At 64.7% G+C, this 54,179-nt stretch carries 49 protein-coding genes and 1 pseudogene; 28 read left to right on the top strand and 22 right to left on the bottom strand.

Going from position 1 to position 54,179, the window contains the following annotated elements:
* Positions 1-198 precede the first annotated feature (198 nt).
* From DK366_RS05790 to proC, 3 genes are all read right to left on the bottom strand, one after another.
* Positions 199-2,259, bottom strand: coding sequence for a M13 family metallopeptidase (locus tag DK366_RS05790; RefSeq protein ID WP_109124594.1), 2,061 nt, complete (start codon positions 2,257-2,259; stop codon positions 199-201).
* 106 nt (positions 2,260-2,365) lie between these two features.
* Positions 2,366-2,941 (bottom strand): YggT family protein, encoded by a 576-nt coding sequence (locus DK366_RS05785; RefSeq protein WP_109124593.1) that lies wholly within the window; start codon positions 2,939-2,941, stop codon positions 2,366-2,368.
* Positions 2,938-3,762 carry a pyrroline-5-carboxylate reductase gene (gene proC, locus DK366_RS05780; RefSeq protein WP_109124592.1) on the bottom strand — a complete coding sequence of 275 codons (825 nt, stop codon included), beginning with the start codon at positions 3,760-3,762 and terminating at the stop codon, positions 2,938-2,940. The genes DK366_RS05785 and proC overlap by 4 nt, the downstream gene beginning before the upstream one ends.
* A 303-nt stretch (positions 3,763-4,065) precedes the next feature.
* On the opposite strand from proC, the gene DK366_RS05775 reads away from it, so the two are divergent.
* Positions 4,066-5,106 carry a type IV pilus twitching motility protein PilT gene (locus tag DK366_RS05775; RefSeq protein ID WP_109124591.1) on the top strand — a complete coding sequence of 347 codons (1,041 nt, stop codon included), beginning with the start codon at positions 4,066-4,068 and terminating at the stop codon, positions 5,104-5,106.
* Positions 5,107-5,240: 134 nt separating this feature from the next.
* Entirely contained in the window at positions 5,241-6,407 is a 1,167-nt protein-coding gene (locus tag DK366_RS05770; protein ID WP_109124590.1) for a PilT/PilU family type 4a pilus ATPase, read from the top strand.
* 77 nt (positions 6,408-6,484) lie between these two features.
* Here DK366_RS05770 and DK366_RS05765 read toward each other — a convergent pair whose 3' ends face one another.
* Positions 6,485-6,844, bottom strand: coding sequence for a BON domain-containing protein (locus tag DK366_RS05765; protein ID WP_109124589.1), 360 nt, complete (start codon positions 6,842-6,844; stop codon positions 6,485-6,487).
* A gap of 392 nt (positions 6,845-7,236) precedes the next feature.
* On the opposite strand from DK366_RS05765, the gene DK366_RS05760 reads away from it, so the two are divergent.
* Positions 7,237-8,031 (top strand): hypothetical protein, encoded by a 795-nt coding sequence (locus tag DK366_RS05760; protein ID WP_109124588.1) that lies wholly within the window; start codon positions 7,237-7,239, stop codon positions 8,029-8,031.
* 64 nt (positions 8,032-8,095) lie between these two features.
* Entirely contained in the window at positions 8,096-8,839 is a 744-nt protein-coding gene (locus DK366_RS05755) for an MHYT domain-containing protein (RefSeq protein ID WP_109124587.1), read from the top strand.
* A 69-nt stretch (positions 8,840-8,908) separates the two neighbouring features.
* Here the strand turns inward: DK366_RS05755 and DK366_RS05750 are convergent, their stop codons facing one another.
* The 6 genes from DK366_RS05750 to gshB form a co-directional block, all read right to left on the bottom strand.
* Positions 8,909-10,672 (bottom strand): hypothetical protein, encoded by a 1,764-nt coding sequence (locus DK366_RS05750; RefSeq protein ID WP_109124586.1) that lies wholly within the window; start codon positions 10,670-10,672, stop codon positions 8,909-8,911.
* 122 nt (positions 10,673-10,794) lie between these two features.
* Complete coding sequence (locus tag DK366_RS05745) at positions 10,795-11,721, bottom strand: aspartate carbamoyltransferase catalytic subunit (protein WP_109124585.1); 927 nt, start codon at positions 11,719-11,721, stop codon at positions 10,795-10,797.
* A 24-nt stretch (positions 11,722-11,745) separates the two neighbouring features.
* Positions 11,746-12,177, bottom strand: coding sequence for a Holliday junction resolvase RuvX (gene ruvX, locus DK366_RS05740; RefSeq protein WP_109124584.1), 432 nt, complete (start codon positions 12,175-12,177; stop codon positions 11,746-11,748).
* Positions 12,174-12,749 (bottom strand): YqgE/AlgH family protein, encoded by a 576-nt coding sequence (locus tag DK366_RS05735; protein WP_109124583.1) that lies wholly within the window; start codon positions 12,747-12,749, stop codon positions 12,174-12,176. The genes ruvX and DK366_RS05735 overlap by 4 nt, the downstream gene beginning before the upstream one ends.
* A 105-nt stretch (positions 12,750-12,854) precedes the next feature.
* Positions 12,855-13,721: an energy transducer TonB gene (locus DK366_RS05730; RefSeq protein ID WP_232820934.1), complete on the bottom strand. Its 867-nt coding sequence runs from the start codon at positions 13,719-13,721 to the stop codon at positions 12,855-12,857.
* Positions 13,718-14,695 (bottom strand): glutathione synthase, encoded by a 978-nt coding sequence (gshB, locus tag DK366_RS05725; RefSeq protein ID WP_109124581.1) that lies wholly within the window; start codon positions 14,693-14,695, stop codon positions 13,718-13,720. The genes DK366_RS05730 and gshB overlap by 4 nt, the downstream gene beginning before the upstream one ends.
* Before the next feature lie 432 nt (positions 14,696-15,127).
* Between gshB and DK366_RS05720 the strand changes: the two genes are divergently transcribed.
* From DK366_RS05720 to DK366_RS05690, 7 genes are all read left to right on the top strand, one after another.
* Positions 15,128-15,529, top strand: a complete 402-nt coding sequence (locus tag DK366_RS05720) for a response regulator (RefSeq protein ID WP_304529331.1) — start codon at positions 15,128-15,130, stop codon at positions 15,527-15,529.
* Positions 15,530-15,560: 31 nt separating this feature from the next.
* Positions 15,561-15,932, top strand: a complete 372-nt coding sequence (locus DK366_RS05715) for a response regulator (protein WP_109124580.1) — start codon at positions 15,561-15,563, stop codon at positions 15,930-15,932.
* A gap of 8 nt (positions 15,933-15,940) precedes the next feature.
* Positions 15,941-16,480 (top strand): chemotaxis protein CheW, encoded by a 540-nt coding sequence (locus DK366_RS05710; RefSeq protein WP_109124579.1) that lies wholly within the window; start codon positions 15,941-15,943, stop codon positions 16,478-16,480.
* Positions 16,481-16,602: 122 nt separating this feature from the next.
* Positions 16,603-18,633 (top strand): methyl-accepting chemotaxis protein, encoded by a 2,031-nt coding sequence (locus DK366_RS05705; RefSeq protein WP_109124578.1) that lies wholly within the window; start codon positions 16,603-16,605, stop codon positions 18,631-18,633.
* 86 nt (positions 18,634-18,719) lie between these two features.
* The gene (locus DK366_RS05700) at positions 18,720-24,896 is read left to right on the top strand and encodes an Hpt domain-containing protein (protein ID WP_109124577.1); all 6,177 of its coding nucleotides are present in this window, start codon (positions 18,720-18,722) and stop codon (positions 24,894-24,896) included.
* Positions 24,889-26,757: a chemotaxis protein CheB gene (locus DK366_RS05695; RefSeq protein WP_109124576.1), complete on the top strand. Its 1,869-nt coding sequence runs from the start codon at positions 24,889-24,891 to the stop codon at positions 26,755-26,757. Before DK366_RS05700 ends, DK366_RS05695 begins: the two co-directional genes overlap by 8 nt.
* A complete protein-coding gene (locus DK366_RS05690; protein WP_109124575.1) occupies positions 26,754-27,230 on the top strand; it encodes a chemotaxis protein CheW in 477 nt (158 codons plus the stop codon). The genes DK366_RS05695 and DK366_RS05690 overlap by 4 nt, the downstream gene beginning before the upstream one ends.
* 139 nt (positions 27,231-27,369) lie before the next feature.
* Here the strand turns inward: DK366_RS05690 and DK366_RS05685 are convergent, their stop codons facing one another.
* A complete protein-coding gene (locus DK366_RS05685) occupies positions 27,370-28,104 on the bottom strand; it encodes a 16S rRNA (uracil(1498)-N(3))-methyltransferase (RefSeq protein WP_109124741.1) in 735 nt (244 codons plus the stop codon).
* Between the two features lie 172 nt (positions 28,105-28,276).
* Here DK366_RS05685 and DK366_RS05680 point away from each other — a divergent pair, with 172 nt between their 5' ends.
* A complete protein-coding gene (locus tag DK366_RS05680) occupies positions 28,277-28,615 on the top strand; it encodes a hypothetical protein (protein WP_109124574.1) in 339 nt (112 codons plus the stop codon).
* On the opposite strand, the gene DK366_RS05675 is transcribed toward DK366_RS05680, so the two are convergent.
* The gene (locus DK366_RS05675; RefSeq protein WP_109124573.1) at positions 28,612-29,970 is read right to left on the bottom strand and encodes an adenosylmethionine--8-amino-7-oxononanoate transaminase; all 1,359 of its coding nucleotides are present in this window, start codon (positions 29,968-29,970) and stop codon (positions 28,612-28,614) included. The genes DK366_RS05680 and DK366_RS05675 overlap by 4 nt on opposite strands.
* A 50-nt stretch (positions 29,971-30,020) precedes the next feature.
* On the opposite strand from DK366_RS05675, the gene gspN reads away from it, so the two are divergent.
* Genes gspN through mazG form a run of 6 tightly spaced genes read left to right on the top strand, consistent with a single transcriptional unit; the run spans position 30,021 to position 34,142 of the window.
* Complete coding sequence (gene gspN / locus DK366_RS05670) at positions 30,021-30,806, top strand: type II secretion system protein N (RefSeq protein WP_109124572.1); 786 nt, start codon at positions 30,021-30,023, stop codon at positions 30,804-30,806.
* Entirely contained in the window at positions 30,803-31,585 is a 783-nt protein-coding gene (locus tag DK366_RS05665) for an inositol monophosphatase family protein (RefSeq protein WP_109124571.1), read from the top strand. Before gspN ends, DK366_RS05665 begins: the two co-directional genes overlap by 4 nt.
* A 9-nt stretch (positions 31,586-31,594) precedes the next feature.
* Entirely contained in the window at positions 31,595-31,939 is a 345-nt protein-coding gene (locus DK366_RS05660) for a hypothetical protein (protein WP_109124570.1), read from the top strand.
* 21 nt (positions 31,940-31,960) lie between these two features.
* Positions 31,961-32,518, top strand: coding sequence for an ADP compounds hydrolase NudE (nudE, locus tag DK366_RS05655; RefSeq protein WP_109124569.1), 558 nt, complete (start codon positions 31,961-31,963; stop codon positions 32,516-32,518).
* Positions 32,515-33,342 (top strand): 3'(2'),5'-bisphosphate nucleotidase CysQ, encoded by an 828-nt coding sequence (cysQ, locus tag DK366_RS05650; RefSeq protein WP_109124568.1) that lies wholly within the window; start codon positions 32,515-32,517, stop codon positions 33,340-33,342. The genes nudE and cysQ overlap by 4 nt, the downstream gene beginning before the upstream one ends.
* Positions 33,339-34,142 carry a nucleoside triphosphate pyrophosphohydrolase gene (mazG, locus tag DK366_RS05645; protein WP_109124567.1) on the top strand — a complete coding sequence of 268 codons (804 nt, stop codon included), beginning with the start codon at positions 33,339-33,341 and terminating at the stop codon, positions 34,140-34,142. The genes cysQ and mazG overlap by 4 nt, the downstream gene beginning before the upstream one ends.
* A 102-nt stretch (positions 34,143-34,244) precedes the next feature.
* On the opposite strand, the gene DK366_RS05640 is transcribed toward mazG, so the two are convergent.
* Complete coding sequence (locus tag DK366_RS05640; protein WP_109124566.1) at positions 34,245-34,793, bottom strand: hypothetical protein; 549 nt, start codon at positions 34,791-34,793, stop codon at positions 34,245-34,247.
* A gap of 147 nt (positions 34,794-34,940) precedes the next feature.
* Here DK366_RS05640 and DK366_RS05635 point away from each other — a divergent pair, with 147 nt between their 5' ends.
* Positions 34,941-35,711, top strand: coding sequence for a DUF2807 domain-containing protein (locus tag DK366_RS05635; RefSeq protein ID WP_109124565.1), 771 nt, complete (start codon positions 34,941-34,943; stop codon positions 35,709-35,711).
* A 16-nt stretch (positions 35,712-35,727) separates the two neighbouring features.
* Here the strand turns inward: DK366_RS05635 and DK366_RS05630 are convergent, their stop codons facing one another.
* Genes DK366_RS05630 through DK366_RS05620 form a run of 3 tightly spaced genes read right to left on the bottom strand, consistent with a single transcriptional unit; the run spans position 35,728 to position 40,102 of the window.
* On the bottom strand, positions 35,728-36,840 hold the full coding sequence (locus DK366_RS05630) for an SLC13 family permease (RefSeq protein ID WP_109124564.1): 1,113 nt from the start codon (positions 36,838-36,840) through the stop codon (positions 35,728-35,730).
* Positions 36,841-39,324, bottom strand: a complete 2,484-nt coding sequence (locus DK366_RS05625) for an FtsX-like permease family protein (RefSeq protein WP_109124563.1) — start codon at positions 39,322-39,324, stop codon at positions 36,841-36,843. It abuts the gene before it with no gap.
* Positions 39,325-39,358: 34 nt separating this feature from the next.
* Complete coding sequence (locus tag DK366_RS05620) at positions 39,359-40,102, bottom strand: ATP-binding cassette domain-containing protein (RefSeq protein ID WP_232820933.1); 744 nt, start codon at positions 40,100-40,102, stop codon at positions 39,359-39,361.
* On the opposite strand from DK366_RS05620, the gene DK366_RS05615 reads away from it, so the two are divergent.
* The 3 genes from DK366_RS05615 to DK366_RS05605 all read left to right on the top strand — a co-directional run bounded on the left by DK366_RS05615 (position 40,101) and on the right by DK366_RS05605 (position 42,559).
* On the top strand, positions 40,101-40,718 hold the full coding sequence (locus tag DK366_RS05615) for an arylesterase (protein WP_109124562.1): 618 nt from the start codon (positions 40,101-40,103) through the stop codon (positions 40,716-40,718). The two genes, DK366_RS05620 and DK366_RS05615, sit on opposite strands and share 2 nt — an antisense overlap.
* A 111-nt stretch (positions 40,719-40,829) precedes the next feature.
* Positions 40,830-41,561, top strand: a complete 732-nt coding sequence (locus DK366_RS05610) for a response regulator transcription factor (RefSeq protein ID WP_109124561.1) — start codon at positions 40,830-40,832, stop codon at positions 41,559-41,561.
* Between the two features lie 20 nt (positions 41,562-41,581).
* On the top strand, positions 41,582-42,559 hold the full coding sequence (locus DK366_RS05605; protein WP_109124560.1) for a HAMP domain-containing sensor histidine kinase: 978 nt from the start codon (positions 41,582-41,584) through the stop codon (positions 42,557-42,559).
* Positions 42,560-42,745: 186 nt separating this feature from the next.
* Here the strand turns inward: DK366_RS05605 and DK366_RS21510 are convergent, their stop codons facing one another.
* Together DK366_RS21510 and DK366_RS21505 are read right to left on the bottom strand one after the other, a co-directional pair.
* Positions 42,746-43,375 (bottom strand): 3-oxoacid CoA-transferase subunit B, encoded by a 630-nt coding sequence (locus DK366_RS21510; RefSeq protein WP_232820939.1) that lies wholly within the window; start codon positions 43,373-43,375, stop codon positions 42,746-42,748.
* Between the two features lie 93 nt (positions 43,376-43,468).
* A pseudogene (locus tag DK366_RS21505) lies at positions 43,469-44,104 on the bottom strand (CoA transferase subunit A); the annotation flags it as partial.
* A gap of 214 nt (positions 44,105-44,318) precedes the next feature.
* Between DK366_RS21505 and DK366_RS05595 the strand changes: the two are divergent.
* The 3 genes from DK366_RS05595 (at position 44,319) to DK366_RS05585 (ending at position 47,454) form a co-directional block, all read left to right on the top strand.
* Complete coding sequence (locus DK366_RS05595) at positions 44,319-44,690, top strand: BlaI/MecI/CopY family transcriptional regulator (RefSeq protein WP_109124558.1); 372 nt, start codon at positions 44,319-44,321, stop codon at positions 44,688-44,690.
* Complete coding sequence (locus DK366_RS05590) at positions 44,677-46,332, top strand: M56 family metallopeptidase (protein WP_109124557.1); 1,656 nt, start codon at positions 44,677-44,679, stop codon at positions 46,330-46,332. Before DK366_RS05595 ends, DK366_RS05590 begins: the two co-directional genes overlap by 14 nt.
* A 75-nt stretch (positions 46,333-46,407) precedes the next feature.
* The gene (locus tag DK366_RS05585; protein ID WP_198651443.1) at positions 46,408-47,454 is read left to right on the top strand and encodes an isoaspartyl peptidase/L-asparaginase; all 1,047 of its coding nucleotides are present in this window, start codon (positions 46,408-46,410) and stop codon (positions 47,452-47,454) included.
* Between the two features lie 251 nt (positions 47,455-47,705).
* Here DK366_RS05585 and DK366_RS05580 read toward each other — a convergent pair whose 3' ends face one another.
* From DK366_RS05580 to DK366_RS05570, 3 genes are all read right to left on the bottom strand, one after another.
* Positions 47,706-48,269: a response regulator transcription factor gene (locus DK366_RS05580; RefSeq protein ID WP_109124556.1), complete on the bottom strand. Its 564-nt coding sequence runs from the start codon at positions 48,267-48,269 to the stop codon at positions 47,706-47,708.
* Positions 48,270-48,368: 99 nt separating this feature from the next.
* Positions 48,369-49,643 carry an ATP-binding protein gene (locus DK366_RS05575; protein WP_109124555.1) on the bottom strand — a complete coding sequence of 425 codons (1,275 nt, stop codon included), beginning with the start codon at positions 49,641-49,643 and terminating at the stop codon, positions 48,369-48,371.
* A gap of 119 nt (positions 49,644-49,762) precedes the next feature.
* Positions 49,763-51,295 (bottom strand): oligopeptide:H+ symporter, encoded by a 1,533-nt coding sequence (locus tag DK366_RS05570; protein ID WP_109124554.1) that lies wholly within the window; start codon positions 51,293-51,295, stop codon positions 49,763-49,765.
* A 234-nt stretch (positions 51,296-51,529) separates the two neighbouring features.
* On the opposite strand from DK366_RS05570, the gene DK366_RS05565 reads away from it, so the two are divergent.
* Positions 51,530-51,901, top strand: coding sequence for a diacylglycerol kinase (locus DK366_RS05565; RefSeq protein ID WP_109124738.1), 372 nt, complete (start codon positions 51,530-51,532; stop codon positions 51,899-51,901).
* Between the two features lie 13 nt (positions 51,902-51,914).
* Here the strand turns inward: DK366_RS05565 and DK366_RS05560 are convergent, their stop codons facing one another.
* A complete protein-coding gene (locus DK366_RS05560; protein ID WP_232820932.1) occupies positions 51,915-52,655 on the bottom strand; it encodes a sel1 repeat family protein in 741 nt (246 codons plus the stop codon).
* Positions 52,656-52,823: 168 nt separating this feature from the next.
* Between DK366_RS05560 and DK366_RS05555 the strand changes: the two genes are divergently transcribed.
* Positions 52,824-53,438: a LemA family protein gene (locus DK366_RS05555; RefSeq protein ID WP_109124553.1), complete on the top strand. Its 615-nt coding sequence runs from the start codon at positions 52,824-52,826 to the stop codon at positions 53,436-53,438.
* Positions 53,439-53,442: 4 nt separating this feature from the next.
* Positions 53,443-54,179, top strand: a 737-nt coding sequence (locus DK366_RS05550; protein ID WP_109124552.1) for a TPM domain-containing protein, incomplete at its 3' end; no start/stop codon positions are given.

The following is a 54,179-nucleotide window of genomic DNA, read 5'->3' as shown; positions in this document are numbered from 1 at the left end:
CGCCATTGATGTTGCTGTACCCCCTGTAGGAGCGCACCTTGTGCGCGACCGCGGCGTCTCGTCGTTACCGCTCCGTAGGTTTGTCGCGCACAGAGTGCGCTCCTACAGGGATAGGGCATGTTCTCGCAGGATGGCCCCTCACCCCAGCCCTCTCCCCCGAGGGGAGAGGGAGCAGCGCGTTTCAGTGCAGTGTCTGGCTTACCAGATCTTCACTCGCTGATTTTCCGGGCGCCACATCGGCTGTCCCTGCTTCACACCGAAGGCCTCGTAGAAATCGGGCACGTTGGACAGCGGCCCGTTCACGCGCCACTTGGCCGGCGCGTGAACGTCGGCCAGCAGGCCGGAGCGCAGCTGTTCTTCGCGTTCCTGCGAGAGCCAGCCCAGGGCGTAGCCGAGGAAGAAGCGCTGCAGCGGCGTGTAGCCGGCGATCTTTTCGCCCTTCTTGTATTGCTCGGTTTTCTTGAAGGCATCCAGGCCGATCATGATGCCGCCGAAGTCGGCGATATTCTCACCCAGGCTGGCCTGGCCGTTGATGTGCAGGCCGGGCAGCGGTTCGTAGGCGTTGAACTGTTTCACCATCACGTCGGCGCGCTGCTTGAAGCGTGCGGCGTCTTCCTTGGTCCACCAGTCCACCAGGTTGCCCTTGGCGTCGAACTGGCGGCCTTCGTCGTCGAAGCCGTGGGTGATTTCGTGCCCGATGGTGGATGCGGCGACGTAGCCGTACACCACGGCGTCATCGATCTGGTTGTCGGTGAAGCCCGGGATCATGAACTGCGCGGCAGGCAGCACGATTTCGTTGTTGGAAGGGTTGTAGTACGCGTTGTACGTCTGCGGCGTCATCTCCCACTCGTTGCGGTCCACCGGCTTGCCGAACTTGGAGATCATGTCCTCGGCTTCCCAGCGTGTCGCATTCATCATGTTCTGCGCGTACGACTCGCGACCGATGGTGAGCGTGGAGTAATCCTTCCACTTGTCCGGATAGCCCACCTTCTTGGTGACGGCGGCCAGTTTCTCCTGCGCCTTGGCCTTGGTGGCCGGGCTCATCCAGTCGAGCTTCTCGATGCGTTCGCCATACGCGGTGCGGATGGCTTCGACCATGGTGTTGTAGCGCTGCTTGGCCGCTTCGGAGAAATAGTCCTTCACGTAGATGCGGCCCAGGATCATGCCGATGGCATGGTTCTCCGAGCGCATCACGCGCTTCCAGCGCGGCTTCTGTTCCTTCTGGCCGTTGAGCGTACGGCCGAAGAAGTCGAAGTGTTCGTTGTCGAAATCCTGGCTGAGGTAGGCAGCGTAGGTGTCGACCAGATGCGCACGGAGATAGTCGCGAATCACCGGCGTTGGCGTCTTGGCCAACAGCGCCTGCAGGCCGCTGAAGAATTCCGGCTGGCCGACGATCACGGTGGACGCAGGCAGTTTCCAGCCCGCCAGACGCGTATTCCATGCGATGGACGGCGTGTACTTCGTGGTGAGGTCCGCCGGCGCCATCTTGTTGTAGTTCTTCAGCGGATCGCGCAGGTCGGCGAGCGGGCGTGACACCTTGGCCAGCGCGGTTTCGAAGGCCATCACCTGCTGGGCGCTGTGGGCGGCTTCCGCAGCCGGCTTGCCGAGCATGCGGAACGTGCGGTGCAGGTGTTCCACGTACGCGGCGCGTACCTTGGCGACGCCCTGTTCCTTGTTGAAGTAGTAATCGCGCTCCGGAAGGCCCAGGCCGCCTTGCCACAGGTGCACGGCCATCACGTCACTCTGCTTTTCGTCCTGCGACACCTGGAAATCGAAGAAGGGACCGACGCCCAGCAGCTGCAGCGCAAAGGCTTCGTCGAGCGCAGAGTTCACGTCGTGCACGGCGTCGATGCGTGCCAGTTCGTCCTTCAGCGGTGTCACGCCGAGCTTGTCGGCTTTCGTCTGGTCCATGCCGGTGGTCCAGAAATCACCCACTTTCTGCTCGTCACTGCCGGGCTTGGCGGCCTTGTCGGCGGCGGCATCCTCGCTGATCTTGCGCAGCTTGGTGTACAGCTCGTCCTGCACCACCTGGCCGATGCCCCACTGCGACTCCTCGGGCGGAATCGGGTTGGCCTTGAGCCATGCACCGTTGGCGAACTGGAAGAAGTCATCGCCGGGGTTCACCGAGGTATCGATGTGGTCGGCCACCACGTCAGGCTTGGTGGCCGCAGGCGCTGCAGCGTAAGCGCCGCAGGCGCACGTGGCGGCAAGGGCCAGCACAAGCAGGCGGCGACGCAGGTGGGGCAGGTTCGCTTTCATGCGGAGAGTTCTCCTGGCGATGGGGTAAGTGCGAAAAGGAGTGGAGCGGTGCGCGTCACCGGCCATCGGGTGACGGCCGCCAACAGGCAGTTCGGATGGAAGCCTTTCAGACGCCGAGCGCGAGTCGCGCGCCCAGGTCGGTCAGCGGCGACACCAGCAACAGGCGCGCAAGAATCAGCACGATCATCACGGCCCACGGTGCGAAGTCCAGCCCGCCTGCCGTCAGCTTGCCGCGCAAGGGGCGCAGCAGCGGGTCCACCAGGCCGCCGGCCAGCCGGTAGACCGGGTGATAGGTATCCACCTGGAACAGGCTCATCAAGGACCAGATGAAGATCAGCACCACGTAGAACATGGCAATGAAGTCCAGCGTGTCGGCGATGGACAGCACCAGCAGCCCCAGCACGTGCGGAAACAGGCCGAGCAGCGCAAACAGCACCACGCGCTTGAGCAGCATCAACAGCCACACCAGCAACAGCGCGGCGATGTTGATGCGCCGCCAGTTGGGCAGTGCGCGCCGGATCGGCGCCAGTACCGGGTTGGTGGTGCGGTAGATGAACTGGCTCAGCGGATTGTGGAAGTCCGCGCGGCTGGCCTCGGCCAGCAGGCGCAGCACGAACAGCGCGGCGGCGGCACCGAAAGCGAGGTCGACAAGGAACGAAAGGGCGTTGACGAGGTAACTCACGGGCGGTCATCCAGGGCGGCGGCGAGTTCACCGCTACGTCGCGTGGCGGCTGCCACGGCGTGGGCAATGATCTGGGCAAAATGGTCGGCGGACAGGCTTTCCAGCGCGGCCTGCGTGGTGCCGTTGGGCGAGGTGACGCGCTGGCGCAGCACGCCGGGATCCTCGCCGCTTTCCACCAGCATGCGGCCGGCACCCAGGCAGGTCTGCGCGGCGAGCGCGCGGGCGGTTTCGCGCGGCATGCCCTGGGCGAAGGCGGCGTCTTCCAGCGCTTCCACCATGGCGAAGAAATAGGCCGGCCCGGAACCGGAGATGCCGGTCACCGTGTCGATCAGCGCTTCATCGTCCACCCAGCGGGTGATGCCCACGGCGTCCATGATGTGCTGGGCCTGTGCACGCTGTTCGGGCCCAACGCGGCGATTGGCGAACAAGCCGGAGGCACCCGCACCGATCAGTGCCGGCGTATTGGGCATGCAGCGGACGATGGGCAGGGCATGGCCGAACCAGCGCTCCAGCTGGTCGATGCGCACGCCGGCCGCAATGGAGATCAGCATCGGCCGCTGGCGGGCCAGCGTGTCCTGCAGTTCGGCGTGGATGGCCGGCATGATCTGCGGCTTCACCGCCAGCACCAGCACGTCGGCTTCGGCGGCGGCGAGGCGGTTCTCGGCATAGCAGGCCACCCCGAAATCGCGGCCCAGCTCCTGCCGTGCCTCGGCCCGCGGCTCGGCCACGGTGATGGTCGAGGCGGCAAAGCCGGTCTTGAGCAGGCCGCCGATCAGGCTGCGCGCCATGTTGCCGCCGCCGATGAACGCGATACGCGTCATGCGGGATCCTCGTTGAACTGGGGCGTACCTTACCGGAGGCGGGGCGCGGCCGTCCCCTGGCGGAAGCGCGGGCCGGCCGGCCTCGGGGGCGTGAAGTTTCAACCTGGTCCGCACTTTGCGGCTTACGGCCAAACGAAAGACTGGTGGCGTGGGGCGCGGCACGGGTAGTATCGGCGCGCTACTTGGGGAACGGGGAAAGGGCCTGTCGACGAGTTCGGCGCACCGCGCCGGCTTGCCGTGTCCCGGACGCATCCACCGCCCCGGGCATGTGCCACCAGTTGATCGGGTTCAAGGGGAAACCAGATGGATATCGCCGAACTGCTTGCCTTCTCGGTGAAGAACAAGGCGTCGGACTTGCACTTGTCCGCGGGCCTGCCGCCGATGATCCGCGTGGACGGCGACGTTCGCCGCATCAACATTCCCGCGCTTGAGCACAAGCAGGTGCACTCGCTGATCTACGACATCATGTCGGACAAGCAGCGCCGCGACTATGAAGAATTCCTCGAGGTCGACTTCTCGTTCGAGATTCCCGGCCTTGCGCGTTTCCGTGTCAACGCGTTCAACCAGAACCGTGGCTCGGGTGCGGTGTTCCGTACCATTCCTTCCGAAGTGCTCACGCTGGAAGACCTGGCCGCGCCGGGCATCTTCCGCGAACTGATCGAGCAGCCGCAGGGCCTGATCCTGGTGACCGGCCCGACCGGCTCGGGCAAGTCCACCACGCTGGCGGCGATGGTCGACCACATCAACAAGAACGAATACGGCCACATCCTCACCATCGAGGACCCGATCGAATTCGTGCACACCTCGCAGAAGTGCCTGATCAACCAGCGCGAAGTGCATCGCGACACGCACGGCTTCAACGAAGCACTGCGCTCCGCACTCCGCGAAGATCCCGACTACGTGCTGGTGGGTGAGTTGCGAGACCTGGAAACCATCCGCCTGGCGCTGACCGCCGCGGAAACCGGCCACCTGGTGTTCGGCACGCTGCATACCAGCTCGGCCGCCAAGACCATCGACCGTATCATCGACGTGTTCCCCGCCGGCGAAAAGCCGATGGTGCGCTCGATGCTTTCCGAGTCGCTGCGCGCGGTGATTTCGCAGTCGCTGCTGAAGAAGGTGGGCGGCGGGCGTATCGCGGCGCACGAGATCATGGTGGGCATTCCGGCCATCCGAAACCTGATCCGCGAGGACAAGGTGGCGCAGATGTATTCGTCCATCCAGACCGGTCAGCAGTACGGCATGCAGACGCTGGACCAGAACCTGCAGGACCTGGTGAAGCGCGGCCTGGTGACACGTCAGCAGGCGATCGGCTACGCGCGCAACAAGGACATTTTCAAGGGGTAAATGGTAAAGGGTAAGCAGTAAATAGTAAGAGCGGCGCAGGGCGCGCAAGCGGCGATGCCTGCCATCTCTTCACCATTGACCATTGACAGCCCGCCTCTGGCGGGCGGCTTTACCATTTACCGCCCGGAGGGCCTATGAGCGACTTCGATTTCACCTCCTTCCTCAAGTTGATGGTGCACAAGAAGGCCTCCGACTTGTTCATCACGGCCGGCGTGCCGCCGTCGATGAAAGTCCAGGGCCGCGTGGTGCCCATCACGCAGAGCCCGCTGTCCGCGCAGCAGTCGCGCGACATGGTGCTGAACGTCATGACGCCCTCGCAGCGCGAGGAGTTCGAAAAGACCCACGAATGCCAGTTCGCCATCTCGGCGCAGGGCGTGGGTCGTTTCCGCGTGTCGTGCTTCTACCAGCGCAACTGCGTGGGCATGGTGCTGCGTCGCATCGAGTCGAAGATCCCGACCATCGAAGAGCTGAGCCTGCCGCCCGTCATCAAGCAGCTGGCGATGACCAAGCGCGGCATCATCATCTTCGTGGGCGGTACGGGCACCGGTAAGTCGACCTCGCTGGCGTCGATGATCGGCTACCGCAACGCCAATTCGACCGGCCACATCATCACCATCGAAGACCCGATCGAATACGTGCACAAGCACGAAGGCTGCATCATTACGCAGCGCGAGCTGGGCATCGACACCGACAGCTGGGACAACGCGCTGAAGAACACGCTGCGTCAGGCGCCCGACGTGATCATGATCGGCGAAGTGCGTACGCGCGAGACGATGGAGCACGCCATCAACTTCTCGGAAACGGGCCACCTGTGCCTGTGTACGCTGCATGCGAACAACGCCAACCAGGCGATGGACCGCATCCTGCACTTCTTCCCGGAAGACCGTCGCCAGCAGCTCTTCATGGACTTGTCGCTGAACCTGAAGGGCATCGTGGCGCAGCAGCTGATTCCCACGCCCGACGGCAAGGCACGTCGCGTGGCGGTGGAAGTGCTGCTGGGTACGCCGCTGGTGCAGGACTACATCCGCCAGGGCGAGATCCACAAGCTCAAGGAAGTGATGAAGGAATCCACCAACCTCGGCATGAAGACGTTCGACCAGAGCCTGGTCGAGCTGTATCACGCTGGCGAGATCTCCTACGAAGACGCGCTGCGTCACGCGGACAGCTCCAACGAAGTGCGCCTGCGCATCAAGCTCGCCCAGGGCGGCGATGCGCACACGCTGTCGCAGGGCCTGGATGGCGTGGAAATCGAGGAGACCAAGGATTCCCAGCAATTCGGCGGCGGCCTGCTGCGTCGCTGATCCCAGCCTCATCGTTCAAAAAAGAAGGAGCCCGAGGGCTCCTTCTTCGTTTCCGCGTCCGGCGTGACGTACGCGGGTTACTTGGCCGTATCGCTGACGGTCAGGCCGCTGGCGTCGACGCTCTTTACGCCCTTCACCGCCTTGGCCACCTGCTCAACCTTGGCCTTCTCGGCCGAGGAGGTCGCGGTGCCGGTCAGCGTGACCACGCCGTCCATCGTCGCCACCGAAATGTCGGTGCTCTTGATGTTCTTCGTGGTCGCCAGCTCGGACTTCACCTTGGTGGTGATCCAGGCATCAGCGGTCTTGTCCGGCACCGTCTGGTTGCTGCTCGACTTCATGGCGTCCTGGGCGGCAACCTGCGCGAACGGCGCGGCCGAGAAGGCGACCATCAGGCCGGCGGCGATCAGCGTCTTGCGAATCAGGTTGTTCGTGCGCATGGGGAATCTCCTGTGATGGGAAAGCGCTGTCCATGAGACAGACGGTTGCCGCTCGTCGCTGCATCCGTGACTCCATGCAAACAGCCTGGGCATGAATCGAACGTGGCTGGGAGATAAATCCGTTCAGCACTCGATTACGCATGCCAAGAAAATGTGGTGATTGCGTTCGCACGGTGTTGCGACGCCTGAATCGAGACAAGTGTGAAGCGCATCACGTCGCGCGTGAGAACGCGTCACCAGACTTTCCCGGGGCTGACATGCACAAAAACGGCACGAAGAAATGGTCTGTGACGCACGTCTCCGAATCGAAAAGTCGTGTTGTTAAATAGACGGCTATACGGCAGATTTGCGAAGCGAAGCACATCCGTGCTGGCTTGATTTCGGGGGGAATCATGGCCGAGTTGGAAGTTCGGGTCGTTTCCGAACGCAGGGAAGGACTCCTGGTGGAGTTGGGTCGCGTGGTGACGGAGTACGGCCACGTACTCGTGCGTCAGCGGCTGGTGCAGGAAGCGCACGGCGCGTGCCTGACGCTGGTGTTGCGCGGCCCTGACGATCGCCAGCTGGCACTGGAAGAGGCGCTTGGCACGCATCCGCGCGTACTCAGTTTCGAATCCACGCGGCCGCAGTTCGCGGTGGAAGAAGTCGCCACCGCGACGGCTTCCGTCGCCAGTGTCCTGCCTTCTGTTCCTGCCAGGCCCGCGCAAGTGGCGCAGCCGCCTGCCGAGCCGGTTCCCGTGGCGGCCGGCGCGGACGTGGCGCGCGTGGAACGCATGCTGCCCAGCCTGGCCAAGGATTACCCACGCATTTTTCCGTGGCTGATCAATCTTGAATACGCCGTGGCCGACGAGGCGCGCGATGCATCGCTGTACCTGGCCGGGCGACGCACGGGCGCCTGGGTGTACAAGCGCGACTTCTCGCTCGGCGCCAAGCTGGGTCTTTCGGAGGCCCTTCGTCGCATCGCCATGCCGGCGATGCGCACACTGGTGACGGTGGAACATCACGATCATCAACTGCATGTGCGCGGCTGCCCGCTTTGCCAGCCGGGTGGTGCGTCGGGTGGTCGCTTCTTCTGTGGGTTCATCGAAGGGCTGCTCGTCGAATCGGTTGAGTCCAAGGCGATATTCGTGCGCGAAACCAGCTGTCACAGCAGTGGCGCACCCATGTGCGTGTTCGACATATCCCACTGATCGCCGCCGACGGAAACGCAACGGTGATTGCTGGGCGTCCGTAACCAACCAAAGGGGAAGCTTCATGCTGGACATGCATCAGCATTACAACTGGGTGCTGGTCGGGTTGTCTTACGCCGTATCCGTACTGGGATCGTTCGCGGCACTGCAGTTCGCTCTCGGCATTCCACTCGCGCAGAGCCCGCGGCAGCGCTGGGGTGCGGTGCTTGCCGCCGGCACGGCGATGGGCGGCGGCGCGATATGGGCGATGCACTTCATCGCCATGCTCGCGTGCAACATGGGTACGCAGGTGACGTATGACGTGCTGCTCACGGTGGCCTCGGCGCTGCTGGCCATCGTTGCGTGCTCGCTCGGGCTGGCCATTGTCGGCAGCGGCAAGGTTCGCTTCATCAACCTGCTTTTTGCGGGTGTGCTGATGGGCCTGGGCGTGGCCGGCATGCATTACCTCGGCATGGCGGCGATGCTCACGTCGGCCCAGGTGACTTATGACGGCAGCATCGTGGCGTTGTCGGTGGGCATTGCCATCGTGGCGTCCATGGCAGCGCTGTGGCTGGCGTTCAATCTGCGCGGCAAGCTGCAAATGCTGGGCAGCGCGCTGGTGATGGGCGTGGCTGTCTGCGGCATGCACTACACCGGCATGTCCGCGATGGAACTGATGCAGGGCGATACGCTGCCGGCCGGTTTCGAGCAGGGCATGCAGGGCGAGCACCTGGGCCTGGCCATTTTCGTGGTGGTGGTGATGTTGCTGGCCGTGTCGCTGGGCTTGAGCATCGTCAGGCAGCAGCGTCGGGCTGCGGTATCGATCTGAGGAAACGGCAACGCCGTAACGAAAACGGGGCGCCAAGGCGCCCCGTTTTCATTTCCACCTTGGGTGGAATTACTTCAGTTCGGTCTGGCTGGTGATGATCAAGCCATCGCTGGTCATGCGAGCGTCGCCGTTGAGCGACTTGATGCGCGCGGCCTGCGCTTCCATCGATTCGAACTGGGCCTTCGAGCGCTCAGCCGTGGCCTTGGCGGTGGCCTGCGCTTCGGGGTCGTCCTGCTGCGAAGCGGCCGTGAGGTCGGCAATGTGATCCGCCTTCTCCGCCATCGCCTTCACCCAGGCCAGGTACATCTCGCCGCTGAGGCTGAGGCGACCCAGGCGGCCGGCGTCACCGCTGGCGGCATTGAGCAGTTCGCCGAGCTTCACGTCTTCGCCCTGACCCACGGCCAGCGCCACGGCCTTCGGACCCATCGCCGCCCACACCGGGCGACCCAGCGGGGCCGTGAGTTCCGGCGGCAGCGGCACGGGCTTGCCGTCCGGCGTCAGCTTCAGCTGTTGCAGGCCCGAGGCGGCCATCTGCGCCATGGCCACCAGGCCGGCCGGGTTCGACGTGCCGATCAGGATGCGGCCGCTGAACTTCGGCATGGCGTCGCTGCCACCCGGCTCGAAGCTGTCCAGTGCCACGCGCAGGCCGAGCAGGTCGCCGATCGGCGGCACGGCCGCCTGTTGCGTCATCAGGCCAATCTTGGCGAAGCCTTCGTTGAGCTCGGCCAGCGACGGGCAGGTGAACGGCTTGGCAGCCACGGCGTCGGCCTGGGCGCCCCAGAAGGTACGCAGCTGGGCGATCGGCACGGCGATGCTGACATCGAACGGCGCGGTGCCTGCAGCGCCAAGGCCGGGCAGTTCCACCTTCAAGCCGCTGAACGCCTTGGTGACATCGTCAGCCAGCGTCACGTCCCAGCGGATGTCCTGGTGCTTTTCGTCGAGCTTGGTGTAACCGAAGCTCACCGACGGCACGCGGGAGGCGATGCGCGCGGCATCGGCTTCACACGCCGGGGAAACCTTCAGCTGATTGGCCACCGGTTCGCCGGTCTTGGCGGATTCGGCTTCCGCGCGCGCCTTGATCAAGGCGTTGAACAGCGGGTCCTTGCCGCTGGCGGCCAGCGGCAGCGCACGCACCAGGTCGACCTGGCCGATGGCCCACGGCTGGTAGTCCTTGGCCTTGGCCAGCTTGTCGAGGCGGCCATCGTCCTGCAGGTTCTTTTCCGGGCGATCCAGGCCGAAGGCGAGGCGCAAGGTGGCTTCCGGTGCATCCAGCGGCAGGATGGCGGCCACGGCCTGCTTGCCCACTTCGGCCATCACGATCTGCACGCCGCTGTCGGCGGCGACATGCTTGCGATACGTCACGCCACCCACCGTGGCGGTGTCGAACTTCTTGCCGTAGGCCGATTCCAGTCGGCCGACAAACGCGTCGAAGGCCTTCGGATCGGTCAGCTCGAATCGCGCCACTGGCGACAGGCCCAGACCATAGACGACCGAGCGACCCTTGATGTTGAGGCCGGCATTCTGCGCGAACGACTCGATGGTCTTGCCATCCAGCTCGGCGATGACAGCCTTGAGCAGGCGCGACAGATCGGGGTCCTTCTCGGCCATCTCGTCGGCCGTGGAGCGCAGCTGCGTCAGTTCCGACGGCAGTTGCGTATCGGCCTGGGCGAGCAGCGCCTTGCGGGTGTCGTCGTCGAGCACATCGAGGTTGGCCAGCACGTACGGCGTATCCGCCGGCACGAAGGCGAGGGGCGCGTCCTTGTCCTTGTGATGGCATGCAGCCAGCAGGACGCCGGCAAGGCCCAGCGCGGCAATGCGCTTCGTCGATCGCATGTCTAATCCCTTGAGTGAGGTGGTGTTGCGCCGCGCATTATGCCCGGATTCGTGACATATCGCGGTGAGCCACGGCCTGGCAGGCCGCGGCGTCATCTGGGTTATCGGCCGTCAGTGGGGCGTCAGCGCCCCAGTACCTCGGCCAGCACCGCCATGCGCACGAACACGCCGTTGCCAACCTGTTCGAGGATGCGCGACTGCGGACCGTCGGCCACTTCCGGCGCAATCTCGATGCCGCGGTTGAGCGGACCCGGGTGCATCACCAGGGCCGCCTTGGCGGCGCGGGCGAGGCGCTGGTTGTCCAGGCCATAGCGCTCGAAGTACGCCGCTTCGTCGGGCAGGTCGGTAGCGGCCATGCGTTCCTTCTGGAGGCGCAGCATGATCACCACGTCGGCGCCTTCCACGGCAGCATCGAAATCGTCGGTGATCACGCAGCCCGGAAATTCTGATTCGTCCGGCATCAGGGCGCGCGGCGAGCACAGGCGGATTTCCTTCACACCCATGGCCTTGAGCGCATGGACGTCCGAACGCGCGACACGTGAATGCTTTACGTCGCCGCAGATGACCACGGTGAGCTGGGCGAAGTTGGGGCGATGCTGGCGGATGGTGAGCACGTCCAGCAGGCCTTGCGTGGGGTGCGCGCGGTTGCCGTCGCCGGCGTTGATCACCGAGACGCCGCTCATCGCATGGCGCACCAGTTCTTCCGGCGTGCCCGACACCTTGTGGCGCACCACGATGGCGTCCAGGTGCATGGCCTCCAGCGTGTGCAGCGTGTCGAACAGCGCTTCACCCTTGCTGGTGGACGAGAAGCCGATGTCGAAGTTGATGACGTCCGCGCCGAGCCGACGCGCGGCCAGTTCAAACGACGTCCGCGTGCGCGTGGACGGTTCGAAGAACAGGTTGAGAATGGTGCGGCCGTTCAGAAGATCCAGCTTGCGCGTGCCGTGAGCACAACCGTCGCGCATGTATTCCGCGCGATCGAGCAGGCGCTCGATGGTCTCGCGAGGCAGGTGTTCCAGGGTGGTGAGGTGGCGCAGGCGAGAGCTCATGGCGGGCGGAAGTCCAGTCGGGAATCAGGGTCCGGTGGTGTCGGAAGCGAGCCAGCGTTCAAGGATCACGGCGGCGGCTTCGGCGTCGATGGTGGCAGCGTCGCGCTTTTTCTTCAGTCCGGCGGCGCGCGCGCTGGCAAAGCGCTGCGCGGCTTCCTGCGAACTGTAGCGCTCATCGGTCAGGGCTACGGGAAGGTTGTAGCGCTGGCCCACCTTGTTGGCGAACCGGCGCGCGCCCTTGCTGGCGGGTTGTTCCTCGCCTTCGAGCGTCAGCGGAAGGCCGACCACGAGCGATTCGGGCATCCACTCCTTGCGCAGGGCATCGAGCCTGGACCAGTCCGGTTCGCCATCGCGCACGGCGATGGCGGCGATGCCGCGCGCGCTGCCGGTAAAGCGATTGCCGACGGCAACACCGATCAGGCGACTGCCGACGTCGAAACCAAACACACAGCTCATGCGTGTCCTGCGTAACCAGGCAACTGCAGCGGATCGACACCCACCAGGCCGGCCGCGGCGCTCCAGCGCTCTTCCAGCGGCGTGTGGAACACCACGCGCTCGCTGGCGTCGGCGGTGAGCCAGGTGTTGTCCTTCAATTCCTGTTCCAGCTGACCCGCGCTCCAGCCGGCGTAGCCCAGTGCCATCACGGCCAGGCGCGGGCCTTCGCCATGGGCCATGGCGATCAGGATGTCGCGCGAGGTGGTCACCGACCATTCGTCGTTGACGCGGTAACTCGATTCCCAGTGGCCCGGCTCGCGGTGGAGCACGAAGCCGCGCTCCTGCTGCACGGGGCCACCGATGAGCACCGGCGCGTCGGCGAGTTCGAGATCGCTGCATTCCAGCTTCATCTGCGCGAGCACGTCGCCGAGGCGGTACTCCGAAAGCTGGTTCACGAGCAGTCCGACGGCGCCGTCTTCATCGTGTTGGCAGATGAAGGCCACGCCGCGCGAAAACGGCGGCTCGGCAAGGCTGGGCATGGCGATCAGGAATTGACCGGCGAGGGACTGCGGCGGGGAAAGGGGAGCAGACATGGGGGGATTGTAAGCCCTGTCGGCGTGGCTTGCCCGTTATGGCGTGACGCGGGTTAAGAGACGTGACGAAATGGCGAAGGCCGCAAGCGCAGCCGTTTCGTGGCCTCAGCGGCTATGCAACGTATCGTTCGGCATGAACTGCCACGTGCGCGTGATGTTCAACTCGTCGATATGCTCCTTGTCCGCCGGCACGGCAGGGAAGGGGGCGGCGAGTCGCACGATGCGCTGCGCGGCGGCGTCCAGCAGCGGCTGGCCCGAGCTTTGCACCACTTCGATGTCTTTCACCGAGCCATCGCGGTTGAGCGTCACCGTCATCAGCACGTCGCCATGCAGGCCGCGACGACGCGCTTCGTTCGGGTAGTTGAGGTTGCCGACGCGCTCGACACGGTCCACCCAGCCGCGCATGTAGGCGGCGTAGGCGTATTCCTTGGTGTTGGACGAGATGAATTTCTTTTTCGGGCGCTTGGCGTACTGCTCGCTGCGGTCGCGCACCTCGGCGGCCAGCTGGGCCATTTCCTGCTTGCGCTTCACTTCGTCCGGCGATTCGGGCAGGTCCTGGTCGGTCTGCTCGAGTTTGGCGCTGTCCGTGCTGACGCTGTAATGGCTGTTGCCCGTGGTGGTGAGCAGTTTGTCGGGCGTGGCCTCGTGAGGATGCGGGGCGCTGGCTTCCACCGGTTGCGGCGCCACACCGTTCGACGGACGGGGCAGGGCGCCGGACACCGGCTGGGACGGTCGCGCGGCCTTGTCGCTCTCGCCGCCACCGCTGTTGTTGGCTTGCGCGAGGAAGTCCGCCTTGTCCGGCGTTTCGCGATTGGCCACGTCCACCAGTGTCACGTCCAGCGTGGGCAGACTGGGCTTGGCCTTCACATAGGTGAAGGTGATCCCCAGGATCAGCACGCCGTGCAGCAACAGCGAGAAAAGCATGGTGGCGCCGAACATGTCGGCGCCAGTGCGGACAGCAGGTTGGCTCACGCGGCGCGGGTCTCGGTTCGTTTCCGCTCAACGACATCGAAGAGCTGACCGGCAATATTAAGCCCGAATTGCGCGTCCAGTTCGCGCACACACGTCGGTGATGTGACGTTGATCTCGGTGAGGTAGTCGCCGATCACGTCCAGGCCCACGAACAGCAGGCCACGGCGACGCAGTTCTGGCGCCACTTCCGAGACGATCCAGCGGTCGCGATCGGAAAGCGGCACGCCCACGCCACGGCCGCCGGCGGCCAGGTTGCCGCGGAAGTCGCTGCCCTGCGGAATGCGGGCGAGGGCGTAAGGCACGGCTTCGCCATCCACCACCAGGATGCGCTTGTCGCCCGAGGTGATTTCCGGGATGAACTTCTGCGCCATGGTGAACTGCTTGTGCTCGCCCTTGGGGCCAGCCGCGATCAGCGTTTCCAGCATGGAGTTGAGGCTGTTGTCGCCGTGCTTCACCCGGAAGATGCCGCGCCCGCCCATGCCATCCAGCGGCTTGAGCACGATCTCGCCGTGTTCGGCGGCGAAGGCGCGCAGTTCGGCGGCATCGCGCGTCACCAGGGTCGGCGCCATGCATTGCGGAAAATGCATGGCGAACAGCTTTTCGTTGCAGTCGCGCAATGCCTGGGGACGGTTCACCACCGTCACGCCGCCACGCTCCGCCAGCTCCGCCACCATGGTGTCGTAGATGAACTGCGGGTCGACCGGGGGGTCCTTGCGCATCAGGACCACATCCATCTCGCGCAGGTCGCGCCACTGCGGTTCACCGAGCACGTACCAGCCCGAGGGGTCGTCACGCACGGACAGCGGCGCCAGTCGCGCCCAGGGCTCGCCGCTGCGGGCGGAGAGGTCGCCCTGTTCCATGTAGAACAGGCTGTGGCCGCGGCGCTGGGCTTCCAGCAGCATGGCAAAGGTGGTGTCCTTGGCGATCTTGATCGAGCCGATCGGGTCCATCAGTACGGCGACCTTGAGGGCCATCGTCATTCTCCGGTAGCAGTGCGTGTTCACCATGCGCGGCCGGCATCGACCGGACGGCAGCTTGGATGAGCGTGGAAGTGTATGTCGTCCCGCAGGCCGGAGATTGCGTTGAACGATCCAACGATCAAGTGGTCTCCTCACAGCCTTCGCTGAAGGGGATTGTCGCCCGAGGGAAACGTTGCCGATCGGCCCCACGATCGGTTCCCGTTGGCGACGGACCGTTCAATTCAATGACGTAGGACGCTTAACTTAAGATTTCTCCTTGACGTTACGTCAGGCAGGCGGTAAACAGCACGAACGAGTGCCTGCCGGCTGAAGGTTTGCTGTACGTCGTCGCCGATGTGCAGATTTGTATTCACAGGGCACCGCCAGCCCACCGGTATGGCGGTTGCACGATTTACCTGAGCCAGGGGCGGGTCGCAGGGGGGTGTTGTGAACTTGAACATAAGTGGAAATGGCCTGGCCGGCCTCAAGGTCATGGTTATCGACGACTCGAAAACCATTCGCCGAACCGCCGAAACCTTGCTGAAGAAAGAAGGTTGCGACGTGCTCACGGCTGTGGACGGTTTCGAGGCTCTCGCCAAGATCTCCGACCAGAAGCCCGCCATCATCTTCGTCGACATCATGATGCCGCGCCTTGACGGCTATCAGACGTGCGCGCTGATCAAGAACACTCCGCAATTCCGCGCCACGCCGGTCATCATGCTCAGCTCGAAAGACGGCCTGTTCGACAAGGCGCGTGGCCGCATCGTGGGCGCCGAACAATATCTGACCAAGCCGTTCACGCGTGATGAGCTGCTGGGTGCAATCCATCGACATGTCGTTACGGTTTAAGTCGGACGACTACAGGGTCTGAGGGGGGCCTGTGGCCAATATTCTCATCATCGACGATTCGCCGACGGACGTGCGCGTGTTCACCACGCTGCTCGAACGCGCGGGTTACCAGGTCGATTCCATCGGCAACGCCGAAGACGGCATCGAGCGCGTGCGCGCTGCGAAGCCCGATCTTGTGATCATGGACGTCATCATGCCGGGCATGAATGGCTTCCAGGCCACGCGCACGCTCACGCGCGATCCGATCACGTCCAACATTCCGATCGTCATGATCACCACCAAGTCGATGGAGACCGACCGCGTGTGGGGCCTGCGCCAGGGTGCGCGCGCCTTCATCACCAAGCCGGTCAACGAAAAAGACTTGCTGGCCTGCATCAACGACCTTTTGCCTAACGCGGCGTGAGGTAGACGATGAGCCAGACCGCCTCGCTCTCGCCTTTCGAAATCCTCGCCCGGTACGAGCGCCTGTCTTTGGCGCATGCCTCCGGTACGCCGGAAAGCCTTGAGGCTCCTGGCCTCTGGCGCGGCATTGGCTTTCGCGCCGGCAGCCGCCTGTTCGTCAGTGGCATCGACGAAATCAGCGAACTGCTGGCCGTGCCGTCGCTGACGTCGGTGCCGGGCACGCAAGCCTGGTTGCTGGGCGTGGCGAACGTACGCGGCAACCTGGTGCCGGTCATCGACCTGGCACGCTTCCTGTTTGGCGAACGCACGCAGTCCACCGAACGCACGCGACTGCTCGTCGTGCGCCAGGGCGGTGGCAGCGTGGCGTTGATGGTGGATGAAGTCTTCGGGCAGCGCACGGTCGACGCCGAACAGCGTCGCCAGGCCGAGCAGGAAGACGATCCGCGTTTGGCACGTTTCGTGGATGATCGTGTAGGCGAACCGCGACTGGCTGTCTTCAGCATGGGCAAGCTGGTACGCGCGCCGGACTTCCGTCAAGCCGCGGCCTGACGCGCAATACGCAACAGTTGAACCATAAGTAGGACCGGCGCCGCCTGGGGCCGGAATCAGGGCGATGATCCGACGCCTTCGCCGGCATGGGCGGCGAAGCGTAGAAGGGCGAGGTGAACGAAATGAGCACTACAGGGGGCGTGGGCAAAGAGCGGGGCTATACAGGCCTGATCATTGCGCTGGTCATTGCGTTCGGTTTTACGGGTGTCGACTTCGCCATGCTGACGTTGCGTGGTCGCGAGGACACACAGGCGACGGGTCTTACCACCCAGATCCAGGTGTTGTCGCAGCAGACGGCAAAGCTTGCACTCGAAGCCGCGGACGGTAACGTCGATTCCTTCAAGGAATTGGAAACCAACCGCAACACCATCGATGCGGCCATCCAGCGCCTCAACAAGGGCGATGAGAAGGGCGGCATGAAGCCCTATGCCGACAACAACGCCACACCGGCCGGCCGCGCAGTCAGCGCACTCAGCAACGCCTGGGGCCAGCTCGACGCGGACATCGGCAAGATCCTGTCGAACAAGGCGCTGGTGGTGGACTCGGCGCAGCGCGCCGCCACCCTGGGCCGCGAACTGCCCGTGCTGAACTCCAGCATGGAGCAGGTGGTGAACATCCTGCAGCAGCACGGCGGCAGCGCGGAGCAGACCTACACCTCCGCTCGCCAGATGGTGCTGGCTGACCGAATGATCCGCCGAGTGCAGGAAGTGCTGCAGGGTGGCGACGCCTCGCAGCCTGCCGCCGACGGCCTCGCCCGCGACGGCCAGCTCTATGGCTCGGTGCTCAAGGGCCTGCTCGAAGGCAACACCGAAGTGGGCGTGCGCTCGATGGGCGACGCCAACGCACGCAAGATCCTTACCGACATGCAGGGTCAGTGGGACAACCTGCAGGATCCCGTCGGCAAGCTGGTCAGTGCTGCAGGCAACCTCAGCGACGTGAAGCGCGCCGGCAACCAGGCCTCGCTCGACTCGCAGAACGTGCTGCTGCGCGCGAACGAACTGGCCGACCAGATCGGCAAGCTGCCCACGCGCCGCCTGTTCCCGAACCTGTGGTGGGGCGTGCTGGGTGCGATTGGTGCAGCGGCCTTCCTTGCCGTTCTTATCGTGCAGTTGATCGCCGACCAACGCCGCCGCTTCCAGGAGTCGACCGAACTCAACCAGCGTAACCAGGAGGCCATCATGCGCCTGCTGGACGAAATGGGTTCGCTCGCCGAAGGTGACCTGACCGTCAAGACCACCGTGACCGAAGACATCACGGGCGCCATCGCCGACTCGGTGAACTACGCCATCGACGAATTGCGCACCCTGGTGACGACGATTAACGAAACGTCCGAGCAGGTGTCGTCCTCGGCGCAGGAAACGCAGACCACCGCGCGTCACCTGGCCGAGTCCGCACAGAACCAGGCGCAGCGCATCAGCACGGCGACCACCGCGATCAACCAGATCGCAAGCCTGATGGATACGGTGTCCAAGGACTCCGCCGAGTCGGCCGACGTGGCCGAACGCTCCGTGAAAATCGCATCGCGCGGCGCCGAAGTGGTGCGCGAGACGATCTCGGGCATGGACTCCATTCGCGACCAGATCCAGGAAACCTCCAAGCGCATCAAGCGCCTGGGTGAGTCTTCGCAGGAAATCGGCTCCATCGTGGAACTGATCAACGACATTGCCGAGCAAACCAACATCCTCGCCTTGAACGCCGCCATCCAGGCAGCGTCCGCCGGTGAAGCGGGTCGCGGTTTCGCAGTGGTGGCAGACGAAGTGCAGCGCCTCGCAGAACGTTCCGCGAGCGCCACGAAGCGAATCGAAACGCTGGTTCAGACCATTCAGTCCGATACCAACGAAGCGGTGAACTCGATGGAACAGACCACCGCCGAAGTGGTGGCGGGTGCCCGACTCGCGGAGGACGCGGGTAGCGCACTGGGCGACATCGAGCGCGTGTCGCACGACTTGTCCGCGCTGATTCAGAACATCTCCACCCAGGCGCGCCAGCAGTCGACCGCGGCAACGGATATCTCGGTGTCGATGAATGCGATCCAGGAAATCACCTCGCAGACCTCGCAGGGCGCGAGCCAGACGGCCGACTCGATTGGTTATCTGGCCCAGCTGGCGAGCGACCTGCGTCGTTCGGTGGCCCACTTCAAGCTGCCGGGTTAAGTGAGTAGTTGGCTGATAACGATTTTCACGGGGGGCAACCTCGCCGGTTGCGTGACAAAGCGTTACGTGGCCGCTGAGAGGGGCGCATGAGACTTCAAGACCATATCGATTTCACCACCCTGCAATGGGTCAAGCCCGAGCTCGACGAGACGCTCGCCCTTGCCCGTGAGCAGTTGGAGGCCTACGTCGACAACCCGGGCAACCGGGATGCGATGCGCTCCTGCGCGGACAGCCTGCACCAGGTGCACGGCACGCTCCGCATGGTTGAGCTGTACGGCGCGGCCATGGTCACCGAGGAGATGGAAACGCTCTCCATCTCGCTGATGGAAGACCACGTTGCCAATCGCGAGGAAGCCTACGCCGCGCTGATGCGTGGCCTGATGCAGCTGCCCGACTATCTCGAACGCCTTTCCGGCGGTCATCGCGATGTGCCGGTGGTGCTGCTGCCGCTGCTGAACGATCTGCGTTCCAGCCGTGGCCAGCAGGCGCTGCACGAATCGGCGCTGTTCACGCCCAATCTCGAAGTCGCGCTGCCGCCCCAGGCGCCGGTGCCGATGCCGGAAGTCAATGGCGAGCGCCAGCGCAACGAAGTCACCACGCTGCGCCTGCGCTTCCAGCAGCAGCTGCTGTCGTGGTTCCGCGGGCAGGGCAATGACCAGCAGCTGGGCGGCATGATCCAGACGCTGGACGCCATCACCGCGCGCTGTCACACCATCCCGGGCCGTCGCCTGTGGTGGATCGCTGCCGGCGTGCTGGAAGGCGTGCAGCAGGGTGCGCTGAAGCAGCAGACGGGCGAAGTGCGCCAGCTGATCGGCAAGGTCGATCGCAGCATCCGTCAGCTCGTCGAGCACGGCGAAGCCACCTTGCGCGGCGGCGACGCCGACGAACTCGCACGCAAGTTGCTGTACGTGGTGGGCCAGGTCCGTCAGGGCAGCCCGCGCATGGAACAGTTGCGCCAGACCTATTCGCTCGATGCGCTGTTGCCCGAAGCCAGCGAGATCGAACACGCCCGCGGTTCCATGGCCGGCCACAACCGCGCGCTGCTGGATTCCGTCGCCAAGGCGTTGAAGGACGACCTGCTGCGCGTGAAGGAATCGCTGGACCTGTTCCTGCGCCAGAGCGATGCCGACCCGGCGCAACTCGCCAGCCAGACCGAAATCCTCGAACGCGTCGGCGACACGCTGGGCATGCTTGCCCTGGGCGTGCCTCGTCGCGTGGTGAACGAACAGCGTCGCGTGCTCGACGAAATCGCCAGCCGCGTGCGCGCGCCGGATGAAGAGCTGCTGCTCGATGTTGCCGGTGCGCTGCTTTACGTGGAAGCGTCGCTCGACGACCACATCGAAAGCCTCGGCGCCGATGGCGAAGTCGTCACCGAATCGCCGACGTCCATGCTGCCGCGCAGCGAGGCTCGCCATATCCTCGCCACGCTGATGCACGAGGCGACCGCCAACACCGCCAAGGTGAAGGACGCCATCGTCGCCTACGTGGAATCCGGCTGGCAGTCGCAGCAGCTGGGCACCGTCAGTGCGCTGATGGACGAAGTCGCCGGCGCCATGCGCATGCTGTCCGCACCGCGCCCGGCCGAACTGGCCGAAGGCATCGGTCGCTTCGTGGGCAATGAACTGCTGATTGATCGCCGCGTGCCCAGCACCGGCCAGATGGATCACCTCGCCGACGCCCTCGCCGCGCTCGAGTACTACCTCGAGGCCGCGCGCGAGCATCGCGGTGGCCTTGAACACATCCTCGATGTGGCCGAGCACAGCCTCAGCAGCCTCGGCTACTGGCCGCCGCCGGCAGCACGTGAAGCCGTCGAAGACGACATGGTCGAGGCGCCCGAGCACATTGCTCGCGCCACCGATGCCGCGCTCGCCGCTGCGCTGGCCAATCAGCCGGAGCTCTCCGAAAGCGTCAGCCTGGCGCATGGCGACGACCTGTCGGGCCTGATCGTTGGCCACAGCGAAACGCCGGAACCGGTACCGCAGGAAATCACCGGTCTGCGTCTGGCCGACACGGTTCACGTCACGCCGCAGGAGCAGCTCAACGCGGGCGAAGACGACTGGATCGAAATCGAGGAAGAGATCGTCGAAGAAGTGCCGGTCGCCGGCGCGGGCGCATTCGATGCGGGCTTCCAGTCCAGCACCGCAGGCATCGACGACGACATCCGCGACATCTTCCTGGAGGAAATGCAGGAAGAGATCGACAACCTGCACGCCACTCGCAAGACGTGGCTGGCCGATCCGCTGCAGTTCGACGCGCTCACGTCGATCCGCCGTTCCTTCCACACGCTCAAGGGTTCGGGCCGCCTGGTCGGCGCCTCGCTGCTCGGCGAGTTCGCGTGGAAGGTCGAGAACATGCTCAACCGCGTGCTGGATCAGTCGATCCCGCCGGCGGAGAACGTGCAAGAAGTGGTGGTGGCCGCCATCGACGCGCTGCCGCAGCTGCGCGCAGCCCTGATGGGCGAGGGCGCAGTCACGGCGCCGGTGATGGCGATCATGGAGATCGCCGAGCGCCTGTCGTCGGGTCAGCCCGAAGCCTCGTTGGCCGATGTGCCGACCACCGGCGCGACCGAAACGGTGCGCCGCACGGTACGTCGTCGCGTGCCGCGCGTGGACGTGGCCGCGGAAGCCATTCCCGCCGCCAGCCTTGCCGACATCGAAACCACGCATGCCGACGAGCCGGTTTCGGCGTTGCCGGCGCACGACATCATCGAAGCACCGGTGATGCCGCCGATTGATCCGGTGTTGCTGGAAATCCTGCGCAGCGAAGTGGCGCAGTACCTGGCCACCATTCGCACGGCGATCAACCGTACCGACGGCGAACTGCGCGTCGAGGACAGCCTGCTGCGCGCGGTGCACACGTTGCACGGCGCCATCGCGATGGTCGACATCCCGGTGCTGACGCAGCTGTTGTCGCCGCTGGAAAGCCTGCTCAAGCGCCTGCGCGCCGCTGGCAAGCCGCTGTCGCCGGAAGGCGTGCTGCTGCTGAGCCAGAGCGCGGATGCGGTCGATCACGTGATGGGTCAGTTCGACGTCGCGTCGCCGCAGCTGCCGGACCTGGACAGCCTGATCCATCGCCTGGCCGAGCTGCGCGACAGCCAGCCCGAGCCGCAAGTGGCCCACGTGCTGTTCGAAACGCCGGCCGACGTGGCAGAAGAAGTCCCGACGCACGTTGCCGAGCCAACGCACGAAGAAACGCATGGCGCGTCGCTGGACGAAGCGCTCTCCGACGCCACGGAATCGGCCGAGCACGTCGAGCACATCGAGCTCGCCGCACCGCCGGTGTCGCCCGAAGCCGACATCTACGCCGACGAGTTGCTTGCCGCGCTGGGCGAGTTCGACCTGGACGCGCATCTGCCGGCCGCCGATCAGCTCTCGCATCACACGCCGGCATCCGCGCCCGTTATCAGCAAGGACGACGAGGACGATTTCGCCAAGGTCTACGCCGACCTGCTCGACGAGGCGGAAACGCTGGAAGTGGGCCCGGTTGCCGACGAGCTGGATACGCCTGCCGATCACGCCGTGCATGCCATCGAGATCGAAGAGACGGAGATTCCGCCCGTCGAGATCGAGGCCGCGCACGTCGACGCCACGCACGAATCCGTACCCGTCGCTGACGCGGCGGACGCCGAGGTCATCGAGCCGGTGGAACCGGCATCGGTCGAAGAGATCGTGCTTGAAGCGCCGGTGTTCAGCGAACCCGCGGCAGAAGAGACCATCGCCGAGGAAGTGCAGGCACCCGTCGCGGAAGAACCCGTCGTCGAAGAGCCGGCCGTCGAAGAACCGGTCGTCGCCGCACCTGCTGTCGAAGAGCCGGTGGTGGAAGAACCGGTTGCCGCCGCCACGCACGCGCCTGTCGACGAAGTGGTGGACGAAAACGCCTTGCTGCCCAACCAGATCGACCCCGATCTGCTGGAAATCTTCGTCGAGGAAGCGCGCGAGATTCTCGACCACTCGGACAGCGTGCTCGCCCAATGGCGTGCCGAACCGACTGCCATCGAACATCTCGGCGACATCCTGCGTGACCTGCACACCCTCAAGGGTGGCGCGCGCATCGCCGGCATGGTGCCGGTGGGCGATCTCACGCACGCCATCGAAACGGCGCTGGAAAAGCCGCTGCACGCGGATTCCGCGCATATCGGCGAGCTGATTGCTGCGCTGGAAGTAGGCTTCGACAAGTTGCACGGTCTGGTGCAGCTGGTGTCGCAAGGCCGTCCGGTGCCGTACCCGCAGGCGATCATCGATCGCTTCCTGGGCATGTCCACCGAAGCTGTCGCGACGGAACCCAGCGAAGCCGCTGCCGTCGAAGCGAAGGACATCGCCGAGCCGGTCAACGTCGTGCCGTTCCCGGCACGCCTTGCGCCGTTGCCGGAGCTTTTACCGGAAGAACGCGACGAAGCGCCGAGCACACCGCAGGAACAGATCCGCGTTCGCGCCGAACTGCTCGACACGCTGGTGAATCACGCGGGCGAGGTCGCGATCTACCGTTCGCGTCTCGAACAGCAGGTTGCCGGCTACCGCTTCAACCTGGTCGAACTCGACCAGACCGTGCAGCGTCTGCGCGGCCAGCTGCGCATGATGGAAATCGAAACGGAAGCGCAGATCATCGCGCGCTTCCAGCGCGAGCATCGCGAAGCGGGCATCTCGGTGTTCGACCCGCTCGAACTCGACCGCTTCTCGCAGCTGCAGCAGTACTCGCGTGCGCTGGCCGAGTCGGTATCCGACCTTGTGTCCATTCAGGGCATGCTGGACGAACTGACCCGACAGGCCGAAACGCTGCTGATCCAGCAGTCGCGCGTGAGCTCGGAACTGCAGGAAGGCTTGCTGCGCACGCGCATGCTGCCGTTCGACACCATGGTGCCGAACCTGCGCCGCACGCTGCGCCAGGCCGCACAGGAAGAAGGCAAGGGCGCCCAGCTGTACGTGGAAGGCGCCCACGGCGAAATGGATCGCAACCTGCTCGACCGCATCAAGGCGCCGTTCGAGCACATGCTGCGCAACGCCGTGGCACACGGTATCGAGTCGCCGAAGGATCGCCGCAAGGCAGGCAAGCCGGAAGAAGGCGCGGTGCGCATTCGCGTGGCACGTGAAGCGACCGAAGTCGTGGTGCGCGTGACGGACGACGGCCGTGGTCTCGACCGCGACGCCATCCGCAAGCGCGGTATCGAGCGCAACCTGATCCGCGCCGATGCACGTCTCAGCGACGACCAGGTGCTCGCCCTCATCACGCAGCCGGGCTTCTCCACCGCCAGCACCGTGACCCAGCTCGCTGGCCGCGGCGTGGGCATGGACGTGGTGGCGAACGAAATCAAGCAGCTTGGCGGTGCGCTGTCCATCGAGTCGAAGGAAGGCCAGGGCACCACCTTCGTGCTGCGCCTGCCGTTCACCCTCGCGGTGACGCAAGCCATCCTGGTTCGTATTGGCGAAGCCAACTTCGCCATCCCGATGACCTCGGTGCAGGGCGTGGCGCGCATCAGCCCGTCGGAACTTGCCGAGCGCATGGCCGATGCGGAACCGACGTTCCCGTACGGCGGCGAAAGCTTCGACATCCACGACCTGTCGGATCTGCTTGGCACGGCGTCGTCGCATGCCGCTGACGAAGAACAGATCCCGTTGCTGCTGACGCGTTCGGGCGACCTGCGCGCTGCGATTCGCATCGATGCCGTGATCGGCTCGCGCGAAATCGTGGTGAAGTCGGTCGGTCCGCAGATCAGTTCGGTGCCGGGCATTCTCGGCGCGACGATCATGGGCGACGGTTCGGTGCTGATCATTCTTGATCTCGCTCCGCTGGTGCGTCATGGCGTGGCCCGCCGACTGGCTCGCCTGGAAGAAGGCCTCACCGCTGTCGCCACGCCAGTGGTCGAAGAAGAGCGCGTGCGTCCGCTGGTGATGGTGGTCGACGACTCCATCACCATGCGCAAGGTCACCGGTCGCGTGCTGGAACGCCACGAGTACGAAGTCACCACCGCCAAGGACGGTGTCGACGCACTCGAAAAGCTGCACGAGCGCGTGCCTGACCTGATGCTGCTCGACATCGAAATGCCGCGCATGGACGGTTACGAGCTGGCCACGCACATGAAGGCGGACCCGCGCTTGCGCGACGTGCCGATCATCATGATCACCTCGCGTACCGGCGATAAGCATCGCCAGCGCGCGTTCGACATCGGCGTGGACCGTTACCTCGGCAAGCCTTACCAGGAGGCCGAATTGCTGGCACAGATCGGTGAGGTGCTCGAGCAGCGCACCACGGAGTCGCTCAATGGCTGAAACGGCGACTGCGGTAGCGCTGTTGTTCGATGACGTGGCACTCGGCGGTCAGCTGCGTGAAGCGTTGCAGGAACGCGGGGCGAGGATCGTGCACGAAGGTGCGCTGTCCACCCTCAGCAAGCAGATGGTCAACACCACCGGCGCCGAAGTGCTGGTGGTGAATCTGGACGAAGATGCGGCCGACGATATCGATCGTCTCTATGACGTGATCGAAGGCGACCGCCCGCGCGTGGTCTTCAACGACGCCGCTGCCAGCCGTTCGCTCGATGGCTGGGATCGTGCGCGCTGGGCGCGCCATCTCGCGGTGAAGGTGATGGCGCAGGGCGACCTTGATCCGCCACGTCCGCTGGATGCACCGGCCGTGCCTGAGGTGGCCGAGCCGGTCGCCGTGGTCGAAAGCGTGGAGATCCCGCCCGTTCCGGCGTTCGACGAACCGGTGTTCGCGGCCCCCGTGGAAGAGGTCGAGCCGGTCGTGGCGACGCCGGAAACGGTGGAAGCGAACGAAGTCGAATCCGAATCGCTCGCCGCTGAACTCGAGGCGCTGCTCGCCGCCGATGAGCCCGCTGCGACTGACGAAGAACACAGCCTGCTGGCGACGTTGCACGCCGAGCAGGAGCCGCTGCACATCGACGATTTCGCGGCCTTTGCCGATCTCCCGGCCGATGAGGCCGAAAGCGAGTTCGGTTCGGGCCTCAAGTTCACGGCCGACGATGACCTGCCGCCGCTGCACGATGGCAATTTCGCCGCGTTCGATGGCCACACGCATGTGGCCGATGAGGATGTCGGTTCGACGCTGAAATTTGGCGCGGACGACGCGTTGCCGCCGCTGCACGATGGTTCGTTCGGCTTGGACACGCTTGCCACGCAGGGCCCGGCGCCGTTCGAGGCGCCTGCGCCGGAAGCGGCGTCGCGCCAGATGCCATCGTTCCAGCTGGATCACCTCTCGCTGGCGCCGTTGGACGATTCGTTCATGCCGGCGGCTCCCGCAGAAAGCGAGGCGAAGTCGCCGTCGCTGCTGGGCACCGCATCGAGTTGGTCGCTGGTTGATGAAGGCGAGGCTGCTGCACCGGCGCCAGCCGCGCCGCCGCCGCTCCCTGCTCAGCCTTCGGAATTCGGCATCGAGAAACTCAGTGCGGCCGATTTCCTTGCGCCGGAAGGTGGCGCAGAGGCGTCCTCCATCATCGAGCCCGGCATGAAGCTGGAGCTGGTGTCGATGGAAGAAGCGCTTGCTCCTCGCGACTTCGAGAGCAGCGGCACTGAAATGATGCTGGATGATCTCGATAGCGCGATCGGTCGCCTGCTGGTGCTTGGCGCTGCAGCCGACAGTCTTGAGGCGGTCTGCTCGTTCCTTTCCATGCTGCCGCCGAACCTTCGCGCGGCGGTGCTGCATGTCCAGCATCTGGGCGGCAAATCGGTGGATGCGTTGTCCGACACCTTGACCCGCTACAGCGAACTGCCGGTACGTGTTGCCACGCCGGGCGCCCGCGCCCGCGTCGGCGAAGTGCTGGTGGTGCCCGATGGACAGCAGGCGCGCGTGAATCGCGACGGTCGCGTGGAACTGCAGCCGCTGGAAAACAACGACATGCGCAGCTCGCCGATCGATGCGAGTTTCACGCTGGCGGCCAATGTGTTCGGCCGCAATGCGCAGGCCATCGTGTTCGCCGGGCAGGCCAACGATGCGCTGGGTGGCTGCCAGGCCATCCACGATCGCGGTGGCCAGGTGTGGATCGAGTCGTCGGACGGCCAGTTCGCCGATATGGTGCACGGCATCGAAGCCGAGCGTTTGCATAGTTATTCGGGCACGCCGGCGGAACTGGCGGCGCGCCTGGTAGAAGAGATGTCGATGGAGGGCCGGCGATGAGCGATCTGCCACTACCGCGTGAAATCCGTTGCGTACTGGTGCCGGTTGGCAACTTGCGCCTGTTGTTGCCCAACGCCACCGTGGCCGAAGTGATCACCATGCCCGCGCCCGAGCCGGTGGAGAACTCGCCATCCTGGTTGCTGGGTCGTATCGCATGGCGTGGCTGGCGCGTGCCGCTGGTGTCGTTCAACACGCTCGCCGGTGCGGGCGAGGGCGACAGCGAGCAGTCCTTCCGCGTTGCCGTGCTGAAGGCGCTGGGCGGTCATGCCGACCTGCCGTTCATCGCGGTGGTCACGCAGGGTTTCCCGCGCCTGACCACGCTCAACGCCGAGCTGATCATTCCCACCCACGACGGCGCACCGTTGCCGCCGGGCGTGAAGGCCCAGGTGCTGGTGCGCGACGACATCGCGGTCATCCCGGACCTGGAAGGCATCGAAGCGGAGCTGCTGGATTTGCTCGAACTGGCAAGCTGAGTTTTCGCTGCCGCTTTGCTCAAAAGCACGCCCCTCGTGGGCGTGTTTTTGTTTCTCCAGCCGGCAGAACCAACTCTATGCAAGACCGTCACTCCGGCCAGCGCCCGAATGACGAGCACAGAGGGCGGTCCTTGGCTGCTCAGATATCCCCGTGCAGCGCCTGCAACGCCGCCAACGCCGCGAGCCCGGCCGTTTCCGTGCGCAGTATGCGCGGACCCAGTCGCAGGCCACTGAAGCCGGCTTCGCCGAGCGCAGCCGTATCGCGCTGGCCCAGTCCACCCTCAGGCCCCACCACCAGCACGCCGCCGGCGGGAGTAAAGGAAAGTTCGTTGGCCTGGCGTGTGCCCTCGGGCAGGAGTGCCAGGCGCAAGGCGCCATCCTGCGGCAACTGGCGAAGCCACTGTTCCAGCGGTACGGCGGGAAGCACTTCCGGCAGGCGCGCGCGACCGCTTTGCTCGCATGCGCTGGCTGACACGGCCTGCCAGTGGGCCAGCCGCTTTTCGGCGCGGCTGGCATCGAGCTTCACTTCCGAACGCTCGGTGATCAGCGGAACGATGCGCGCCACGCCCAGCTCGGTCGCCTTCTGCACGATCAGGTCCATCTTCTCGCCGCGGGCCACGCCCTGGGCGAGCGTGAGCGCCAGCGGCGACTCATTGCCCACGGGTTCGGCGGCTTCCACGCGCACCGAGACATCGCGCTTGCCCACGGCCACGATCACCGAGGGGTAATCCACGCCATCGCCGTTGAACAGCGTGATGGGGGCTCCGGCGGTCATCCGCAGCACGCGCGCCACGTGCTCGCCGGCCTGGGCGGGCAGGCCAAGTTCCTGGCCCACGGCCAGCGGCAGTTCGACATGTATGCGGATCGTGCGCATGAAGCGTTCTTGGAATGCGGAAAACAAAAGCATAGCGGACCGGCCGGAGGCCGTCCCATGCGGCTTGCGGCCGGTTAGCTGAACGCCCGGGAGATGCTGTCGGAGCAGCATTTGCGGACGGGCAGGCCGCGGAGCAGCATGTCAGGTATCCCTCACTCCCCGGAGGTGGATCATGCTCACCAAATCATTGCTTGTTCTTGGCCTGGCGTTGGGTCTCGCGCCGCTTGCATGGGCCCAGCAGACGTCCGCCGTGTCGGGCGCCACGGTTCAGTCGGCCCAGCAGGACACCGCGACCCAGGCCAACCCCGATGCGTCACGCACGCCGCTCAAGCCTGGCAACCGCAATTGCCTGCAAACCACCGGCAGCCTGATTCCGGCGAAACCCGGTACCTGCCTGCCAGTCGCAGGTCGCAGCTACAGCAGCCAGGACATCCGCAACACCGGCTCGCCGACGCTGGGGCCCGCGCTGCAACAGCTGGACCCGAGCATCACGGTAAGCGGCGGTCACTAGGCGACTGCGCGTTCCATGCCGGCGATAGCGGTGTCGACCAGATGGTCGATCTCGTCGGTGGTGACCACGTAGGGCGGCATGAAATAGATCACGTCGCCCAGCGGTCGCAGCAGGGCGCCGTGTTCCAGGCCGTGCAAATACACGCGCAGCCCACGCCGGTCCGTTGACGGGAACGGCGTGCGGGTTGCCTTGTCCGCCACCAGTTCCACTGCGGCGATCATGCCGGTCTGGCGTACATCGGCCACGTTTGGATGATCACGCAGCGGCGCCAGGCGCTTGGCCAGGTGTGCGGACAAGATTTGATTGCGCTCCAGCACCGGTTCGTCGCGGAAGATGCGCAGCGTTTCCAGCGCCACGCGACACGCCAGCGGATTGCCCGTATAGCTGTGCGAATGCAGAAATGCCTTGCCTGCGCTGTACTCCGCGTAGAAGGCCTCATACACCTGCATGGTCGTAAGCACCGCCGACAGTGGCAGAAAACCACCTGTAAGACCTTTGGACAAACACATGAAATCGGGTGACACATCTGCCTGTTCGCAAGCGAACAGCGTGCCCGTGCGCCCAAAGCCCACGGCGATTTCGTCGGCGATGAAATGCACGTTGTACGCGTCGCACAGGCGACGCAAGCCGGCGAGATAGTCCGGGTGATACATGCGCATGCCGCCCGCGCACTGCACCAGCGGCTCGACAATCACTGCACATACTTCGTGTGCGTGTTGTTCCAGCAACTGGCGCAGTTCTTCCAGGCGCCGGGCGGCAACCTCGGTCGCACTTTCACCGGGCTGCGCCTCGTAGGTATCGGCAGATGGCGCCAGGATCGGCGTAAGCAGCAACGGCGCATACGTCTTGCGGTAGAGCGCCACGTCGCTCACCGAAAGCGCACCCAGCGTTTCACCGTGATAGCTGCCGGTGAGCGCGATGAAACGCGTCTTCTCGCCATGCCCCTGATTAAGCCAATAGTGGAAGCTCATCTTCAGCGCCACTTCAATGGCCGCCGAGCCGTTGTCGGCAAGGAATACGCGATCCAGGCCCGGTGGCGTCACGCGGACCAGTTCCTCGGCCAGGGCCACGGCGGGCTCATGCGTGAAGCCCGCGAAAATCACGTGCTCCAGCGTGTTGGCCTGTTCCGCGAGAGCCGCTACCAGGCGTGGATTGGCGTGGCCGAAGATATTGGTCCACCACGAACTGATGCCATCGAGGTAACGGCGGCCTTGTGTGTCGATGAGCCACGCGCCTTCGCCGCGCGCAATGGGCACCATGGGTACCGTCTGGTGGTCGTGCATCTGCGTGCAGGGGTGCCACAGCAGGCTCAGGTCGCGACGCACCAGCGCGTCGGCAGCGGGGAGAGTGTTCATCCGGCTATGATCGGTGGTTCCAGCATGCTCGCTCAAGTCTGGGAGTCGATTTGAAGGTCTGGCGTACCCCGCTTATTGCCCTGGTGGCGCTGCTTTTCGTCGCTTTTGCGCTGCTTTGGTTCCTGCCCGCGCGCTGGGCCATGCCCTGGCTGGAATCGCGCCTGGGCGGCGTTCAATTGCAGGACGTCAGTGGCCTGGTATGGGACGGCAAGGCCGCCCACGTGTTGTCCGCCAAAGGCGAAGACCTGGGAGCGCTGCAATGGCAACTCTCCCGTTTCGCCTTGCTGGGCGACAATCGGTTGCATGTGGAACTGCATGGCCCGCGCGTTGATTTCGCCGGCCGCATGACCGGCGGCAAAGCGACCGACGCGACCTGGACGGACGTCCAAATGCGCATCGATCTCGGTGTATTGGGTTCGGGCCCCGTGGTGCTTGGAGGATGGCCGCGCGGCACGCTGCGTGTCACGGCTGGGCGCATCGAGCTGCAAGGCGGTTGGCCATGGACACTCGACGCACGCGTGCAATGGGATGACGCCGTCCTGCTGTTGCCACAACAGGGCAATCTGCTACTGGGCGGCCAGCGCGCCGATCTGCGCGCCACCAATGGCGTCATCGAAGGGCACGTGCAGGACGATGGCAAAGGGCCACTGCGTGTGGACGGACGCTTGCAGCTGAGTCCGCTCGCGCGTCGCTTCATGGCCGTCGTCGCACCACGCCATCGTGATCCCATGCTCGAACGCTGGTTGGCAGGCTTCGGTAGCGTGGATACCGATGGCGTCACGCACATCAACTACAGTGGCGGTCTTGCCGCCGCAATCCATGGGGAAAAACGATGAGCGAACTGGACCTGTCCAAGGCGCTGGATGCGGCGCGCGATGCCGCACAGGCTGCTGCCGTGGTGATTCGCCACTACTGGCGCAAGGGCGTGGCGGTGGAGCTGAAAAGCGACGACACACCAGTGACCGTGGCCGATCGCGAAGCCGAACTCGCCATTCGCGAGATCCTGCACAAGGCGCTGCCGCAGGCCGCCATCTACGGCGAGGAATTCGGTCGCGACGCGGGCACCCATGACCTGATGTGGATGGTGGACCCACTCGATGGCACCAAGAGTTTCGTGCGACGCACGCCGTTCTTCTCCACGCAGATCGCACTGATGCATCGCGGCGAGCTGGTGCTTGGCGTATCCCATGCGCCGGTCTACGGTGAGTCCATGTGGGCGAGTGCGGGTGGTGGCACATGGTTCGATGGTGAACGCGTGAACGTGGCTGCCACCCGTGACATGGCGCAGGCATCCATCTCCACCGGCAACATCAAGACACTCACGAAGGACGCGCGCTGGCAGGCCCTGGGCGCGATGATCCGCGACAGCAACCGCATTCGTGGCTACGGCGATTTCTGCCACTACCACCTGCTGGCGCGTGGCAGCCTGGACCTGGTGATCGAGTCGGACGTGAACATTCTCGACGTGGCCGCGTTGGCGGTGATCGTGCGCGAGGCGGGTGGCACGTTCACGGATATCCATGGCGGTGCGCTCACGCTCGACACCACCAGCGTGCTGGCGGGTACGCCGGCCATTCACGCGCGGGCGCTCGAACGCCTTTCAGCGGCTGTCTGAGGAACCTTCATGGAAGCGTTGATCCCGGTTTACAGCATTCTCCTGGGCAGCTCGCCGATGTTTGTCGCGGCGATTGTCGGCATCGTGATGGCGGCACTGTTCTGGCCGCGGGCGCGCCAGTCGGCAGTGCTGATGATCGTGGCCTGCGTCCTGGAAATTCTGCTGATGTTCGCCGCGGCGGCCATGACCGGCCGGTATGTGCCCCAGACGATGCACAGCGAGGGCATTTCCAGCATCCAGCACCTCATGGTGATCTGGGGCGTGCTGAGCAGCCTGCTGCATGCGATCGTGTTCGGCTTGCTGGTCTGGGCGGCCTTTGCCGGCCGCGGCCATGCCGTTCCGGCGCGTCGCTGACGCCCGCGCTACAATCGAACGATGCCAAAGCCTCCCATCATCCATGCCACCCGGGACGTGCACGACAGCAGCTTTCTCCGCGTCGAGCAGCTCGACCTCGAATTTTCCAACGGCGAGCGCCGCACCTACGAGCGGTTGAAGGGCAGTGGGCTCGGTGCCGTCATCATCGTGCCGATGATCGACGACGAAACCGTGCTGCTGGTGCGCGAATACGGCGCAGGCGTGGGGCGCTATGAACTGGGCCTGCCCAAGGGGCGCCTGGATCGCGACGAAACGGTGGAGCAGGGCGCCGATCGCGAGCTCAAGGAAGAGATCGGCTACGGCGCGCACAAGCTCAAGATCCTGCACAACCTCTCGCTGTCTCCTTCGTACATGACGCACATGGCGCATGTCGTGCTGGCCCAGGATCTGTATCCCGAGCGGCTGCAGGGCGACGAACCGGAAGAACTGGAAGTGATTCCGTGGAAACTCGCCGACCTGCACACGCTGGTCGCCCGCGACGATGTGACCGAAGGACGATCCATCGCCGCTCTTTTCATGGCCCGCGAATACCTTGCCGGCCGTTTCTCCCCGACATGACCGACGCACCTTTCTCCACGCTGCTGCAACAGATTGCAGCGATTGCCCGCGATGCCGGCGAAGCCATCCTGGTGGTCTACGGCGAAGATTTCGAAGTGGAACGCAAGCAGGATCATTCACCGGTGACTGCAGCGGATCTCGCTGCGCAGCGCGTGATTACTGCGGGCCTCGCGAAGCTCGATGATGTTCTGCCGGTGATTTCCGAAGAAGCGCGCGCCGCGCCGTGGTCGCAGCGCCGCGATTGGGACCGTTACTGGCTGGTCGATCCGCTGGATGGCACGCGCGAGTTCATCAAGCGCAACGGCGAGTTCACCGTGAACATCGCGCTGATCGACAACCACCAGCCGGTGCTTGGCGTGGTGCTGGCGCCGGTCACCGGTGAGCTTTACGCCGCGGCCCGGGGTGAGGGCGCGTGGATGCAGCGCCAAGCCGGCGACGCCTGGCAGCGCATTACCACCCGCAAGCTGACGCAGCCGGCAACGGTAGCCGGCAGCCGTTCGCACGGTGCGTCCGGCGCGGCGCTGCTGGGTCAGCTGATTGGCGATGATTACGCGTCGATGCCGCTCGGTTCGTCGCTCAAATTCTGCCTAGTGGCGCGTGGTGATGCGGATGTCTATCTGCGTCGTGGCGCCACCAGCGAGTGGGATACGGCAGCGGCGCAGAGCGTGCTGGAAGAAGCCGGCGGCGCGGTGCTCGATCTCGCCGGTGAGCCGCTGCGCTACAACCGTGGCGAATCGCTGATCAATCCCGAATTCATTGCCATCGGCGATGCCTCCATCGACTGGAAGGCACGGCTGCAGGCAGCCGACCTGGAAGCTTCATGAGCGAACCCCGGCAGCACAGCATGGATGACCTGCTCGCCATCATGGCGCGCCTGCGCGATCCGCAGAACGGTTGCCCGTGGGACGTGAAGCAGGATTTCTCCACCATCGCGCCGTACACCATCGAAGAGGCGTACGAGGTGGCCGACGCCATCGATCGCAAGGACTGGCCGGATCTGCGCGACGAGCTGGGCGACTTGCTGCTGCAGGTGGTCTTCCACGCGCAGATGGCCAAAGAAGCGAACCTGTTCGAGTTCGGCGATGTGGCGCATGCCATCAGCGACAAGATGCTGCGTCGCCATCCCCACGTGTTCGGGGACGAGAGCTATGACGACATCGAAGCGCAGAAGCAGGGCTGGGAAGACATCAAGGCTGCCGAGCGCGCCGCCAAGGGCGCCGCGCACGCCGACAGCGCGCTGGCGGGCGTATCGCGTGGCCTGCCCGAGTGGAAGCGTGCGCTGAAGCTGCAGGCTCGCGCCGCGAAAGTGGGCTTCGATTGGCCGGACGAACAGCCGGTGCTGGACAAGCTGCTGGAAGAAGTGGACGAAGTGCGCGCCGAGTTTGCCAATGGCCGCGATATCCAGCGTTTGCAGGACGAAATTGGCGACGTGTTGTTCGTGGTGGTGAACCTGGCGCGCCATGCGGGCGTGGATTTCTCGCAGGCGTTGCGCCATGCCAACGCCAAGTTCGAGCGTCGTTTCCGCGCCATGGAGCACATGGCGCGCAGCGAAGGGAAGCCGTTGCCCGAGCATGATCTCGCGTCCCAGGAAGCGCTCTGGCAGCGGGCCAAAAGCACCGACTGAATCGCGGCAAGGCGTGCAAAAAAAGGAGGCACGGGCTCTGGGGTTCCCGTGCCTCAGGTCAAGGCGCTGCCTAACGGCAGTGCCGTTTTTCTTCTTATCCGGTCAGGACTGGGGAGCGGGCTTCGCCTGGTTGCGGCGCTGTTCCCAATCGCTGCGCATCTTGTCGAACTCGGCGCGCTTCTTCGCCTCGTTGCTCAGGTTTTCATCCAGGCTCTTGCGCAGCGTGGCAATGGCCTGGTCCGTATTGGCCGGTGCGGACTGCACGCGCGCCAGCTGGTGGTACACGTAGGTGCGTACGCGCGGGTCCTGTGACTTGGCCAGCACGTCGTTGTACAGCGCCGGCAATTCCTTGGTGCGCCCGCTTTCGCGATAGAGGCGTTCAAGCGCCGCAAGGTCACCAATCACCGGTGACTCCGGCGCACCCATGCCCGGACCACCCAAGCCCGGGCCGCCGAAACCGGGGCGTCCCATGCCGGGCCCGAAACCAGGACCATCCATGAAGTCGGGTGCGCCACCACGGGCGGCAGGAGCGGGCTTGGCGGCTGCACCCTTGGTCGGTGCCGGCGGTGCGGCGTCCTGCGCGATCACGAGCGTGGCCGCGCCGGCAACCATCATGGCGAGGGCGGAGGCGAGCAGTGTCTTGCGTTGCATGGCAGAGAGGTCTCCACGGGGTTCGTGAGAACTCAAACGCCGTTTGCGGGCCTGCGTTGACGAGTGGACGGATTTATCCACTCCACGCCTCTAAACCTTTTGGCGGGAAGCGCCATCCAAAGGTGGTCCCACAACAAGGAGCTTTCCATGCGCCGTCTCATGCTCGCTGCCCTGCTGCTTGCCCCGCTGGCGTCACACGCCGCGGACGAATGCAAATACCAGGCACCGCGAAATCTCACGCTCGACCTTGCCGGCGTGCGCGAAGTGCAGGTGGAACTGCACAGTCACGACCTTCATCTATCCGGAACCACCGGCACCGGTGGCACGGTGACGGGCAAGGCCTGTGCCTCCGATCCCAAGCTGCTGGACGACCTGACGGTGACCCAGCATCGCGAAGGCGATCGCCTGATCGTGGAAGCTGGCAATCAGGGCCACGCCCACATCTCGTTCGGTTTCAGCTACACCGGCCTGAAGCTGGACATGCAGGTACCCGCGCAAATCCCGGTGGTGCTCAATGTCGGCTCGGGTGACGCGTGGGTCAGCAACCTGCAGAAGCTGAGCACGCAGGTGGGTTCAGGCGACGTGCACGTCAGCAAGATCTCGGGCCCGTTCTCGTTGAGCGTGGGGTCGGGCGACATCGACGTGAATGACGTCGGCCGCCTGGATGCCGGCTCGGTCGGTTCCGGCGATCTGAAGATCAACGGCGTGCGTGGTGATGCGCGCGTGGGCAGTGTTGGTTCGGGCGACATCGGCATCCGCAACGTGGGCGGCAGCGTTCGCGTGGATACCTTGGGCTCGGGCGACCTGGGCGTGCACGACGTGCAGGGCGATTTCACGCTCGGCGCCAAGGGCAGCGGCGATGTGAGCCACTCGGGCATCAAGGGCAAGGTGAGCGTGCCGCACGATCGCGACGACTGACGTCGCGATTCAGCGATCACCCCAGCCAGCGCCACACCATGTAAACCAGCGGCGCGCATACCAGCAGGAACGGTATGGACACCGTATGCAGCAGCCGGGCACCGCCCGGCTGTTTTGCAAGGCGCAGCGCGATCAGGTTGGCCAGCGAGCCGATGGCTACGCCGAAACCACCGACGTTCACCGCCACGGCAAGCCCCATCGCATCGGGTGCGTGGCGCAACAGCAGCACGGTGGCCGGCACGTTGCTGATCAGCTGTGATGCCACGATGCCGCTGGCATACAGCGTCAGTGGATTTTCCAGGTTGAGGCTTTCCAGCCCGCGCTGCACGACGGCGAGTTCGGCGAAATGACCCAGGCCCAGGAAAATCGCGGCGAACGTGGCCAGCAGCAGCCAGTCGACGCGACGCAAGGTGCTTTGTTCAAGCAGCGCAAACGGCACGAACAGCAGCAGCGCACCGATCACCGCATGGTTGTGCTCCATCATCACCACCATGCTGACCAGTGCACCGACGGAAAGCATGGCCTGCACAACCGAGACGGGGTGGCCGTCGATATCCTTCGCATGAAGAATCACGCGGCCACGCGGCATCCACACGACGGTCAACAGCAGCACGAGTACGAACATCGTGCCGAAGGTCGGCAGCATCTTTTGCAAGAACTCCAGGAACGGCAGATGCGTGTACTGCCACAGCAGCAGGTTCTGCGGATTGCCGATGGGGCTGAGCGTGGAGCCGGCGTTTACGGCCAGGGCTTCCAGCACCACCATGCGCATCACCGGCAGGTTGGAAATGCTGCCAATGGCCACCGTGAGCGGCACGAGCAGAAACAGGCTCACGTCGTTGGTCAGTACCATCGACAGCAGCGCCGTGGCGCAGACCAGCAATACGCCCAGGCCCCGCAGCGAATGCACGCGTTCCACCAGCGCCGCCGCCGCGTGTTGCACAAGACCGCTGTCGCGAATGCCCTGGATGCAGATCATCAGGCCCAGCAGGCCGGCGAGCGTGGGCACCTGCAGCCAGCGCTGATGGGTTGCCAGAGGCTGCGGGTCGACAATGGCCAGCACCACGGCCAGCAGGCCGAAGCCGAGCAGAAGACGTTCGTGCGCGAGGCGTTTTATCCAGAGTGGCACTCAGCTTTCCCTTAGCAGGCGCATGGGCGACGTGCGGCTGACGCGCGCCGTGCCGGCGAGTCCCAGCACCATCACCACGAGCGCGGCAATGAACGCGGCGAGCAGCAACGATCCGATCGGCGGCACGAAGTGCTCGATATGGAAGATGGCATGCCCAAGCCATATACCCGTACCCGCTGCACCCAGGGCCGCGGTAAGACCCGCCACCAGTCCAAGCAGCCCGAATTCGCAGGCCGCCGCCATGCGCAGCTGCGTGCGACGCGCACCGAGCGTGCGCAGCAACGCGGCTTCATGGCGACGCTCCTGCGCACTGGAGGCCAGTGCCGCAGCAAGCACCAGTGCGCCGGCCAGCAGGCTGAAACCCAGTACCCAGCGCACGGCACCGCTCACCTGGTTCACGATCTCGCGCACGCGATCGAGCATGGCGTCCACGTCGATCAGGCTGAGATTGCTGTAGTCGCGGGACAGCTGTGCCAGATCCTCCGAATGACCGCGCGGCAGGTAGAAGCTGGCGATCCACGTGTGCGGCAACGAGGCTGCGTGCGCCGGGTCGAACAACAGGAAGAAGTTCACCCGGAACGAAGTCCAGTCCACTTTGCGGATGCTGCCCACGCGCGCATTGATGGTGCCTTCGCCGATGTCGAAGCTCATCATGTCGCCAACTTTCAGGCCGTACATGTCGCGCCACATCACATCGATGGACACTTCCGCCTCGGGCGGATGTTCGCCGTGCCATTCGCCGGCGATCACCTGGTTGCGAGGTGGCAGTTCACTGGCCCACGAGAGGCGCAGTTGGCGATCCGCCCAGTCCTTCGCGCGCTCGTCCTTGAACTGCATCTGGTCGATGGGCTTGCCGTTGATGGCGGTGAGCTTGCCCACGGCGAGCGGCAGCATGTTGAGCTTGTTGCCGCCGATGCGCGTGAGCGCCTGTTCAAAGCCTTCGCGCTGGTCGTCCTGCAGGTTGAGCACGAACCAGTTCGGCGTGTCGGACGGCAGTTCGCTGCGCCAGCCTTCCAGCATGGCAGGCGCGACGATGGCCAGCAGCAAGAGTGCCACCAGGCCAAGGCTGAGCGCCGTTGCCTGCACAAGGCTCATGCCGCGGCGTCGTGCCAGCGCGGCCAGGCCAAGGCGCAGCGCAGGGTGCGCACCGGGGGCAACGCGCCGCGCGATCCACAACAGCAACGCCGAGAGCAGGGCGGCGACAATGGCGACGCCCACCAGGCTTACCGCAAGAATGCCGGCCAGCTTCGCCGAGCCGCTCTGGCTCCAGATGAGCAACAGCGCGACCAGCGCGGGAACAAGGTAAAGCGCGTCGAAGCGGCGGACGCGACGCGCTGCGCTTTCGCGAAAGACGGCGACGGGCGGCACTTCCGCAAGCCGTGCCAGCGGCGGCAGGGAAAAGCCGGCGAGCACCGCCAGGCCCATCACCGCAGCGGCAGTGGCCGGGCCCAGCGGCAAGGTGGTGGGTATGGCGGAAAACAGCTGGCTGGCGAAGCTCCAGGTGACCTGCGCCAAGCCCAGCGCGATCAATCCACCCACGATGACGGAGGGCACGGCGAGCAGGCCGAGAGTTCCGACCAGCAAGCCAAGCACTTGCCGGCGTGGTGTGCCGAGTGCGCGCAGCAATGCCACTTCGTTCGTCTTGCGGCGTGCGTAGCGCTGCGCGGCGAGCGCAATGGCAACGCCAGCCAGCAAGGCGGAAAGCAGGGCGGTCAGCCGCAGAAAGGCGCTGGCGCGGTCGAAGGCACTGCGCATCCGTTCCTGCGTCTGTTCCGGCGTAATCAGCTCCGCACCTTGCGGCAGCGTTTGCGCTTCCACCCAGTTGCGCCAATCCGAGACCGGAGCAGGTTGGCCCGCGACCAGCAGGCGATGCCTGGCGCGGCTGCCCACGCCCAGCAGGCCGGCCTGTTCGGCATCAGCGATGTTCATGAGTGCGCGAGGTGCCATGGCCACCAGTTCGCCACCATCGGGCAGGCGTACCAGTTCGGCGGCAATCCGCAGGTCGCGTCCACCCAGTTGCAGGCTGTCGCCCACCTTGAGGTTCAATGCGACCAGCGCGCGGTGATCGAGATACACCGTGCCGACGCCCGGCCCGTGACCCACTGCGCTGCCACCGCTTCCCTGCGACAGCTCCATCGTGCCGCGCAGTGGGTAGGCGTTGTCGGTGGCAAGCACGTCCAGCAGTTGGCTCTGTTCGTGCGCGAACGCCACGCTGGGAAAGCTCGCGCCTTGCGTCACCTGCAGGCCGTCGGCGCGCGCCTGGTCGGCATAGTTGGCCGGCAGCGATTGCGGTGCACTGATGCCCAGGTCGCCGCCGATGAGTTCCGCCGCGCTGGCGAGTACGCCGCGTTCCATGCGCGCGGCCAGCGTGGCGACCACACCCAGCGCGACCACGGCCAGCACCAGCGACGCGCCCAGCGTGCGCAGTTCGGGCAGGTGCCATTCTCGGCGCAGGCTGCGGAAGGAAAGCGTCAGCAGCCGCATGCGCGATACCTCGTTACATCGGTCTTCGCAATGCTCATGGCGCCACCGCTGCGCTTGCACGCGGCGCGATGACGACACGGCCGTTGTCCAGCGTCACCTGGCGCGCGCAACGTGCGGCGAGCTTCGGGTCGTGGGTCACCAGCACCAGTGTGGTGTGGTGTTCCTGATTCAACGAAAACAACAAGTCGCTGACGTGCTGGCCCGTGCGTTGATCGAGGTTGCCGGTGGGTTCGTCCGCGAAAAGCAGGCGTGGCGCGTGCACGAAAGCGCGCGCAATCGCCACGCGCTGTTGCTCGCCGCCGGAAAGCTGCGCGGGATAGTGCCTGCGTCGCGCCGACAGCTCGACGGCGTCCAACGCTTCCCGGGCGCGTGCGCGGGCGTCGTCGCGCCCTTCGAGCTCCAGCGGCAGCATCACGTTTTCTTCGGCGGTCAAGGCGGGCAGCAGATGGAACGATTGGAATACAAAGCCGACAAGCCGGCGGCGCAGGTCGGCACGTGCTTCCTCATCCAGGCGTTCCAGCGCATGACCATCCAGCGCAATGTGCCCACTGCTTGGCGTGTCCAGGCCGGCCAGCAAGCCGAGCAGGGTGGTCTTGCCCGAGCCCGATGCACCGACGATGGCGAAGCTCTCGCCTTCGCGTACTTGCAGCGACACCGCAGTGAGGATGTCCAGGCGGCCCTCGGGCCCTTGCACCGACTTGCTAACATCGACCGCGTCCAGCAAGACGCCTTTTGCGCCCTGCGGATTCCCGGATATTGCGGAGGCATTGCCACTCATGCGTCGTTTCCTTTGCTGCCTGGTCGTGCTGTGGGGTGCCGTCGCCGGCACCGCGCAGGCGGCTCCGCCGAAAACCGTCCTCGTGCTGGGCGACTCGCTGTCTGCCGCGCACAACATTCCGGTCGAGGCCGGATGGGTGCATCTGCTCGGCGACCGTCTGGCCAAGATGGAGCCGGGTTGGACGGTGGTCAATGCCAGCATCAGCGGCGAAACGTCGTTGAGTGGTCGAAATCGCCTTCCCGCGTTGTTGGAGAAGGAGAAGCCGGCGGTGTTGATCATTGAATTGGGCGCCAACGATGGCCTTCGCGGCTTGCCGCTGGCGCCGCTGAAGGACAACCTGGCGGCCATGATCGACGCTGCCCAGAAAGCCCATGCACGCGTGCTGCTGCTGGGCATCGAACTGCCGGTGAACTACGGCCCGCAGTATCGCGATGGGCTTCGTGCCATTTATGCCGACCTCGCCAAGTCCAAGGGCACGGCCCTGGTGCCGTTCCTGCTCGATGGCGTGGCGCTCAAGCCGGAGCTGATGCAGGAGGACGGCCTTCACCCGGTGGCCGCCGGTGAGCCCATGGTGCTGGACACCGTGTGGAAGGGACTGGCGCCCCTGTTGCGTTAGCGTGAGGATAATTACAACCGCGCGTGAATCGGGCGGGTGTTCTTTCACGCAACCCTCACGACGCGGGTCGTTAGCTGTTCACCTTTGTGAAGTCAGCTTCAGGAGGTACGGATGAGCTCGCGCGACGAACAAGCAGGACTGATCCTTCTGGTCGAAGACAACCGCCAGATCGCAGAAATGGTCGGCGAATTTCTGGAGCGTCGGGGGTATTCGGTCGATTACGCGGCCGATGGCGTCAGCGGACTGCACTTGGCTGTTTCCAACAGCTATGACGTGGTGGTCCTCGACCTGATGTTGCCTGGCATGGATGGCCTGGACGTATGCCGCAAGCTGCGTCGCGATGCCAAGAAGTCCACGCCGGTGCTGATGCTCACCGCCCGCGACACGCTGGAAGACAAGCTTGTGGGCCTGGAAGCCGGCGCCGACGATTACCTGGTGAAGCCTTTCGAAGTTCGCGAGCTGGAAGCACGCCTGCGCGCGCTGATCCGTCGCGACCGTCGTCAGGTGTCCACGGAAATCCTTACCGTGGGCGACATGACGCTGGACACGGCCACGCTTCGACTGGTGCGCGGCGGCCAGGAGCTCACCGTCTCGCCGATCGGCCTGAAGTTGCTGGCCATCCTGATGCGCGAATCGCCTCGCGTGGTCAGTCGCCGCGACATCGAGCGCGAAATCTGGGGCGACACGCTGCCCGATTCGGACACGCTGCGTTCGCATCTCTATAACCTGCGCCGGGTCATCGACAAACCGTTCGATCGCCCGCTGCTTCACACCATCCACTCCGCTGGATATCGCCTTGCCGATCTCGAGTCGGAGGTTGCGACGGCCTCGCAGCCGGCTTGATCGGCTTGGCATGAGTGATTATGGCCAGCAGGGGTAACGCGCAGCCCGCGCGGGCGTTCCGCCGCGGGCTGTACCATCGGCGCATGGCGATCATTTTTGGCTTGCAACTGCTGGCCATCGTGATCGTTTGCCTGATGGGCTTCTATGACGTCGCACCGCTGGGTGCGGTGCTGCCGCTCATTGTGATCATCAGCGTGCTGTCCTGGCTGGCGGCGCGGCGGCAATGGGCGCCGGTGAGCCGATTGGCGCAGGCAGTGAGCGCCTGGGACGAACAGTCGGGATTGGACGGCTGGCGCCCCGATCAACTGCCACGTCGCACCGACGCCGACGTGGCGACCCTGGCCAGCAGCCTCTACGGTTTCGCCAACCGCATCGCCGGTTACAACCAGCGCGAGCGCAACTTCACGCGCGATGCCAGCCATGAGCTGCGCAGCCCGCTCACCGTCATCAAGATGTCTGCCGACATGCTGGCGGACGATGCCGCATTGGGCGAGTTCGGCCAACGCTCCGTGCAGCGCATCAAGCGATCCACGCGCGAAATGGAAGCGCTGGTCGAAGCCTTGCTGATTCTTGCGCGCGAATCGGACAACGGACTTACCGAAGAGGATTTCGTCGTCAACGACGTGATCCGTCACGAACTGCCCGATGTGATGGAAATGCTCGAAGGACGCCCGATCGCCGTCGAGCTGGAAGAACCTGCGCGCTTCGTGCTGCATGGCTCGCCGCGCGTATTCGCGGTGCTGTGCTGGCAGTTGATACGCAATGCGTGCCAGCAGGCAGAAGGGGGCACGATCGTGGTGACGGTGATGCCTGGCGTGGTGACGGTAACCCATCGTGGCGAACCGACCGTGGGCAGCGCCAATCGCCACGGGTTCGAGTTGGCCATCGCGCAACGCATCAGCGAGCGCTTCCACTGGCCGCTGGAGTTGCAGACGCGCGAGGGCCGTTGGCACATCGCGCGTATACGCTTTCCGGAATCCACGCCGCTGGCGGCGTAGGCGCGAGACGAGTTGGAAAGCTGATCGCACGCTACCTTTCTGATTCGTCATTCCGGCGCAGGCCGGAATCCAGAGCACCAGTCTTCACCTTTGACGCGAAGAGCGTGGACTGGCGTTGCTGGATTCCGGCCTACGCCGGAATGACGGTAAAACCCGATCGTTTGGCTGACCTGGGCGATGCGTCGCTTACGACTTAAGCGACGGACTCACCGCAAACTCGCATCCCGTCTTCGCCTTCACCTCATCCACGCTCACGCCTTCCTGCAGTTCGATCAGGGTCAGGCCCTTGCCCTTCTCGACCGAGAACACGCACAGGTCGGTGATGATCAGGTCCACGCATTCCTTGCCGGTGAGCGGCAGGTCGCACTGGCTCTTGATCTTGGGCGAGCCATCCTTCGCGGTGTGCTCCATCAGCACCACCACGCGCTTCACGCCACTGACCAGATCCATCGCGCCGCCCGGGCCCTTCACCATCTTGCCAGGCACCATCCAGTTGGCGATGTCGCCCGTGCAGGACACTTCCAGGCCACCGAGGATCGAGAGATCCACGTGACCGCCGCGGATCATCGCGAACGATTCGGCGCTGGAGAAGAAGCTCGAGCCGGGCAGTGCGGTGATGGTCTGCTTGCCGGCGTTGATCAGGTCCGGATCGACGTTCGCGTCATCCGGGAACGGGCCAATGCCGAGCAGGCCGTTTTCCGACTGCAGCGTGACATCCATGCCCGGCGGAATGTAATTGGCGACCAGCGTCGGGATGCCGATGCCGAGGTTCACATAGAAGCCATCCTGCAGTTCCTTGGCGGCGCGCTGCGCCATCGCGGTGCGGATGGGGCTTTCCTTGCCGGTGTTGGCGCCGGCCACCGTGCGGAACTCGATGCGCTTTTCGTACGACGGCCCCTTGATGATGCGGTCGACGTAAATGCCCGGCACGTGGACGTTGTTCGGGTCGAGCGAACCCACTTCCACCAGCTCTTCCACTTCGGCCACGCAGACCTTGCCGCAGGTGGCGATCATCGGGTTGAAATTGCGCGCGGTTTCGCGGAACACGAGGTTGCCCAGGCGATCGCCCTTCCATGCCTTCACGATGGAAACGTCGGCATGGATGGCTTCTTCGAGCACATATTCCTTGCCGTCGAAGACCTTGGTTTCCTTGCCTTCGGCCAGCTTGGTGCCGAAGGCGGTACGCGTGTAGAAGCCCGGGATGCCTGCGCCACCGGCGCGCAACTTCTCGGCCAGCGTGCCCTGCGGCACCAGGTGAAGTTCCAGCTCACCAGCCAGCACCTGGCGTTCGAATTCCTTGTTCTCGCCCACGTACGAGGCATACACGCGCTTGACCTGGCGCGTCTTGAGCAACGGACCCATGCCGAAATCGTCCACGCCGGCGTTGTTGCCGACGATGGTGAGTCCCTTCGTGCCAGCGGCGAGCAGCGCGCCGATGAGGTTCTCGGGAATGCCGCAGAGGCCGAAGCCGCCGGCGGCGATCGTCATCTCGTCGAACAGCAGGCCGTCGAGGGCTTGCGCCGCGCTTGCATAAACCTTGTCCATTGCGATGCCTTCTTGCAGGGGAGAGCCAGCTGCCAAGGATACGACGGAATGGTGACCGCTCATGCTGTACGAAGGTCGCAAGGTCCGGAAACGGTGTTCTGACGCCATTCCTGTCCCGGTCGCCGGCCAGTGGCTGGCGTGTCGCGACAGGCTTGACGGTTATCGATTACGCATGTAAACATTAATTTCAATTACAGGCGTAAACGGTGATGCCATGGCAGTGAGCGAAGCGGAAGCGATCATCATGGATGTGCTGTGGCGTTCCTCGCCACGCAGTGCCGAGGACATCCTCGCGGAAGTCGGCCCGCAACAGGGCTGGCAGGAGGGCACCGTGAAATCGCTGCTCAACCGCCTGCTCAAGAAGAAGGCGGTGAAGGCCGAGCGCGATGGCCGGCGCTATCTCTACGCACCGCGTCTTACCCGCGAGCAATACGTCTCGCAGGAGAGCAAGGGACTGCTCGATCGCCTGTTCGGTGGGCGCGTGGCGCCCCTGGTGGCGCACTTCTCCGAGCAGCGGAAGCTGTCGAAGAAGGACATCGCCGAACTCAAGAAGCTGTTGCAGGAGCTCGACGATGAGCAATCCTGACTGGCTGTCCTTCGCCTGGCTGGCGTCGCTGGCATTTACGCTGGGCGTGGGCGTGGTGGCGTTGCTCCGACATGCATGCCGCCGCGTGTTCGGCGCGCAACTCGCCGTATTGCTGTGGGTGGTGCCACCGTTGGCGGTGATCGCTGCTTGCCTGCCGCACATCGCGGCAACACCGCTGGCGACGCTTCCGCCGGTGGTGCTCCGGATCACCACCACGCCGGGGCCGTTGATGGATGTCACGTCCGCGCCCACGCATGGCGGCGGTCTTTCGTGGTTCCTGGTCATGGCCTGGGCTGTCGGCGCAGCAGGTGTTTCGTTGGTGGCTGCCATGATGCAGTGGCGCTATCGGCGGGGACTGCGCGATGCGAAGCCGGTTCCCGCGGCAGCGTTGCCGTGGCCCGTGCTGCAGGCCACGCGCGTGGACATGGGGCCTGCGCTGGTGGGTGCCTGGCGTCCGCGCATCGTGCTTCCTGCGGATTTCGAGAGCCGTTATGAATCGGTCGAGCGCGCGCTGATTCTCGCGCACGAGGCAACCCACGCGTATCGCCGCGATGGCTGGTGGTGCCTTGTCGGCCAGGTCGTCGCGTCGTTGTTCTGGTTTCACCCCATGGCATGGTGGGGATTGCGGGCGCTGCGACAGGATCTGGAACTGGCGTGCGATGCCGCCGTGCTCCACGCGAACGATGTGCCGCGGGCCATCTACGCCCGCGCCATGCTCAAGACACAGACCACGGGCGCGTTGTTGCCCGTGGGTTGCAGTTGGTCGTCTCGACATCCCATCACGGAGAGAATTGTCATGTTGAAGCGGATTCAACCGGGCCGCGCCCGGCGTTTGACCGGTCGCATCAGCCTGGGTTTGTTGGCCACGGCGCTATCTGCGGTGGTATACGCGGCCACGGGGCAGGACACGGGTCTCTATCGTCCAGACAAGGACGTGGTGACGAACGCGTTGCGGGACGCGCGCTCGGCACAGGATGCGTTGGGTGCATCCACCAGTCGTCCCGCGGGCAACCCGGCGAGCAACGCGGCGCTCGGTTTGCCAGCGCCGGACAGTGGTGCATTCGGTGCTGCCATCAAGCGACTCGAGGTTGAGGAAGGCGGCCATATTCTGTTGACGCTTGCCGACAAGCACGGCGCGGTGGCAGGACACCTGGATCTTGAGATGCATCCGGTTGCGCAAATCGGCAATGTGGGTTGGTCGTGCTACAGCCCGGATATCCCCGATGTGAAGCAACTGGCTGCGTCGTGCAGCTACCTGCCGAATGCTCCCGGGAAAACCACGGCGGATCTGATGTCGGTCGATCGCTTCACCTTCGACATGGTGCTTTCCATTAATGGCGAACAGGTCGACAAGGCCGCGAAGATCTGTCTGCGAAAGAATGAGCCTTACCGCTTCAGCCATGTGCAAGACGCAGCGCATCCGCCTGTGCAGGGTGAGATCAGCCTGCAGCCCGTTGCTGGCGGCCAGGTGGAAATCCAGAGCGATCTGCAGGGCGGCATCATCCGGGAACCGATCCATCCCAAACTGCATTCGTTCCCGGGGCAGGCTGCCACGATCCAGGTGGGCGAAAAGATCGGTGGCGACCATCCTGCGGATCACACGGTGAAGCTGGATGTGATCGCGACGCCCGGCTGCGCCTGAATACGCCGCCATACGGCAGCGTCTCGTCAGGAGCGCTGGCTATACTCCCCGCCAACGTTGTGGGGAGTACCGTCCGTGAAGTTGAGTCGTCTTGCCGCTGTCGTTGCGGCACTGGGGATGGCGTCCGTGAGCCACGCTGCGTCGCCGGTACTGGTGATCCACGGTGGGGCGGGCGTGATCAAGCGCGAAATGAGTCCGGCCAAGGAAAAGGCCGTGCGCGCAGCGCTCACGCAGGCGCTGCAAAGCGGCTACGCGCAGCTGAAATCGGGCAAGACGGCGGTGGATGCGGTGTCCGCCGCCATCACGGTGCTGGAAGACGACCCCAACTTCAACGCGGGCAAGGGCTCGGTGTTCACGCACGACGGCAAGAACGAAATGGATGCCGCCATCATGGACGGCGCCAATCTTGAAGCCGGTTCCATTGCAGGCGTGCACCGGGTGAAGAACCCCATCCTGCTGGCGCGCGCAGTGATGGAGAAATCGCAGCACGTCATGCTGGTGGGCGATGGCGCCGAGGAATTCGCCAAGCAAGTGGGCGTGACGCTGGTCGATCCCTCGTACTTCCGCACCGAAGAGCGCTGGCAACAGTTGCAGAAGGCGCTGAAGGAAGACGCCAACGATGAAAAGCACACGGACGCCGAGACGGCCAAACACTTCGGCACCGTGGGTGCGGTGGCGCTCGATGCGCAAGGACACCTGGCCGCTGGCACGTCCACCGGTGGCATGAACGACAAGCGCTGGGGCCGCGTTGGCGATTCGCCGCTGATCGGCGCCGGCACGTATGCCAATTCCGGCTGCGCCGTGTCCGGCACGGGGTGGGGCGAGTTCTACATCCGCACCGTCGCCGCGCATGAGATCTGCATGCGCGTGACACAGATGCGCGTGCCGCTGCGCCGCGCGGCGGCCGAGGTGATCAACCAGGAAATTCCGTCGATGGGCGGCAATGGCGGTGCCATTGCACTGGATGCCAACGGCACCGTCAGCATGCCTTTCAATACGGATGGCATGTATCGCGGATGGATCGGCGCCGACGGCGTGCCGCATGTGGCGATTTATGGCGACGAGAGCGACGGTACGGCCGAGCCGCTGCCGGCGGATGCGGCTTCCGCACCCCCGCCGTAATGGCGAGAAAACTGGCGCCAGGCTGAGGTCGTGGCCCGTGCTTCGTGTTTCGTTCTTCGTTCTTCGTGCGTCGATGCAGTTCGTCAGAGCCATTCGCCCTCACCGTCATTCCGGCGAAGGCCGGAATCCAGTGCCTTTCCAGACGCACGCAAAGTCGCTGCATGACCAGCCCTGCGGCTGTTGAAGGGCGCCACCGACCTTCGCCGGAATGACAGTGAGGGGTAGGACGCCCTTCAGGAATTCTCGGCGCGTTACTCTTCGTTTTCCGGCCGCTCGCGCACCGGATGCTTGCTCAATTTGCGCTGCAACGTGCGGCGATGCATGCCCAGGCGGCGTGCCGTTTCGGAAATGTTGCCATCGCATTCGGTGAGCACGCGCTGGATGTGTTCCCACTCCAGGCGACGCAGCGCCAGCGGTGCTTCCGGCGCGTCGATCACGTCGTCTTCGCTGACATGGGTGTCGCCATCCAGCAGGGCGCGCACCACGGCGTCGGCGTCCACCGGCTTGGCGAGGTAATCGTGCGCACCGCGCTTGATGGCTTCCACGGCGGTGGCAATGGATGCGTAACCAGTCAGCAGCAATACGCGGATCTCGGGGACCAGTGCCTGCAGTTCGGGGATCAGGCGAAGGCCGTTTTCGTCGCCCAGTTTCAGGTCCAGCACGCAATAGCGCGGCTGATGGCGGCGGGTGAGTGCGCGCGCCTCGTCGGCGTTGCTGGCGGTGATGACTTCAAAGCCGCGCGAGCTGAGTGCACGTGCCAGCACGCGGGCAAAGGTAGCGTCGTCGTCGACGATAAGTAGCTGTTGTTCGCTCATCGGTGTTTCTCCTCGGCGCAGTGCCGACGCGTCCATTTTCCTCGCTGCGACAATGCATGCCCATGTGGCCATGTGCCACAGGGGTTCGACGCCGCAGGATTATGGCGCGGCGATTACCGCAAGCGGCAGGCGCAGGCGCATCTGGGCGCCGTGCCCGGTGTTGAAGGCGATGATTTCGCCATCAAGTCGCTCGGCGGTGGCCTCGGCCAGCGCCAGTCCGATGCCCAGGCCGGTCTGCTTGCCGGATCGTCCCAGTTCGGACAACTCCCCCGTGGGATCGGCAAAGCCAGGGCCGTGGTCGGTCACGATCAGTTCCAGCCAGCCGCCATCGCGCCGCACGGTGAGCGCCACGGCCTGTGATTGATTCAAGGCGGAGGCATCGGCGGCGTTGTTCAACAGGTTGAGCAGGGCGTGGCGCAGGCCCGGTGGCGTGCGGAGCACGGTGCGCGCCGCTTCCTGATCCAGCGCCAGCGCAAGGTCCGCTTCCGGTCGCAGCAGCTGGAAGCGCTCAAGACAGCCATGGATGAAGCTGTCGACGGTGAGCAGTTCGGGTTCCTGCGAAAGCTGCGCCTTGCCGAAGGCCACCATCTCGCGAAGGATGGTGCGGCAGCGATCCACCTGTCCTTCGAGCAACTCCAGGTCTTCCGCCAGCGCGGTATCGCTGACGTGTTCGCGGCGAAGCTCCGGCAGCAAGGTGCGCATGGTGGAGAGCGGCGTGTTCAATTCGTGGGCGGCGCCTGCCGCCTGCGTGGCAATGGCGAGAATGCCTTCGTCACGCAAGGCGCGTTCGCGCACGCGCGCCACTTCCAGTTGCTGCAGACGCACGGCGCGGGCAAGGCGATTGATGAAGAAGCCGAGCAGCACGGCCATGATCAGGAAGTTCACGCCCATGCCGAGCACGTGCAGCGAAAACCCGTTGGTGGAATACATGGATAGCGGCAGCGGCACGTACCAGAACAGCAGCACCACGTAGGCGGCGCCCACCAGTGCGGACACCGCCAGAACGGCATTGACCGTCAGTGCGGCGGCGCTCAGCGCGATGGGAATCAACAGCAGCGTAATGAACGGATTGCTGGCACCGCCGGTGAAGTGCAGCAGGTAGCCGAGCACCAGCGTGTCCACGCCCACGTGCAGAATCGTTTCCCATTGGCGAATGGGCCACGGTTGGTTGAGTCGCCACGCCGCGAACACGGCGAACACGGCGAGCAGTCCGATGCCGACCATGAGCGGCAGCAGCGGGATGTCCATGCGCATCCACAGCGCGCACACCAGCACGGCCGTGCTCTGACCCGCGATGGCGCAGATGCGTAGCCACGCAAGACTGCGAAAGAGGGTGCGGGGCCCGATGCGTTGCTGCGTGGAAGGACGTTTCATGGCCGGATGGTAGCCGGTTTACGTCGGCGCACCGGTCGCATGGAAGGCCGGTGCGTCACTATGGACCGGGGACCCGGCCCAAAAAAACTCGCCCCGACGAGCGGGGCGAGTGGTGTGGATCAGACTTCTTCGCTGTGCACGGCAGGAAGCGGCGTATGCGCTTCGGAGTGGCTGCGCGAGAGGCGGTTCATCAGCGGCAGCATGACCACGGCGATCACCGTGCAGGCTACGCCCACAAAGCCGAGCTTGTTGAACAGGCTCACGTAGATGTTCAGCGATTCGACCGGGCTGCTGATGTTTTCCGGCATGGCGGCGAGGTTGGCCACCACGCTGCCTAGGTACTGCGAGATGCCGACGGCGACGTAGTACGCGCCCATCATGAAGCCGCCCATGCGGGCCGGCACATAGCGGGCGATCATCGCCAGGCCCAGGCCGCTCACCAGCAGTTCGCCCAGCGAATAGAAGCCGTAGCCCCAGATCATGGTCCAGGACGACACCTGGCCGTCCACGGCGCCCATCGCACCGAAGCCGTACATGAAGAAGCCAAGCGCCACGGCAGCAAAGCCGAGAGCGAACTTGAAGGCCACCGACGGGTCCTTGCCCACGCGGCCGAGGCCGTTGTAGATCGCCACCAGCACCGGGCTGAGGATCACGATCCAGATCGCATTGAGGTTCTGGTACTGCTCGGGAATCCAGTTGAACAGGTGGATGCCGAACACATCGAAGGAGAGGTTCACGTTCTTCTGTGCGAACAGGTTCAGCGAGGTCGCCATCTGCGCGTAGAAGATGAAGAAGAAGATGGTCTGCACCGTCAGCACCAGTGCGGCGATGAGGCCGGCGCGCTCACTCTTTTCAGCGTTGCGGATCAGGTGACCGAAGATGTACAGGATCACCAGGCCGGCGAGATACACGCAGATCTTCGCGGCCAGCAGGCTCTGCAGGATGAAGGCGGCGACCACCACCATCACCAGCGATGCACCCACCAGGGACAGCACGCGGCCGAACTTGACCGGCTGCTCATCGGCAGGCGAGCCGATATGGGCCAGCGTGCGGCTCATGAAGGAGTAGTTGAGCAAGCCCAGGACCAGGCCGACGGCGCAGGCGCCGAATGCGGTGTGCCAGCCCATGGCATCGCCATAGTGCTCGCCCACGTAGTTGCGAATCCACGGCGTGGCGGTCATGGAGACCATCGAACCCACGTTCACCGCCATGTAGTAGATGGTGAATGCGCTGTCGATGCGCACGTCGTCGCCCTCGTAGATCTTGCGCACGAGGTTGCCCGCGTTGGGCTTGAAGAAACCATTGCCGACGATGATCACGCCCAGCGCGCAATACAGCAGCGTGGGGTTGTCCGAAGGAATCCACAGCATCGCGTAGCCCAGCGTCAGCACGATCGCGCCGGTGACCATGGTGCGACGGGTGCCGATCAGCTTGTCGCCGACCCAGCCGCCGATGGCGGGGGTTGCATAGATCAGCGCGGCGGCCGCGCCCCATACAAGGTTGGCCTTGGTGTCGATGAAGCCAAGCTTCTTCATCATGTAGGTGACCATGAGCACCTGCATGCCGTAGAAGCCAAAGCGCTCCCACATCTCGATCAGGAACACGGTGCTGAACGAGCGGGTCTGCGAGACCGGTGGATTCTGGGTTGCCATTCAATTGTCCGTACTGCGGTTCAAACAACGGCCGCCCTGCGGCGGCCGGCTCGCGCAACCCGGAATCGGGTCACAAAGTGGGCAAGGGTAACCCAACATTCATTCAGGCGACGTTGCGCTGCCGCATACAGGAACCTGCGACCCGGCGGGGCGGTCAGGGATGTGGCAAAATCGCGCGCTTATGCCCGCAGCGCGCGGGTGCGGCGCGACCGCGATCTCACAGAGGGTGACACCATGGCGGCTACCGGTTTTCGCGGCCCCCGGCAAATCTGGAATGCCTTCAAGTGGTCCATGAAGGGGCTGCAGGCTGGCTGGCGCCACGAGGCCTCGTTCCGGCTGGAAGTGTGCATCGCCGTGGTGCTGGTGCCGCTGGGCTTGTGGCTGGGCAACGGTCCGCTGGAGAAGATCGCGCTGATCGTTCCGCCGGTGCTGGTGCTGTCGGCCGAGTTGCTCAATTCGGCGGTGGAAGCGGTGGTGGACAAGGTCAGCCCGGAATTCCACGAACTGGCAGGCCGCGCCAAGGACATGGGTTCGGCTGCCGTGTTCCTGCTGCTGGCGCTGACGGCGTTGAGCTGGGGCCTCATCCTGTGGCCGCACTGGGCCTGAGGCCCACCATTGCTCAGTGCCCTGACTTGTTGTCCTTGACCTGCTCGGCGTCGCCGACCGACACCGTACCGGTCCACAGCGCATCGCGCGTCTCGAAGTACTTGTTCGGCCTCCAGCGCCAGGCGGCGTAATAGTCGCGCGTGCTGCAGCCGATGACGGGCGCGCCTTCAATAGTGGGCGCGGCGCATGCCCCGGCAGGGCCGCCGGCGCTGATGGTGTCCACTTCGGAGCCCAGATAGAAATCCATCGTGTCCAGGCGCGCCATGCGCAACGCATGCGTCATGCGCGCCTTGGCAACAGTGTCCCCGTAGGTGGCGTAAAGCGTGTCGTAGATGGTCTTCGCGCGCTGGCGCTGGGCATCGTCCAACTGGTCCCAGATAGCGTCGCGGGTGGCAACGAATTGCGGGTACTGGCGTTCGGCGGCAATGGCGACCCACGCATAGGCGGTCACGGGATCTTTGTCGACGCCCTCGCCGTTGAGGTACATCAGCCCGATGCTGAGCTGCGAAAGCTTGTCCGCATAGCGTGCGCCTTCCAGGAACCACTTCATGGCCTTGGCGTAGTTGTGGTCGGCGTAATAGCGCATGCCGGCAAACTCGCCCATCTGGTCGGGGTGGCCCCAGGTCGTGGTGCGGCTCATGGCTGCCAGCACATGCTGGGACAGTGGGTCGTCCATCGTGGCGTCGGCAGCCTGCACGGTGCTACAGCAGGCGAAGATCAGGGCCAGCAGGCCCCCGCGAATCATGTGCTGCATGGCGCTCGTCTCCTACGATGGCCGGGTGCAACGTCGCTATGACCGGAACCGCTCCTCCGGTGCCAGTGATGGTAATCCGCTTCTGTCATGCTGCGGTGAAGGCGCTCTTGATTGCGCCGTTACCCGCCCGGTGCTGCAATGGCACCTCCACCGGACTGGAGCTCCCCCATGAAACTTCTTCGTGCCCTTGCCTTGTTGCTGGTCGTCACCGGCCTGTCGGGCTGCGGATACAACGCCATCCAGAAACAGGACGAGGTGGTGAAACAGCAATGGTCCGAGGTGCTCAACCAGTACCAGCGCCGCGCCGACCTCGTGCCGAACCTGGTCAACACGGTGAAGGGTTATGCCCAGCATGAAGAGCGCGTGCTTACCGAAGTCACCAATGCGCGCGCGAAGGTCGGCAGTGCGCAGATCACCGCCGACGATTTGAACAACCCGGAAAAGCTCAAGCAGTTCCAGGCGGCGCAGGGTGAACTGTCCAGCGCGCTGTCGCGCCTGATGGTGGTCAGCGAGAACTACCCCAACCTCAAGGCTGACGGTTTGTTCCAGAACCTGCAGGCGCAGCTGGAAGGCACCGAGAACCGCATCACCGTGGCGCGCAATCGCTACATCCAGTCGGTGCAGGAATACAACACGCTGATCCGCACGTTCCCGAACAACCTGACCGCGAAGATGTTCGGTTACCAGGTGAAGCCGAACTTCTCGGTCGAGAACGAGAAGGCCATTTCCACGGCGCCGACGGTGGATTTCGGCAGCCCGGCGCCTGCTGCCTCGGCGCACTGACGTGATGCGGCGCGTAGCGCGCCTGCTGCTGGTGCTGGCGGTGGCCCTGCTGCCGCTGGTGCTGCTGCATGCCGATGAAGCCGTTCCTACGCTCACACGGCACGTCACTGACCTCACCGGTACGCTGACGCCGCAGCAGGTCGACCAGCTCGATGCACAGCTGGTGTCGCTTGAAAAAACCAAGGGCGCGCAGCTGGTCGTGCTGATGGTGCCCACCACCGAGCCGCAGGACATCGCCGAGTATTCGCTGGCGGTAGCCGAAGCCAACAAGATCGGGCGCAAAGGCACCGACGATGGCTTGCTGTTGCTGGTGGCGAAGAACGATCGCCGCGTGCGCATCGAAGTGGGCTACGGCCTGGAAGGTGCCGTGCCGGATGCCGCCACGGCGCGCATCATCCGCGAATACATCGCACCGAAATTCCGCACCAACGATTATTTCGGCGGCATCAGCGATGCCATGGGCGCGCTCACGCAACTCGTCAATGGCGAACCATTGCCGCCGCCGGTGGAGAGCGGCAATCGCGAACGTCGGCATGGCGTTGATTTCGGACACGTGTTGCTGATCGGTGTATTCGTCGCGTTCTTCCTGCGCAGCATCTTCGGCCGTACTACGGTGTGGTTGCGTACGCCGTTGGGTGCGGCACTTACCGGTGGATTGGTGTGGCTGCTGGCAGCGTCGCTGGGCGCGGGCATCTTCGGCGCGCTGATCGGTGGCGTGCTGATGCTGCTGCCCGGCGGAGG

The organism is Dyella sp. C11 (assembly GCF_003121485.1).
Taxonomy (GTDB): domain Bacteria; phylum Pseudomonadota; class Gammaproteobacteria; order Xanthomonadales; family Rhodanobacteraceae; genus Dyella.
Note: the sequence above shows the minus strand (reverse complement) of the source record. Positions and strands in the feature narration are given on the sequence as shown.

Coding starts and splice junctions, on each gene's coding strand:
- DK366_RS05745 (WP_109124585.1), bottom strand. CDS start 11,721: ATGAGCTCTCGCCTGCGCCACCTCACCACCCTGGAACACCTGCCTCGC.
- DK366_RS05755 (WP_109124587.1), top strand. CDS start 8,096: ATGCTGGACATGCATCAGCATTACAACTGGGTGCTGGTCGGGTTGTCT.
- DK366_RS05690 (WP_109124575.1), top strand. CDS start 26,754: ATGAGCGATCTGCCACTACCGCGTGAAATCCGTTGCGTACTGGTGCCG.
- nudE (WP_109124569.1), top strand. CDS start 31,961: ATGCCAAAGCCTCCCATCATCCATGCCACCCGGGACGTGCACGACAGC.
- DK366_RS05710 (WP_109124579.1), top strand. CDS start 15,941: ATGAGCCAGACCGCCTCGCTCTCGCCTTTCGAAATCCTCGCCCGGTAC.
- DK366_RS05575 (WP_109124555.1), bottom strand. CDS start 49,643: ATGAAACGTCCTTCCACGCAGCAACGCATCGGGCCCCGCACCCTCTTT.
- DK366_RS05750 (WP_109124586.1), bottom strand. CDS start 10,672: ATGCGATCGACGAAGCGCATTGCCGCGCTGGGCCTTGCCGGCGTCCTG.
- DK366_RS05625 (WP_109124563.1), bottom strand. CDS start 39,324: ATGCGGCTGCTGACGCTTTCCTTCCGCAGCCTGCGCCGAGAATGGCAC.
- DK366_RS05665 (WP_109124571.1), top strand. CDS start 30,803: ATGAGCGAACTGGACCTGTCCAAGGCGCTGGATGCGGCGCGCGATGCC.
- ruvX (WP_109124584.1), bottom strand. CDS start 12,177: ATGAGCTGTGTGTTTGGTTTCGACGTCGGCAGTCGCCTGATCGGTGTT.
- DK366_RS05735 (WP_109124583.1), bottom strand. CDS start 12,749: ATGTCTGCTCCCCTTTCCCCGCCGCAGTCCCTCGCCGGTCAATTCCTG.
- DK366_RS05790 (WP_109124594.1), bottom strand. CDS start 2,259: ATGAAAGCGAACCTGCCCCACCTGCGTCGCCGCCTGCTTGTGCTGGCC.
- DK366_RS05595 (WP_109124558.1), top strand. CDS start 44,319: ATGGCAGTGAGCGAAGCGGAAGCGATCATCATGGATGTGCTGTGGCGT.
- DK366_RS05760 (WP_109124588.1), top strand. CDS start 7,237: ATGGCCGAGTTGGAAGTTCGGGTCGTTTCCGAACGCAGGGAAGGACTC.
- DK366_RS05675 (WP_109124573.1), bottom strand. CDS start 29,970: ATGAACACTCTCCCCGCTGCCGACGCGCTGGTGCGTCGCGACCTGAGC.
- DK366_RS21510 (WP_232820939.1), bottom strand. CDS start 43,375: ATGGCGCAGCGCGCCGCCAAGGAACTGCAGGATGGCTTCTATGTGAAC.
- DK366_RS05765 (WP_109124589.1), bottom strand. CDS start 6,844: ATGCGCACGAACAACCTGATTCGCAAGACGCTGATCGCCGCCGGCCTG.
- DK366_RS05580 (WP_109124556.1), bottom strand. CDS start 48,269: ATGAGCGAACAACAGCTACTTATCGTCGACGACGACGCTACCTTTGCC.
- DK366_RS05635 (WP_109124565.1), top strand. CDS start 34,941: ATGCGCCGTCTCATGCTCGCTGCCCTGCTGCTTGCCCCGCTGGCGTCA.
- DK366_RS05555 (WP_109124553.1), top strand. CDS start 52,824: ATGAAACTTCTTCGTGCCCTTGCCTTGTTGCTGGTCGTCACCGGCCTG.
- DK366_RS05695 (WP_109124576.1), top strand. CDS start 24,889: ATGGCTGAAACGGCGACTGCGGTAGCGCTGTTGTTCGATGACGTGGCA.
- proC (WP_109124592.1), bottom strand. CDS start 3,762: ATGACGCGTATCGCGTTCATCGGCGGCGGCAACATGGCGCGCAGCCTG.
- gshB (WP_109124581.1), bottom strand. CDS start 14,695: ATGGCCCTCAAGGTCGCCGTACTGATGGACCCGATCGGCTCGATCAAG.
- mazG (WP_109124567.1), top strand. CDS start 33,339: ATGAGCGAACCCCGGCAGCACAGCATGGATGACCTGCTCGCCATCATG.
- DK366_RS05770 (WP_109124590.1), top strand. CDS start 5,241: ATGAGCGACTTCGATTTCACCTCCTTCCTCAAGTTGATGGTGCACAAG.
- DK366_RS05615 (WP_109124562.1), top strand. CDS start 40,101: ATGCGTCGTTTCCTTTGCTGCCTGGTCGTGCTGTGGGGTGCCGTCGCC.
- DK366_RS05660 (WP_109124570.1), top strand. CDS start 31,595: ATGGAAGCGTTGATCCCGGTTTACAGCATTCTCCTGGGCAGCTCGCCG.
- DK366_RS05605 (WP_109124560.1), top strand. CDS start 41,582: ATGGCCAGCAGGGGTAACGCGCAGCCCGCGCGGGCGTTCCGCCGCGGG.
- DK366_RS05610 (WP_109124561.1), top strand. CDS start 40,830: ATGAGCTCGCGCGACGAACAAGCAGGACTGATCCTTCTGGTCGAAGAC.
- DK366_RS05705 (WP_109124578.1), top strand. CDS start 16,603: ATGAGCACTACAGGGGGCGTGGGCAAAGAGCGGGGCTATACAGGCCTG.
- DK366_RS05560 (WP_232820932.1), bottom strand. CDS start 52,655: ATGCAGCACATGATTCGCGGGGGCCTGCTGGCCCTGATCTTCGCCTGC.
- DK366_RS05700 (WP_109124577.1), top strand. CDS start 18,720: ATGAGACTTCAAGACCATATCGATTTCACCACCCTGCAATGGGTCAAG.
- DK366_RS05680 (WP_109124574.1), top strand. CDS start 28,277: ATGCTCACCAAATCATTGCTTGTTCTTGGCCTGGCGTTGGGTCTCGCG.
- DK366_RS05775 (WP_109124591.1), top strand. CDS start 4,066: ATGGATATCGCCGAACTGCTTGCCTTCTCGGTGAAGAACAAGGCGTCG.
- DK366_RS05590 (WP_109124557.1), top strand. CDS start 44,677: ATGAGCAATCCTGACTGGCTGTCCTTCGCCTGGCTGGCGTCGCTGGCA.
- cysQ (WP_109124568.1), top strand. CDS start 32,515: ATGACCGACGCACCTTTCTCCACGCTGCTGCAACAGATTGCAGCGATT.
- DK366_RS05570 (WP_109124554.1), bottom strand. CDS start 51,295: ATGGCAACCCAGAATCCACCGGTCTCGCAGACCCGCTCGTTCAGCACC.
- DK366_RS05620 (WP_232820933.1), bottom strand. CDS start 40,102: ATGAGTGGCAATGCCTCCGCAATATCCGGGAATCCGCAGGGCGCAAAA.
- DK366_RS05640 (WP_109124566.1), bottom strand. CDS start 34,793: ATGCAACGCAAGACACTGCTCGCCTCCGCCCTCGCCATGATGGTTGCC.
- DK366_RS05565 (WP_109124738.1), top strand. CDS start 51,530: ATGGCGGCTACCGGTTTTCGCGGCCCCCGGCAAATCTGGAATGCCTTC.
- DK366_RS05685 (WP_109124741.1), bottom strand. CDS start 28,104: ATGCGCACGATCCGCATACATGTCGAACTGCCGCTGGCCGTGGGCCAG.